We start from the raw sequence: 57,671 nt of genomic DNA on the forward strand, positions 1-57,671 counted from the left end.
TGCCGCCGTGGAGCAGATGCTGGCGCTCTTGCACGGCGATCTTCCCGCTGCACAGGAAACCCGCTTTCCGGTGGAATGGATCGCCCGTGACTCCATCAGCCGGTTAAACCCTGTGCGCTAAAATGGCGCATCGCTGCACCCTGCTGGCTCAGCATCAGCAAAATCCGTGCTGTTTAGTAAACCGGTTTACTCAAAAAATAAAAATTTTTCATCCATCTAAACAATCGGTTAGACAGCATTTAATGAGGTGATTTTTTCACCTGGCACAGTCTCTGCTATCTTTCTCCTGGCGAACAAATATCTCTGCAAGACATGCGTTGGTCAGCGGCACGTATTACGCGCATCGGGTAAACCGGTTTACAAGATGTGAACCTTTACCGCGTGATACGCCCGCTGATGCAACGTCTCCGTTTGATTCACAAGGGGAGTGTTGAGATGCAACAGCAGCAACGTGCCGCCCCGGCACGGGTTGAGATGGTCAATATCACCAAAACCTACGGCTCGATTCGCTCGCTACGCGGCGTCAATCTCGAGCTAGCCCCCGGCGAAGTGCTGGGTCTGGTAGGCGACAACGGTGCCGGTAAATCCACGCTGACCAAGGTGCTTTCTGGCGCGGTGGTCCCCACCAGTGGTGCCATTCGCATCGATGGCGAGGAGCAGCGTTTTGCCAATCCGGCCGATGCCCGTCGTTGCCATATCGAAATGGTTTATCAGGATTTGTCACTGTGCGACACGGTAGACGTGGCGGGTAACCTGTTTATGGGGCGTGAACCCATGAAACGCCTGTTGGGTGTGCCCTTTCTCGATCAACAAAAAATGCACGCCGATGCACGCGAAATGCTGAAGGGTTTGGGGATCTCGATTCCCGATACCCGGCTGTTGGTGCGTAATCTCTCCGGAGGACAGCGCCAGGCGATCGCCATTGCTCGTGCAGCCGCCTTCAACCCCAAAGTGTTGATCATGGATGAGCCGACCGCCGCGCTGGCAGTGGCCGAAGTGGAGGCAGTATTGGCGCTAATCAAACGCGTCAGCGCGCGTGGCGTCAGCGTCATCCTGATCACCCACCGGTTACAGGATCTGTTCCTGGTGTGCGATCGCATCATGGTGATGTACGAAGGCACCAACGTGGCGGATCATCGGGTGGCCGACACCAGCCTGAGTGAAATCGTCAACCTGATCGTCGGTGAGAAGTTCAGCGCGCCGTCTGCCCACGCCCACTAAGGGAACGAGTATGAGTATGGTTAACCTCTCCGGTACACGCATGATTCAGCATTCGCTACCCAAACGCCTGCTACATAACCATTCGGGTGTGGTCAGCATTGCGCTGTTTTTCGTTTTCTGCTGCGTGGTGTTTTCGCTGATCACCAGCAATTTTCTTACTACGCCTAACTGGCTCAACATCATTCGCCAGAGCGCGCCGTTACTGATTGTCGCCACCGCAATGACGCTGGTGATCACCACCGGCGGTATTGATCTCTCGGTCGGTTCGACGCTGGCGCTGGTGGGCGCGTTATCCGCCATTGCCCTCAACAGCTGGGGCTGGCCGTGGTATTGCGTGTTGATCGGCGGGCTGGCAATGGGCGCGCTGGTCGGGGCGATCAATGGATTCTTTATCGCGTATGAAGGGATCCCGGCATTTATCGTCACCCTCGCTACCCTGGCGGTGGTACGTGGTGTGGCGCTGTTGATCACGCAGGGTTATTCGATTCCGGTTCCTGGCGACAGCCCCTTCACCTTTATGGGGCGTGCGTGGGTGGTGGGTATTCCGATGCCAGCGCTGATTGGCATTGTGGTGCTGATTGTCGGTCATGTGGTGCTGAACCATATGCGTTTTGGCCGCTACGTCACCGCCATCGGCGCGAATGCGGAAGGGGCACGTCGCAGCGGTATCAATACCAAAGCGGTGGTGATGCGGGTGTACATCATCAGCGGTATGGCCGCCGCGCTGGCCGGGATGATCATCACAGCCCGCCTCGGTAGCGGTTCCTCCAACCAGGGCGAAGGCTTTGAATTGCAGGTGATTGCGGCGGTGGTGCTGGGCAGCACTAGCCTGTTTGGCGGTTTTGGTACGGTGATCGGCACGCTGCTCGGTGCACTTTCCATCGCCATTATCCAGAACGGGTTGATCCTGTCGCATATCTCGCCGTTCTACACGCAAATCGCCACCGGCGCGATCATCCTGCTCGCCATCTGGATTAACACGCGCATTCTCAACCCGGCCCGCGCCACCGCCAAAGGATAGCTGATGAAAGGTTCGATTTTCCGTCATCCCGACCCCCTGCCGCTCGGCGTGCAGAGTGGTTACGTGATGACCGTCCTCGGCCCGTTGCCGTTGGATCAGATGGGCGTCACCTTGATGCATGAACATATTTTGCTCGATGCCTCGGGCAAGTGGGTACCGCCCTGCTGTTGCAGCGATCGCCATATCGCCGAGATGCCGGTTCGCATCGAAAATCTCGGTGATCTGTCACTGAATCCGCTAATGAGCCGAGATAACTGCCAGCTGTTTGACGTCGACGTGGCGATCGAGGAGCTGATGAAGTTCCGCGCGCTGGGCGGGGAAACCGTGGTCGACCCCACCAATATCGGCATTGGACGCGATCCCAAAGCCCTGCAACGCATCGCGCGTCTGACCGGCCTGAATATCGTGATGGGCACCGGGTTGTATCTGCAACCCTCGCACCCGGAGTGGGTGAAAACCACCAGCGTGGAACAACTCACCGAGAAACTGATTTATGACCTGGGTGGCCTGGCGGAGAAACCCGAAGTGCTGGCCGGGTTGATTGGCGAGATTGGCGTGTCCAGCCGCTTCACGGGAGACGAGGAGAAATCCCTGCGTGCTGCCGGGCGCGCCAGCGCGGCGACCGGCGTGCCCATTGAGGTGCATCTGCCCGGCTGGGAACGGTTGGGCCACAAGGTGCTGGACATACTGGAACAGGAAGGGGCCGATCTGCGGCATACCGTGTTGTGCCATATGAACCCCAGCCACGCCGATAAAACCTATCAGCGTGAGCTGGCGGATCGCGGTGCGTATCTCGAGTACGACATGATTGGCATGGGCTATTACTACGCCGATGAAGAGGCGCAATCGCCATCGGATGAAGAGAACGCCCGCGCCATCTGTGCCCTGATCGACGACGGTTACATCAATCAGATCCTGTTATCGCAGGATGTGTTCCTGAAAACCATGCTGACCCGTTACGGCGGGCACGGCTACGGTCATATCCTGAAAAACTTCGTACCGCGTTTGCGCCGTCATGGCGTCAGCGGCGAGCAGTTAGAAACGTTGATGATCGCCAACCCGCAGCGGGTATTTGGCGCGTAATGGAGAAAATCATGACGAAAAAGGTTTTGCTGGTAGGTGAATCCTGGACCAGCACCGCGACACATATCAAAGGCTTTGATCAGTTTGCTACCGCCACCTGGCACAACGGCGCGGTAGATTTTCTTGCCGCGTTAGCGGATAGCGCTTATCAGATCACCCATATGCCGGTACATGAAGCGCCGGAGCAGTTTCCGCTGACGCTGGAAGCTTTGCAGGCGTGGGATGTGATTATTCTGTCGGATATCGGGGCCAATACCCTGTTGCTGCATCCGGCCACCTGGCTGAAAAGCCAGCGCACCGCCAATCGCCTGACGCTGCTGCATGATTATGTCGCACAGGGCGGCGCACTGATGATGATTGGTGGTTATTACAGCTTCCAGGGCATTAACGGTGGCGCGCGTTATCGCAACACCGCGGTGGAGCAGACCTTGCCGGTACGTTGTCTCGCCTGGGATGACCGGGTGGAGCGACCGGAAGGTTGTTATCTGGAGCAGACCACCCCCCATGCGGTGCTGGAGAATCTGCCGGGCGATATGCCGTGGTTGCTGGGCTACAACGAAGTGGAGATGCAGCCGGAAGGTCAGTTGCTGGCGACGGTGGCGGGCACCGCCCATCCGCTGCTGGCGGTGCGTGAGTACCAACAGGGACGCACCCTGGTGTGGACCAGCGATATGTCGGCCCACTGGCTGCCACCAGAGTTTGCCCAATGGTCCGGTTTTCGTCAGTTGTGGATCAACTGTCTCGACTGGCTCACCGGGGCACATGCATGAGCGCAGTTGTCGCTTTAACCCAGCAATTGCTGGGTTTTAACACCATCAATCCACCGGGTGACGAGGCCGCCTGCATGGCCTGGCTGGCAGATTACCTCGAACAGGCAGGATTTACCGTGCAGCGCCACAGCTTCGGCGATCGGCGCGCCAATCTCATCGCCACCCTGCCCGGTGCAGCGGGTGGAGCGCCACTCGGTTTTACCGGCCATCTGGATACCGTCCCACTCGGTAACGCCGAATGGCAGTTCGATCCTTTTGGTACCGATGTGCGCGATGACCGCCTGTATGGTCGAGGCAGCAGCGATATGAAAGCGGCGATTGCCGCGTTTATCCTCGCCTGCGTCCGTCATAAAGATGCCATCATGGCGGGCAGCGGCGTGGTGTTGTACCTCACCGGCGGCGAAGAAACCGGTTGTGACGGCGCTCGCGCCTTGATTGCCAGCCAAACGCTGCCCCAGCCGGGGGCGTTGATTGTCGGTGAACCGACCGCCAACTATCCGGTGATCGGGCATAAGGGTGCGTTGTGGCTACGTTGTGAAACGCGCGGCAAAACCGCTCATGGCGCGATGCCGCATCTTGGTATCAACGCCATCTACCTCGCAGCCGAGGCGCTGGGCAAGATTCAGCATTTCTCACCGGGTGCGCCACATCCGTTGATGAAGCAACCGACGCTCAACGTCGGCCGCATTCAGGGGGGATTAAATATCAACTCGGTACCGGACCGCACCGCCTTTGATGTGGATATCCGCACCGCGCCGAATCTGCAACATGCTGAGATCCGCCAGCGCCTGGCCACCACCCTGGGTGAAACGGTGTTTATCACCACTCTGGTGGATCTGCCTGCGGTGCTGAGTGCCGCACAGCAACGCTGGATACAGCAGATTTTCCAGTTATGTCAGCCGCTGCACGACGCCCCCCTTACGCCACGCATTGTGCCTTACTTTACCGATGCCTCGCTGCTGCTGCCGGCACTCGGTTCACCGCCCTGCGTGATCCTGGGGCCGGGTGAACCGACCCTGGCGCATCAGACCGATGAATATTGCCTGCTGTCACGGCTGGCGGAAGCGGAGGCGTTATACGGGGAGATTATTGTGCAGTGGATGACGGACGGGGCGTGATAAATTACGCCGCTACGCAAACCGGTCCGTAGCGGCGCAGCGCGATTTATCGCGCTTCACGCTCCAGGCAGTTAGCCGCCTTGCCGGGCCTCCTGAACAAATAACTGGGGATATCCCCACCAATCAGCGCTTCGCCGTAACAAACAAAACCGTTGTTTTCATACAGCCGGTGAGCAGCAGTTTGTGTTTGCGAACTGTCGAGCAGGATATCCCGTTGGGGATGTTGTCTGGCCGCAAATGTCAGCAGCTCATCCAGTATTTGCTGCGCAATTCCCTGTCGACGGCAGTGACTCGCTACCCGCATTCTTTTGATCTCATAGTGGTCAGAAGAAAGGCTGACCAGCGCCCCCATGCCAACGATCGCCTCCAGCCGGGAAACAGCGACCACAAAGCGTGTATCAACGCGTTGATAGTGTTCGGAAAAATGATAAAGATCAGCATCTAAGGAGGTATCGGTAGAACAGGAGTTTGTCTCTTTTAAACCGGCAAAATGCAGTTCCAGTATCCGGGGAACATCCTGAATGGTGGCTTGCCGGATGAGATAGTTTTCAGACACGTTTTCGTTCAACGACATATCCTCTGAGTCCCTTTTTAAACGATGATGCCCCGTAGCGTGGTTAATGCGATGAAATAAATATCGCGTCCGGCTGTTCCGGCGGCACGGCAAAATGTTGCTGCATCCTGCGGCTCTCCTCGGCGGGCGGCAGGCCAAACAGGCGTTTAAATTCACGGTTAAACTGCGACGGGCTTTCATATCCCACGGCGAAACTGGCCGCTGCCGCGGTCAGCGTCTGGCGCACCATCAACATCCGCGCCTGATGCAGCCGCACTGACTTCACGTACTGCATTGGGGCAACGCCGGTTATCGCTTTAAAATGGCTGTGGAAAGTTGGCACACTCATCCCCGCGGCGGCGGCCAGTTGCGCCAGTTGCAGCGGCAGCGCATAGCAGGCGTGGATATGGCGCAACGCTTTACTGACTTTACCAAATTGCCCCTGCTGACTTAACGCAGCGCGCAATACGCTGCCCTGCGCGCCGGTCAATACGCGATAATACAACTCACGCATCAATGCTGGCCCGAGGATCACCGCATCACGCGGGTCATGCAGCGCCTGCAAAAAACGCAACACGGTGCTTTTCATTACGGCATCCATCGGGCTGGACATCATACTTTGCGGCGCAGGGATCGGCTGCGTACCGCCCTGCTGATCAAGTTGCAGCATCAGCTCCGCCGCCACCGCGAAATCCAGATGCAGGTAGATGGCGAGCAATGGCCGTTCGGCTGACGCCGTCGTTTCCATCACAAAAGGCACCGGTACGGATACCGCCAGGTATTGCTGCTCGTCATAAAGATAAACCTGATGGCCCAGATAACCGCGTTTGCTGCCCTGGCAAACAATCACGATGCCCGGATCGTACAGCACCGGCGTGCGCGCCAGCGGACGGTCAGAACGCAGGATACGTACCTGCTCCAGCGCGGTCAGGTTATAGCCTTCCTGCGGAGCCAGCGCCCGCAGTAACGTCACCATCTGCGCCTGGGTATTATCGCTCATAACCCACCCCTCATAAGATTAGGCAATAAAAACAGAAGATACGGCCTCAATACAAGTCATGGTTGAGAATATTATGCATTTTCACGTTTATAGGGAGCGAATCTTATGTCATCAACCAAAACCTTGTTTATCACCGGCGTCAGCAGCGGCTTTGGTCGTGCGCTGGCACAACAGGCATTGAGCCAGGGCCATCGGGTGATTGGCACCGTACGCAATCAGGAGGCAAAGCAGGCGTTTGAAGCGCTGAAACCTGGCTATGCCAGCGCCTGCCTGCTGGATGTGACCGATTTCTCCGCCATTGAAGATTGCATCAATGCCGTGGAGTCCCACCAGGGAGCGATTGATGTGCTGGTGAACAATGCCGGTTACGGCCATGAAGGGGTGATGGAGGAGTCCTCGCTGGAGGAGATGCGCCGTCAGTTTGACGTCAACGTGTTTGGTGCCGTGGCGGTGATCAAAGCGGTACTGCCGTATATGCGCCAGCGCCGTCGCGGCCACATTATCAACATCACATCGATGGGCGGATTTATCACCATGCCCGGCATTACGTATTATTGCGGCAGCAAATTTGCGCTGGAAGGCATTTCCGAAGCGCTGGGCAAAGAACTCCAGCCTTTTGGCATCTTCGTCACTGCCGTGGCACCCGGCTCATTCCGCACCGACTGGGCGGGACGTTCAATGGTACGTAGCGCGCGCAGCATCCCTGATTACGATACCTTGTTCGATCCTATCCGCCAGGCGCGCGTGGAGAAAAGCGGCAAACAATTGGGCGATCCGCAAAAAGCCGCACAGGCGATGCTGGCCATTATCGCCAGCGACAATCCGCCGTCGCATTTGTTACTGGGCAGTGATGCGCTGACGCTGGTGCGAAATAAGCTGGCAACGTTACATGAGGAGATGGATCGCTGGGAAGAATTAACCCGTTCCACCGATGGCGAATAATAAATTGTCAGGAAAGGTAAATTATTTAACCTGAATCTCACCCTGCGCCAGCACCCTATTTCTCTGCTAAATACTGGCGCAGTTTTCTAACAATTACCCGATGACATTCTCACACAAAAAATAGGTTCTCTGGCTAGGGTTTCGAGAAAGAAAAATGCGGATCAATAACAAATTTTTTCGGTGCGCCAGAATCAAATTCACTGTAACCGCGCGGTGCATCTTCCAGAGAAATCACTTCAACACCCACTATTTTGGCAATCGGAATGCGATCCCACAGAATAGCTTGCATCAGTTGGCGATTATATTTCATCACCGGTGCCTGGCCGGTCTGGAAGGCGTGTGATTTCGCCCAGCCCAGTCCGAGACGAATGCTCAGGCTACCCATTTTGGCAGCCTGGTCGACCGCACCCGGATCTTCGGTGACGTACAGACCGGGCACCCCGATTTTTCCTGCCACCCGTGTCACCTGCATCAGCGCGTTAAGCACCGTGGCCGGGGCTTCATGCTGCGCGCCTTCATGGCCGTGTCCACGCGCCTCAAAACCAACGGCATCGATGGCGCAATCCACTTCTGGCTCGCCGAGGATATCAGCAATCTGCTCATGCAACGGGGTATCTTTACTGAGATCAACCACTTCGAAACCCTGTTGTGCCGCATGTTTAATGCGCGCCTCATTCATATCACCGACAATCACCACCGCCGCCCCCAGCAGACGGGCTGACGCCGCAGCCGCCATCCCCACCGGACCGGCCCCGGCCACATAGACGGTGCTGCCGGGGCCGACACCAGCGGTGACTGCGCCATGAAAGCCGGTCGGCAGAATATCGGAAAGACAGGTTAAGTCTTTGATTTTCTCTAACGCCTGCTCACGATCCGGCAGCTTGAGTAAGTTGAAATCGGCGTAAGGTACCAGCACATACTTCGCCTGGCCGCCGACCCAATCGCCCATATCCACGTAACCATACGCGCCCCCGGCCCGGGCCGGGTTGACCGTCAGGCAGACACCGGTATGTTGTTCTTTACAGGAACGGCAACGGCCACAGGCCACGTTGAACGGCACCGACACCACATCACCGAGAGCGAACCTTTCGACATCGCGCCCGAGTTCAATCACCTCGCCGGTGATTTCATGGCCGAGTACCAGGCCTTCCTGGGCGGTAGTTCGCCCACGCACCATATGTTGATCGGAACCGCAGATATTGGTGGATAACACTTTGAGGATCACCCCGTGTTCTATTTTCTTCCCTCGGGGATCGTGCATTTTTGGATAATCAATCGACTGGACTTCAACTTTACCTTTACCTATGTAGACCACTCCACGATTTTCAGACATGTGAGTACCTTTCAGATAGTTGGCTGGTTATTAAGTTTTGAATGTCGCAGTTGAGCATAGAGACATACTCTGCGCCCTTAAGCTTAATAACTCCCCCCGCTAACGAACGATATTTATCCTGTTATTATTTGTGATGTGTGCAAGGCGTCACAGTTAAATTAATCATCATTCAACTTGTGGATAATTTCAGCGAGAAACTGATTAGGACCGAATTTAATTATACCGTCATTAATTATGCGTGATAAATCACGCCGCTACGGTACGTGCAAAATTGCGTAACGGCGCGTGATAAATCACGCCGCTACGGTGCGTGCAGAATTGCGTAACGGCGCGTGATAAATCACGCCGCTACGGTTCGTGCAAAATTGCGTAACGGCGCGTGATAAATCACGCCGCTACGGTTCGTGCAAAATTGCGTAACGGCGCGTGATAAATCACGCCGCTACGGTTCGTGCAAAATTGCGTAACGGCGCGTGATAAATCACGCCGCTACGGTTCGTGCAAAATTGCGTAACGGTACGTGCAGAATTCCGTAGCGGCGCGATTTATCGCGCAATACACCTAACGCAGTTTGCCGCACGCCGCCGTCAGTCGCTGGCAGGCGGTGGCCAGCAGCGCATCATCTACCGCATAAGCGATACGCAGATAACCCGGCGTACCAAATGCGGAACCGTGTAGCACCGCCACTTGCGCTTCTGCCAGCAACCAGGACGCCAGCGCCTTATCGTCAGCGATCCGCTCGCCGTCCGGCGTCTGTCGTCCGAGCAACCCCTGGCAATTGGCGAACACATAAAATGCGCCCTGCGGTGCGCTGGCGCTCAGGCCGTCAACTGCTGCCACCATCGCCAGTACCTGCTGGCGGCGCTGATCCAGCTTTTCCAGCCAGCCCACCAGAAAATCCGCCGGTTGATTGAGCGCGGCGACTGCGGCCGCCTGGGCGATGCTGCTGGGGTTGGAGGTGCTTTGCGATTGCAGCACCTGCATTGCCGCAATCAGCCAGCGTGGTCCTGCGGCGTAGCCCAGACGCCAGCCGGTCATGGCATGGCTTTTCGAAACCCCGTTCACCGTCAGCGTGCGATGCGCCAGTTGCGGAGCCACTTCCGCAAAGGTGGCAAATGGCGTCTGGTCATAACGCAGCGGTTCATAGATATCATCCGCCATAATCAACACCTGCGGATGATCGGACAGTACCGCCGCCAGCGCGCGCAGTTCCTGCGCGCTGTAAATCGCGCCGGTTGGATTGCCGGGTGAATTGAGGATCACCCAGCGCGTCTCTGCCGTCAGCGCCGCGGCAAGCGCGGCCGGTTGCAGTTTCCAGCCATGCTGTTCATCACAGGGCACTATCACCGGCTCACCTTCCGCCAGCGTCACCATATCGGGATAGGACACCCAATAAGGGGCCGGGATGATCACCTGCTGCCCGACATCCACCGTTGCCAGCAACGCATTGAAAATCAGCTGTTTGGCACCGCTCCCGGCAATGATTTCATCCGGAGCGAATTGCAGTTGATTGTCACGGGCAAACTTTCCGGCAATCGCTGCTTTTAATACCGCCGTACCCGCCACCGCGGTGTATTTGGTTTGCTGCTGGATAATCGCTTCAATCCCGGCATAACTGATGGCTGCTGGCGTGGCGAAATCCAGCTCACCTTCCCCTAAATTGATCACCGCTTTTCCTGCGACCTCCAGTTCACGCACCTGGTCAGAAATGGTGGCGGTGGGCGAAGGTCGTACCCGCTGCATACGCCGGGCCGTTTGACTGATATTCATAAATCCTCTTTTGTATCTGATGATTCAACTAATACAATTATTCACCCAACATCAGCAGGAAATTGCCGTGTCACTCATATTCATTCTTGATGATTCACCCTTACCAGCTCGTTACGGTGTCACCGCCAGCCACTGGGCTAACCAACACAGGCTGCCGTTATGGAGCCTGCGCCCTGACTTCTGCGGCGATGTGCCCGATAGCCATCAACATGTGGCGCGAACCGGTTACTGCGTTACCAGCGGCCTGTATCGCAGCGATACGCTGCGACAGGAAGTCAACGCAGTCAGCGCATTACCCACGGCTGACGCGGTGATCGTCGTACCCAACGCACGCAGCGATGAGATCGTCGATTTACCCGGTCAACGCCTGTTCAGCCACGATAGCGGTCAGACGCTGGTGCTGCGCGATGCCGCACAAACCCTGCTGACGCTGCACGCCGACCACTATGGTCGCTGGTCAGCCACGCCAACCGTGGAAACACCCCCAGAGCTGCGCATTGGTCTGATTGGCCGGGAAGCCGATCACCGCCAGGCTTATCCCGCCACGCTGGCGGCACTGGGCGATGCCGCAGCGGCGTTGCATCTGACACTCGACATCCGTTTTTTGCCGCCTGCCACCTTATCCGTTGACCTGCACGAACTGGAAGGCCTGCATGGCGTGCTGCTGCCGGGCGGTTCCTCGATGGCGGCGGTGCAGGGGCAAATCCGCGTGGCGCAAGCGACCCGAAGCCGCGCACTCCCCAGCCTCGGCCTGTGCCTGGGTATGCAGAGCATGAGCACTGCCGCAGTCCGCCAGCAGCCGGGTTATGCCGAAGCGATCCTCGCGGAAGTGGCACCCGATGCCGCCTTGCATAGCTTTGTGGCCTTTGCCGATCACCGTCATCGTTGCGGCGTGATGCCGTTTGCTGACGGGGAGATGCACTACAACCACCGTTATCGCTTCAATCCGGCGCTGTTGCCGCAGTTGAAGGCCAGCGGCGTGCAGGTTAACGCCCACACCGACGATATCGTTGAGGCGATTACCCTGCCCGATCATCCATTCTGGCAAGGTGTGCAGGGGCATCCTGAACTGGCGTCACGCCCGGATGCCCCACACCCGCTGATTACCGCGTTCCTGCGGGCGGCACTCAGTCAGCGAGGCTGACGCCGGTACGCGCATCGCTTGCCAGCTTACGCATCACGCTGGCAAGTTGCGCCTGCGCATCGGCAGAGATCGGCAGCAGCGGCGCACGGACGCGACCACCGTTAAAGCCCCGCAGCGCCATCGCTGCCTTGACCAGTTGCGGCTGACCGTGCTGACGCGCCAGCGCGCGGTAGTCGTACCACAGCTGATGAAGATCGCGCGCCGTCGCCGCATCGCCTTTTTCCACGGCACGGAAGGTGGCTAACACCAGCTCCGGCAGCGCGCCGCTGTTGGTGGTGCTGATGCCATCAAAACCGGCCATCATCGGGCCTAAGAACGCCAGATCCGAAGCACAGAACAGGCGCAGGCGACCGCGCAGACGGTTAGCGATCTGGTCAATGGCTGTCGGGTTGAGATCGCCCTGCTTGATCCCCACCACACCGGCCACATCAGCCAGTTGCTCCAGCAAGGCTGGCGACAGCGTGATGCCAATACCCGGCGCGTTGTACACCAGGATGCCGGTTTTGGATAACGGGGCCATCTCTTTGAAATAAGCCAGAATTTGCGCATCGGTGATTTCACTGACGTAAGGTGCGGTGACCATCGGCAAGCCACCGAGGTCACCCGCCAGAGTCGTCAGCTCACGCGCATCGCGCGGATCGGAACTGGCGCTGCACAGCATCACCGGGATGCGGTCCTGTACGCAGTCCATCACCTGATGGAACAGTTCACGACGTTCCGCCAGCGACATCACCGGGAATTCACCGTAGGTTCCACCAATCAGAATGCCGTCATAACCCAGACCAATGACGCGCTCAATGTTTTCGTGCAGCGCAGCGAAGTCGATCGCGCCTGTGGCATCAAACGGCGTGACGGTGATGTTGAAAATGCCACGCAGGCGTTCACGGCATTCGTTAATGTCTTTCATGAAAATTCCTTACAACAAAGTTAATGGACGAGCGAGACTGCCAAGCTGGCGATAACCGGTTTCCGTCACCACCACGGTTTCACTGACGCCAACGGTGAATTCACCGTAAATTCGCAGCGCAGGCGGGATATGGAAGGTCATACCGGGTTGCAATTCGGTGGTGACACCGCTGTACAGACTAAGGATGCCGCCTTCGCCCCAGTCAGGTGCAAACGAGACACCGATGGAGTAGCCGGTACGTTTTTTGAAGTTGTCGGTAAAGCCTGCGCGATCAATCACTTTCTGGCAGGCCAGATGCGGCTCAGCGCAGGTGGCTCCCGGACGGATGGCATCCAGCGCGGCCTGTAAAGCCTCCTGACACACCTTTTCCATCTCGATGGCAATCGCCGGTGGGCGGCCAATCCACGCCGAACGCATCAGCGCGGCGTGGTAACGATCGTGCGCAGCGGCCATTTCGAGGAACACCGGTTCGTTATCCTGCAACACGCGACGACGCCAGGTGCCGTGCGGCACGCCACTGCGCGGACCGCTGGACACCAGCGGCTCCATGCCGACATATTCAGAACCGGCGGCGATCGCCGCCCCCATCATCGCTGACACCAGCGCGTTCTCGTCGCTGCCGCTTCGGATCGCCGCCATGCCAGCACGCATCCCGGCATCAACGTAGCGGGCGGCAGTGGCAATTTTTTCCACTTCAGCGGCGGATTTCACTGCGCGCAGCGGTTCTATCACCCCGGCGGTGTCGGCGATGGTGCCAAGTTTGCTTTGCAGCAGTTCATACACGGCGATTGGCAGGAACCAGCCGCGTTTATCCAGCCCGATACGTTTCTTCAACCAGCCTTTTTGTTGCAACATGCCGACGAGGAAATCCACCGGGTTATCACCGTCCTGATAAATAGCGGCGTCAGAAATAAAGGTGTTGGCGATAAAGTTGAAGTATTCCAGTTGGCGAATGACAAACACCGGTTCCCCTTCGACCGGCAGCAGCAGCGCCTGGAAGGTGTAATAACCGGGAGTCTGCTGACCGGTGAGCCAGAAAATGTTTTCCGGCCCGGTGACGATCATCACATCAACACCGGCGGCGTTAAGACGCTCGCGGGTGCGCTGGATACGCAGCGCGTACTCATCCGCGCTGAACGCAGATTCACTGCCCTGAACCACATTATTAAGCTGTTGCATCACTAAACTCCTGGAGGAAAGTGGCGCGAGCGGCAGCAAACTGCACGCCCAGGCCGGGAGAATCATTTACGGCAACCAAGCCGCAGGTATAGGAAAGACCGCTGACTGGATCGTCAATCAGACCATCCGCGCCGTAGAGTTCGGCAAACGCCGGTTGCAGCACGCGGCACAGCTGCAATGCCGCCGCCGTGGCAGCGTGGCCTTCATTCATCTGGCCGATCATGAAGGGAATATCCGCATCTTGCAGACGGCGTGCTGCCGCCAGCGTCGGGGCTAATCCACCTAACTTCACCAGCTTGAGATGGCCCCACAGCGCGCCTTTTGCCGCGATCAGCCGATCAATCGCCGCTGCGCTGTTGAGGCTTTCATCCAGCATGATCGGGATGCCGTACTGCGCCAGCTCAGCCAGATGACGGTCGTCACCCGGGGCCAGCGGTTGCTCGATATAGCTCAGCCCCAGGGTTTGCAACTGCGGCAACGCGTGATGCGCATCGGCCAGCGACCATTGGCCGTTGACGTCAATCGCCAGTGAGATGCGATTGCCAAAGGTGTGACGCAGCGCCTGTAAACGCGCCAGATCGGTGGCGAAATCCGCCACGCCGGTGCGCAGCTTGAGCTGGGTAAAACCGCGAGCGACATAGTCCTGCGCCTGCGTCAGCATCTGCGCTTCGCTGCCCCAGAACAGCGTCTGGTTGGTGGCGAAACGCGGCATCGTCGCCGGTGCGCCCAGCCAGGCTGCCAGGCTGACACCCTGCTCACGCGCCAGCAGATCGTGCAGCGCCATATCCAGCAACATGCGCGACGGTGCCAGTAACGGGCTGTCAGCCGCATGTACGGCCGCCAGCAGGGTGCGGGCATCGGCGCGCCAGTCCCACTGCGTCAGCATCGACAGCAAATTGTCTAACACCTGTTGTTCGCTGTAGCCGTGCAGATAGGCGATATTGAGCCGCACCTCGCCCACCCCTGTTGTGACGTTGTCACTCAGTTGCAACCACAAGGTATCAAGCGCATGTACCGCGCCAGACGCGGCGGTATGCAACGTCACCCCGGCGTAATGCAGGTCGCCGCGCCACAGTTGCGCCTTCACGCGGTGACCTCCACAGGCAGCAGCGCCAGCGCGATATCCAGGTAGATGCTGGCTGCGGCGATAAACTCTTCCACCGGGACAAATTCATCTGGCTTATGCGCCACCGCCAGCGCACCGGGACCAATCACCACACCTTTCGCACCGAGGGTGCGGAAATGCACCAGATCGCAGCCGCCCTGAAAACCAAACGGGCCGGGCTCCGGCTGACCGTGGCGACGGCAGGCCGCCAGGCTGTGCTGCACAATGGCTTCGCTGCTGTCGGTTTCGGTGGCAGCGCCGGTGGTGGGCTGCCAGGCGATGATTTCCGCCTCAACGCCGGATTGCGCGTGGGCATGATCCAACAGTTGTTGCAACTCAGCTTTGACTACCACCTCGTCTTCCCCCGGCACCATGCGGCGATCCAGCAGCAGTTCACAGCTGTCCGGCACCACATTATCGGCATGGCCGCCGTGTACACGGGTCACCGTCAGGCTGGCATTCCCGACCAGCGCATGGCAGCGGCAACGCACCTGCTGATGATGGGCTTCTTCGATTAACCCCAGCAGCTTCGCCGATTGGTAAATGGCGTTGATACCCAGCTCCGGCGTCCCGGAATGCGCCGTCACCCCTTTGACCCGCACGCGCGGACGCAGGCTGCCTTTATGCGCCGAGAACGTCGCGTTGGAGGTCGGCTCGCCAATCACCGCAAAGTCGATGGCAGGCGGTTGGTCGCGCACATAAAATTTCGCCCCTTCGCTAGCCACCTCTTCGTCGGCGGTGAACACCCCCATCAGGGTGCCGGACCAGCTATGGCGGTTGGCAGCCAACATGCGCAGTGCCTCAACCATCGCCACCAGCGGACCTTTGGCGTCGCAGGCACCGCGACCGTATAAACGCCCGTCGCGTTCGGTCAGGGTGAAGGGATCGCTCGACCAGCCACTGCCTGCGGGCACGGTGTCGAGATGGGTATTGAAGGCGAAGCAGGGACCGTCGCCGTTTTTCAGCAACGCGATGACGTTGGTGCGTCCCGGGGCGTATTCACTGAAGGAGAGATCAAAACCCGCCTCACGTAACCAGCCGGCGACGCATTCTGCCGCCTCGCGTTCATGGCCCGGCGGGTTTTCGGTATTGATGGCGACCAGTGCGGCAAGATCCCGCTTCATGCGCACACTGTCTGCCTGGTAACGACTCATAGGTACTCCGCTATTAATGTAAGATCTGGTCGAGGAAACGTTTGGCGCGTTCGCTGACCTGGCCGGTAAAGAAGTCCTGGGCGCTGGCGCGTTCGAGAATTTCGCCCTCTTCCATAAACAGAATTTGATTGGCGGCACGGCGGGCAAACCCCATCTCATGGGTGACCACCATGCTGGTCATGCCTTCGGCGCTGAGTTCCGCCATCACATCCAGCACTTCACGGATCATCTCCGGATCGAGTGCCGAGGTAGGTTCGTCGTACAACATCAGTTCCGGTTTCATCGCCAGCGCACGGGCGATCGCCACGCGCTGCTGCTGACCGCCGGACAACTCATCCGGGAAGTGGTCAGCACGTTCGTTGATGCGCACTTTCGCCAGCAACGCTTCCGCCTGCTTACGTGCCTCGATACGGTTAACGCCCAGCACCGTCATCGGTGCCAGCATGATGTTTTCCGCCGCCGTGAGATGGGAAAACAACTCGTAATTCTGGAACACCATGCCAATGCGCTGCCGAAGCTGATGCGGCGGCACCTCTCCCCGGCTGATGTTCTGACGGGCAAAGAACACGTCACCGCTATCCGCAGGCGACAGCAAATTGACACAGCGCAGCAGCGTAGATTTGCCGGAGCCAGAGGGGCCGATCAGCACCACGGTTTCGCCACGATTGACGCTAAGCGAACAATTTTTCAGTACGGTCTGACGACCAAAGGTTTTGTCGATGCCGATCATCTCCAGCAACGGTTTGCGTTCATGGTTCATGACACCTCCCGGGCGGGTTTAGGCAGTTTCAGGTCGTGGGATTGCGCTTTCTGGCTTTTACGACGGCGCTGTTTCGGATCGAGCGTGCGTTCCAGCCATGACTGGAAAATCATGAACAGCGTGGTGAGCAGCAGATAGTAGATACCGGCGGCGCACAGCGCTTCGAAGTAACGGAAGCTGGCGCTGGCGGTCTGGTTCGCCACCAGCAGCAGCTCCTGTACCGCAATCACGGACACCAGCGCGCTCGATTTGAGCATGCTGATCATCTGATTCCCCATCGGCGGCAGCACAATGCGCGCCGCCTGTGGCAACACGATCTTGCGCATGATCTGCGCGTTGGTCATCCCCAGCGCCATGCCTGCGGTACGTTGCCCGCTTTTCACCGCCTGCAAGCCGGAGCGCAGGATTTCCGCCATATACGCGCCCTCGTTGAGCGAGAGCGCCAGCACTGCACAGGTAAACGCGGAGAAGCGTAAGCCGAAGCCTGGCAGCACGTTGTAGACAAAGATGATCTGGAACAGCACTGGCGTGCCACGAAACAGCCACAGGTAGAAAAACGCCAGCCCCTTTCCGGCGCGGAAAGGCGCTTCCTGTAGCAGGGCCAGTACCAGACCCAGCACCACGCCACACAACAGTGAGCAGAGGGTGATTAACAGTGTCATCCAGGCGCCCTTAAGAAATTCAGGGGAAAGGAAGTACTGCCACATTAAATCAATCGACATAGCTATCTCCGGTTAACGGCTTGAAACGCATCAGAAAATGGCAACGGAATCCGGGAAGTTCCATTTCTCAATCAGTTGCTTGTAGGTGCCATCTTTCACCAGGCTTTGCAGGCCCTTCTCCAGTTGCGCTTTGGTTTCGGCATCGCCTTTACGTACCGCAAACGCGATATGGGTGTCGGCCTCGAACTCCGGGCCAACCGCTTCGAACACATCGGGTTTCTCGCTGAACAGCGCCAGAGTCCCCGGCGTGGAGAGGAATTCGGCATCGGCGCGGCCCTGTGCCACCGCCACGGCGGAGTCTGTCGCGGCCGGGAAAGTCAGCACATTGATGGCAGCTTTGTTGGCCGCGACGCAGTTTTTGTTATCCACACGCGCCTGGCTCTCTTCGATACCGCCGAGGGTGACGGCGATGTTTTTACCGCACAGCGACATATCACGACCGGTGATCCCGGCGGGATTGCCTTTACGTACCACCACGCGACTGCCGATTTTGAGATAAGGCACAAAATCGACCTGCGCGGCACGGGTCGGGTTGACGTACATCGCCGAGTTAATGATGTCGAGGCGTTTACCCTGTAACGCCGGGATCAGGCCTTTGAACTCCATCGCCATCGGCGCGGGCGTCAGATCAAGGTGTTTGCTCAGCGCGGTGATTAAATCGATATCAAAGCCGGTGAGCTTGCCGTCTTTGACGAACTCGAACGGCATAAAGGTGGCTGCCGTGCCATAGGTCAGTTTGCCGGGGCTGACGCTTTCCACCGCGGCATGGCTGACCACTGGCAGCAACGCCAGGCTGAACATCATTCCGCGCAGGCGGTTTAAGGTGAAATAAGAGCTGGGCATCGTCGTCTCCTGGTTAATATATTGGATTTTGTGAATCAACAAATACAATCATGATGACAAGAACACGTCCCTTCCTGGTGCACTTGCACGCTTATCGTGCAGTTCCTGCTTTATTTCGCTGCAAAACTTTTCCCGTGTTATTGTATATTCAGATCACAACAATACACTTAAGGTACAAGCTCTCCATGCAGCCTGACTCAACTGCGAGCAGTCGCCGGATCGCCCGGCAAATCCTTGACCTGATATATGAAGCAAGATTCGATCCAGGTCATCATTTACGTGAGCAACATCTTGCCGATGCGCTGGGGGTGTCGCGCACGCCAATTCGCGCCGGATTGAAAGAACTGACGCGGCTGGGGGCGGTTGAAGCCCGGCCAAATCAGGGATTCTTCCTGCTAAAAAGTGCCGATGCGTTGCAACAACTCAACATCGAACAAACCAAAAGTAATGATCAAACCCTGTATGAATTGCTGGTGCGGGATCGCATTGCCGGTACTCTGCCGGAATCCTTTACCCAGACCGAAATTACCCAGCGCTATGACGTTGATCGTGGCGTATTGACGCGCACGCTGGTGAAGCTGTCAGAGGATGGCCTGATTGCACGCAACGCCGGGCACGGCTGGCGTTTCCTGCAAACGCTCAACTCCGAGGTGGCGTTGCGCAACAGTTACGGCTTCCGTCTGATGATTGAACCCGCGGCCCTGTTGACGCCCCAGCTACGGGTTGATCGCCAGCTGTTGAAACGCCTGCGCGCCCAGCATCTGTGGCTGATTACCCACCCGGATATCACCCAGGTTCCGGCGAAAGATATCTTCGAAACCGATGCCTCGTTCCACGAGTTGCTGGCGGAGGCCAGCGGTAATTTGTTTGTATTGCAGGCGATTCAGCAGCAGAACCGCCTACGCCGCCTGATGGAGTTCGGCAGCTACCACAACAAACGCCGCGTGAAAGAGTGGTGCGAAGAACATGTCTCCATCATTGATGCATTGCGGGAAAACAAGCAGGAACTGGCCGCCAGCCTGATGCAGCAACATCTGCAATTTGCCTATGACCAGGTGAATATTAAGCGGCCACGTAAATAACCGGCATCATTTTTGCACATCACGATCCTGAAAATACAATCAGGAGTGGTTTTATGGATTTGCAAATACAACATCGGGTCGCGCTGGTTTGTGGTGCGGGCAGCGGTTTAGGCCGGGCGATGGCGCTGTCACTGGCGCAGGAAGGGGTCAAGGTTGCAGTGACCGGACGCAATCTGGAAAAGCTGGCGGAAACCGTCAGTCAGATCCAGCAACAGGGTGGCACTGCGCACGCCTGGCAACTGGATTTGGCGGCACCCGACAGCTTTGATGCGGTGCTGAATGCGATTCGTCAGCACTGGGGCGATGTCGATATTCTGGTGAACAACTCCGGCGGCCCACCACCCGCCAGCGCCCAGGGCACTGCCGCCGCCGTCTGGCAGCAGCAGTTTGCCCTGATGGTGTCCTCACTGATTGCGCTAACGGACAAAGTGCTGCCCGCCATGCGTGAGCAGGGTTGGGGCCGCATTATCACCTCAACCTCCTCCGGGGTGATTGCCCCCATCCCGAATCTGGCGCTGTCCAATGCGCTGCGTATGAGTTTGCTCGGCTGGTCAAAAACGCTGGCAACCGAAGTGGCGGCGGATGGGGTGACGGTGAATGTGATGGTGCCGGGACGTATCGCCACCGATCGCGTCAGCCAGCTGGACGCCATCAAAGCGAAGCGCGAAAACAGCACGCCAGATGCGGTAGCGGAAAAAAGTCGCCAGGGGATCCCGGCAGGTCGTTACGGTACGCCGGAAGAGTACGGCGCGACGGCGGCGTTTCTTGCCAGCCAGGCAGCCAGTTATATCACCGGCACGGTGTTACGGGTGGATGGCGGGATGATTGACGCGCTTTAATCGTCATGGTCTGTAGCGGCGTGATTTATCACGCAATTCCAATCGCGCCGCGACGGAACCTGCGGCGCGGTTTTGCCGATTAATGGCGGCTGGCACAACCGCATTGTGACATTTCGCCATGAACGTGTTTGCCATGATGCGAATGACGCACCTGCAATTCGCCCTGTTGCCATGCCCCGCTGTTGTCGACACGGTTGTCCAGCAGGCGATTTAACGCCTCCGCCACCAGCAAATCGCGACGCTGCGCCCAACTGGTGAGATGCCAGCCTGAGGAACGCGCCTCGTCAACATCATCAAAACCGACCACGCCGATATGCACGCCCTGACCGAAGTCCCGCACCGCCTGCATGGCACCGAAAGCCAGCACATCATTCTCGCAAAACAACGCATTGATACGTTCTGATGCACGCGCTTTTTTCAGGTAGGCCATCATCGACTGGTACGCCAACTCACGGTCGTCGTTACCCGCCACTAATTGTTGATCCAGCGTTTTATCTGCGGCCTCGAGACTGGCGGCAAAGCCCTGCATCTGACGCGGTTGCGAGTGGGTTTCACGTCCATGCATAAAACCAAAGCGCTGATGCCCCTGAGCCAATAACAGGCGACCTATTTCTTCCCCCGCCGCGTAGCCATCCACGCGCAGCGCCCGCTCGCCACTTAGCCAGATAGCCGGGATCGACGTCGTCTCTTCGCCATACAGGGCGGTGAGGAAAATCAATCCCGTGATCCCCAACTCGCCAGCCTGATTGAGTAACGTCAGGTAATGCTCGCGTGAATCGACGTTGAGCAGCAGGCTCAGACAACCCCGCGCGTTCAATTGCCGTGTCACTTCATTCAGCATCTTTACGCTGTTGGGATTGGTGAACTCGTCACTGACGATGCCAATAACCGCTGTTGCCATGAATTGCCTCTCCAGAAAAAAGGTTAGCCGCGACGGGTCAACGCCAGACGAATCCCCAGACCAATAAAGGTGATGCCCACCACCCGATCCAGCAGGCGCTGCATCGCAGCATTTTTCGCGACCGCGCTGGCAGCCCCACCGGCTAACAGCGCAAAACAGGTATCGGTGGCGAAACCAATCAACGCATAGGTCAGGCCCAGAATCAGGAAAGATTGCGCATGATGCGCGCCGTCAATCACCACAAATTGTGGGAAGAAGGCGATAAAAAACAGTAAAACCTTGGGATTGGTAATGGAGGTGATCAGGCCACGCGACAGCAGGCTGCGGGTGCTGGCGGTGGATTTAGCGACCGGTTCGTCAGCGCCGGAAGCGGCCTGTCGCCGCATCAGCGTGCTCCACACCATTTTGCTGCCGAGAAAAATCAGATACGCGGCACCGATATATTTGATCACCGTAAACAGCAGCGGCGAGGCGGCAATCAGCGCGGTCAATCCGATGGCGCTGGCAATCGCATGGGTACAGCTACCCAGCGCCACGCCTGCCGCCGAGATCACCCCGGAACGTCGTCCATTCGCCACGCTTTGCCCCACCACATACGCCAGGTCAGGGCCGGGCGTAATACAAAGTAAAAACACCGAGGCGAGAAAAAGGGGGAAATGCATGATGTCCAGCATGGAGCGCTCCTGTAATAAAACCAACGACCGATTTTAACCAAATCATAACAGGAATCGTCCCTGTGGGGATGGGGAAAGTGTGGATGATAAATATTATCAATTACACTAATGCCAGCGCGTTTTTATTTTTTATTAAGGTTCGATTAATCTTCACCTGAAAGAATTCATGCCAATATTCTCCGCTCTGATAAAGGTTTATGGTATGAAAATCAATCTCTGGCGCAGTCTGCCCCATGAAGATGCCCCTTTCTTTAGAATATTACATATAATTGTGGCCGCCCTGATTCTGGCACAAATTATTAATTCCAATTTCACCGAGCGAGAAGCAATAGACGGCCACTCGCTGGAAACGGTTATCACCTGGTTGCATATTGTTTCTGGTCTGGGATTGATTGTGCTGGGCGCGGTCATGCTGGCGTGGATGTTTTCCCAACGCGGATTTAGCTGGTACTTTGCCTGGTTAAGGGCCGACTTTCGCGCTATCCGTCAGGATTTACTGACGTTAGCAAAAGGGCGACTCCCGGAGGCGCAGTCAGGTGGAATTGCCGCCACCATTCAGGGACTGGGTGTTGTTTCATTGTTGGCGGTAGCCATTATCGGCGGATTATGGTTTGCCGTTTATAATAGCCAGGGCGCATCTTCCACGCTGGCGCATTCCCTGCTCCACTGGCATAAATTTCTCACTACCTTTATTGAAATCTATTTTTATGCACATGGCGCAATGGGCATTTTACATATTTTTCTCGAGGGTTATCATCGGTATTCAGCAGGAAAATAATAGCGCCATCGCCGTATCGGCAGGAAAGGATAAACACCACGACTGGACACACAAAAACCCTTCGTTTCTGTGTGTCTGGATAATTAAACCTGAATAGTGGGGATAGAATCGACATGGGTAAAGATAGTCAAGCCCGCCTCCCGCCCAATCCGCACATCATTATCCGCTCCCGCCGATGCACCAGGCAGACGCAGAATCGCCTCGCAGCAATGAATTAAGCGATGGGCGACCGGATAAAGAAATTGTTGGCTGATTTCATCACCGATCGATTCCGACCCTGCCATTTGCGCCAGCGGCAATGCCAGCCACTCGCCGATCACCGGTGTATGTCCCTTGTGATACACCGCCAGTGCAACCTGTTCCATTTTGCGCAGGTTAGCGTGAATCAGTGCCTGATCGCCATTTGTGCCACTGCGCACCGGTCCCGCCAGTAAAATCAGCATGACGTTTTCTCCGCTTGCAGGCGCAACGCCAGATGTTGCAACAGCATGATGGTTTTGGCATCCATCATTTCACCCGTTTCAATCGCCTTAAGTGCGAGAGTAAGCGGCCATTCCAGAACTTCTATATCCTCGCCTTCTTCGGCTAGTCCGCCTCCCTGGCCGTTACGGTCCTGTTCCTGATATTCCGCGAGAAAGAAATAGAGTTTTTCCGTTACCGAACCCGGACTCATAAAGGCTTCGAACACTTTTTCGATACGTTGAATGCGAAAGCCGGTTTCTTCCTGGGCTTCAGCAATAATACGTTCTTCGGGTGACGCATCGTCCAACAGGCCTGCGGCCGCCTCAATCAGAAAACCGTCGTGACCGTTGAGATAAATCGGTAAACGGAACTGACGGGTCAGCACGACACTGTTTTTTTCACGGTTGAATAACAACACCACCGCCCCGTTACCGCGATCGTAGGCTTCCCGGCTTTGTTCCTGCCAACAGCCATCGGCGCGTAAAAACTCGAAAGTGTATTTTTTCAACGTATACCAATTATCCGAGAGCAGTTGTTCTCTGATATGCCTGACACGCGATGATGTTTCTTTCATGATGTATTCCTGTTGAAGATGACATTTTTTACGCTAGCATGCATAATCGTGCACATACAAGCACAATCAGGAAAAAAGGCGCATGTTATCAAGTCAGCGTAAACAGCAAATTCTTGACATTCTGAGTCAGGAAAAACAGGTGCAATCCAGTGAACTGAGCCAACGCTTTGCCGTATCGGAAGACTCTATCCGTCGTGATCTCAGAGAGCTGGCAGCAGAAGGTTTGTTGCAGCGGGTACATGGCGGAGCCTTGCCCGTCTCAGCGGCGATTGCGCCGTTCGAAACACGCAAAAACGTGCAGATAAGTTCAAAGCAACAGATTGCACGGAAAGCGGTGCAGCTAATTCAGCCGGGCCAGGTGGTGATTATTGATGGCGGCACCACAACGGCAGAGATGATCAAACTGCTGCCAGCGGATCTTGCCTTTACCGCAGTTACACACAGCCCAAGTATTGCGATGGGGTTGCTGAATTACCCACAGGTGGAGGTCATCATTATTGGCGGTCGCCTGTTTCGGCACTCCATTGTTACCGTCGGTGCAGCGATGCTGGAGTCAATTGCCCGCATTAACGCAGACCTGTTTTTTATGGGCGTCACAGGCGTACATAAAACTGCCGGTCTGACAACCGGCGATTATGAAGAGGCTGGAGTGAAACGTGCACTGGCCGCCAGGGCTGCTGATACTGTCGTGATGGTTTCGCAAGAAAAGATGAATTCGGCTTCGGCCTTCGCGATTGGCGATCTCTCCCTCGCCAGTACGCTGATCGTGGACCAACCGCTGGAGGCTGACATGGCACAGCTGTTGGCAAAAAAGCACGTTACCGTGCTTTAGCCAGACGCGTAAACTGCTGTTCCTGCAAGCTTTGCCCCCACTGGTCGCCCTGCCATTCGTTTGTCAGGGTGAAACCAAAGGATTCATACAGCCGACGGGCGGCATCCAGGCCACGGAAGGTCCAGAGTTGAACCGCAGCAAACGCCTGCTCATCACAAAATATCATGGCAGCATTGAGCAACTGACGCCCCACTCCCGCGCCACGGCAGCCATCGTCGAGGATAAACCAGCGCAAATGCGCCTCGTTGTTACCTAAATCTTCACCATCTATCGCCACTGAACCGACAATACGGCCCTGCTGACTGGCGACCCAGATTTGATTACGCGGTGAGGTCAGGCGAGCGGTAAACTCAGCCAGACCACTGGCGACTTTGCCCTCAAAAAAATGACCAAACCCGTGTTGCCGCGCGTAGTAGCTGCCGTGCATTTCTGCGATCCGGCCAATCAAGCCAGGCTGATAACCGGTGGTAATGACGATCTCCGGCGTGGTGGGTAGATGATCGCGGCGCGCCTGTAATGCCTGCGCGTACGCGGATAGCCCCTGGGCGACCGCCTGCTGCTGCTCCCGATTTAATTGCACCAACGCCTGTTCCACCTGCGCGCTGGCGTAAACATTGATTCTGGCGACACTGGCCTTGCCCTGTTCAGTCAACACCAGTTGCTTCACCCTGGCGTCCTGATCAGAAGGCAACTCGGCCAGCTCACCGGCGTTGATCAATTTCCCCAACATCCGACTGACCGTGGATTTCTCCAGACCAAGGATGTGTACCAGCTGGGCGGCCGTGATTGCATGGTGGTTGGCGACTTCGAGCAAGGTATGCACCGCCGAAGCGGAATAGTTGGTCGCCGCCAGTGTGGTTTGCATAAAGCCCAGTTCGCGCACCATCAGGCGTGATGCGGCACGAATGGTCTGAATAAGGGTGGTCTCTGTCATGTTAATCAACGTCGGTTAAATAAGGTTGTATGATACAACCATTATACGGACCGCGTTGTCAAGTTGTCTTTAGCCAGTTGAAAAGGATAGATTTGTGGTCAGACACCCCACGACTTAAGGATAAACAGATGGTTTTTACGCAAATTATTGCTCGACTCCCGGCTGAAAACTGCGCGGCGGGCCTGACCACCGCCTCTCTGGGCGCACCGGACGCTGAACTCACCCGCCGTCAGTTCTGGGATTATCTCAACGCCATGTTAACGCTCAGATTGAAGGTGACGCTGTTACCCGCCGAAGCGGATTTTCCCGATGCACATTTTGTTGAAGATACCGCCGTGGTGATCCCGGAACTGGCGGTGATCACCCATCCTGGTGCCGCCGCCCGCGCGGGTGAAGTCGAGTCGATGAAAGCGGTGCTGAAGGATTTTCGCCCACTGAAGATGATGAGTGACAAAGGCACGCTGGAAGGTGGCGACGTCATGCTGATCGATAAGGCGTTTTATATCGGGCTGACCACACGGACCAATGAGGCCGGGATCCGCGAATTTGCCAGTCTGGTGGAACCTTATGGTTACAGTGTCACTTCTGTTGAGGTGGATGAGGGATTGCATCTGAAGTCAGCGATAAACTATGTCGGAAAAAACACGCTGATTTCCACAGAAAAATTTGCGCGCCTGCCGCAATTTGCGCAATACAATCATCTGGTTATTCCCGACGACGAAATGTACGCCGGAAATACCCTGCTGATCAATGATACGCTGATTACCCCAACCGGTTATCCGGCAACGCTGGCGCAGTTGCGTACCCTAAATATGCCCATCATCGCGCTGGATACCAGTGAAATTCGCAAGATGGATGGCGGATTGACCTGCCTGTCGCTGCGTTTTTAAACCCGCGCGATACATCGCGCCGTTACAGGATATGGCTTAACCTTGTGGCAGTGCGCATCAACTGCGCACTGGGACTACGGCCAATCAGGACAAACTGGTATCCCGCATTACGCCACCAGACCAGATTCATCCCGTGGCGTTTTTCTTCGGTCAGCGCGCTGGTTTGCGCCTGCTCCTCGCGTGAAATGCATAACGCCATCGGGCCATAATCGTTGTGATTCCACGCGATTTGAGAAATCAACGCATCGTCATAACGCAGCATCCTGACGCTTTTCAATTCCGCTTCCGGCAAGGTTAACTGCGCCAGCGTCAGATGGATGTCGAGGTCGCGCGCGGTGCGCGCCAGCGAGTGCTGCAACATCTGCGGTGAGTTATCGACATCCGCCAGGGTTTCCGGGCTGTAGAGCGACATATATTGTGCCTCCAGTTCGCGGATAACGGCACTTTCATCCGGTTTTACCCGTGGGCGAGCCAGATAGCCGACACCCGTCCCAACCAGCAGAAACCCGAGCGACGCAGCAATCAAGGCACGACGACTGACCTGCGCAGTGGGCGACCCTGGGATGGGGGGCGTCTGTGCCAGCAAGCCAGCCAACTGCTGCTGCATACGCGGTTCCGGGGCCTGTGCCAGCATTAAACCAAACGCCTCGGCAAACGGTTGATTGCTTTTCATCAGTTCCGCCGTACGGGCGGAGAGTTCAGGATTGCGCTTCAGTTCTTTTTCAAATGCCTGCGCATCATCCGGTCGCATTTCGCCATCGAGCCAGGCCACGATCGCTTCATCAGGATAAGGAAAACTAAATCGGATCGCAGTCACAGCCGTTTCTCCTGGGTCGATGACCGACCATTAACCGCGTTTGCTAACGTGGCGCGCGCCGCAGCCAGACGGCTCATAATGGTCCCGACGGGCACCGCCAACGTTTCCGCCGCTTCCTGATAAGTAAAACCCTCGACATACACCAGAAACACCGCGTTGCGTTGCGCTTCCGGTAACTGACCGACACGCTGCATCACCTGCACAAACTGCATACGTTCCTCATCATGTTGCTGATGATCCGGCGCTATCAACTCGTCACTGGCGACAAATCCCTGCCCTATGCGCACCCGCCGGGCGCGCAGTTCATTGATCCACACCGAATGCAACACGCTAAACAGCCAGCGGTCGATGCGCGTTCCCGGCGTAAATTGGGCGCTGCGCTCCAGCGCCCGCACGCAGGTGGATTGCACCAGCTCTTCGGCCACGTCGCGGTTCCGCGATAACACCATCGCGTACCGCCACAAACGGACCAAATGCGCCGCAAGCTGCTGACGAACCTCAGAGCTGGTGATTTTTCGCTCCTCCACGCAGCGGAAACATCACGATTCCGGATGCCCTTCAATGGCGGCTTGCAGATCGCGATACTCCTCGCAGCTCACGCCACACAGGGTTTTGATAATGGACAGTTGTTCCTTCGCCAGATCCGGTCGGCCTTTGGTCATCCAGGCTTCCCCCAGATACTCACGCACTTTGGCGTAGTGCGGGTCGAGGGCGATGGAACGTTGATAGTAACTCATCCCTTCGTCGGTACGTCCCAGCTTACGCGTGGCGTAACCACGATAATTCCAGGCCTCTTTGGTGTTGGGATTTTTCAGCGTATCCAGCAGGTTGATTGCCGCCTGATACTCCCCCTTTTTCGCCAGATGGTAAGCGTAATTGGTTTTGTCTTCATCGCTCAGCGAGCTGGTTTTATCCGGTACACAGCTTTTGGATTTGCTGTCCCACACCTGGCCTTTCGGGCAATCTGGCGTTTTGCTTTCGCTGCTATCGTCCCCGGCAGCCAGCGCGGCAGGGAGATGTAGCGCCATCAGCAAAGCAGGCAGGATTAACCAGCGAACCCTGTTGTTCGTTTTCATCATGTATCCTCACGAAATGGCATCGAAGTGACCTTGTCAGAGAGTAAACAGCGCAGCCGCCATTTCTATTCGGAACATTTTTGCTTTTTTTTACTGCTCGCCAAAACAGGTTGCGATATCAGGCTGGTGACTACAGGCAATATGGTGGTTAATTCGCGCCATCATATAGTCAAAAAACGGATTCGAATTGGCGCGCATCAAGGTATCCAGCCCGACGCTCAGCGTATTGCTCTCACCACGTAATGAAATCGCGCCCAGGCTGATGCCAAATTGGTTCTTCTCCGCAGGTTGCAGCCCGTACAACGAATCCGTCAGCGGGAATGGCACCGCCACATGAGACAAGGAGTACATCCCAGGCGGCCAGGCGATATGCAGCGGCTGCACCGTTTCCGTCCGTTGATTGGCCGGCGTGTTGCGCGCCACCGTGTCGGCGGTGGCGGGTGTCGCATTGGTGATCACCGTTGTCGCATAGGGACGCGGTGCAGGCGGTAACAGGTTGCTGACGGCGTTGTTCAAATCGGGGCGTAATAAGGCGCGCAGTTCAGCGGCCTGATTAATATCGAAAATCACCAACTGATTGCCGCGACTTTGCAGATGACGGTACAACGATGCCACCACCGCGCGGGTGCTGACGGTGGAATCCATCACTGACTGGAAGGTTAATACCGGCGCCAGGCTAGCCAGCCCCTGATGGTGTGATTGCAACAAAATTTGTTGTTGTAGCGCCTGCGTCAGCAGCCACGACTGGCGCGCCGCTTTGACCGGAAACGAGTTGTATTTATAGGGGTTAAACTCCGGCATCACATTCAGCCAGGCCGCTTTGGCAAAAGCCGGTAACACCGAAGGCAGGCCCGCCAGGCCAGCAAAACGGGCGAAGGTCGTTACACCAATCATGGGCGACAGCAGTACAATCTGTTGCGGCTGGCGCAGCGCTGGATCGTTGAGCGCATCCAGCGCATACTTCATTGCCAGCGCTCCGCCGTTGGAATATCCCACCAGGTGCAGCGGCACCGCTTTACCGGCACGCCTTGTCGCTTCGCGCACCGCCAGTCGGGTCACCGCCAGCCACTGCTCCCAGTTGACGCGGGTTAACGCGCCCGGTGCCGTGCCATGCCCCGGCAAACGTGGCACCACCGCCACGAATCCTTGTTGACGATAATCTTCTGCCAGATAGCGCATGCTGTAGGGGGAGTCGGTCAGACCGTGCAGCAGAACCACCGCGCCGCGCGGCGTGCTTTGCGGCATCAGAATAAATGAACGATTCCAGTCTGGTTGAAAGCGCGCCGGATAAACCAGGCTTTGTGCGTAGTAGCGATTGAGCGGTGTTTTTTCTGCATCGTCCAGGGTGTTGGTAATGTCGCGTTGCATCTCGGCGAAAATCGCCGCTTCCCGCGCCTGATAATCGGCGAAAGTGGCGTGGTCGATCTCTTTTTCGTTCATCTCATCCGCTGACCAGGTATGCCAGCTTTGAAGCGGTGCACCACGTTCAGACTGATAAATACGCGCAATCAGGAAAATGACGGCGATGATCACAATGCCCGCCAGGATAAGTTTCAGCAACGAGATCAGAGTTGGCCCTGGCCGGTTCAGCCACTGTTGCACGCGCGACATCGCCATATAATTTCCCGTGATTTAAAAACCGATACGTAGCCACGCGAACAGCACATTGCCGTTGTTGTAGGTGCCGGGGATATAGGTAAATTGCACGGTTGCGCGCTTATAACCCGCCGAGAACAGCGGCAGCACAATCGGCAGCGGCACGTAATTCGCAAAGTCGTCACGCGCGGTGATACCCGCCGTCAGACCAAGCCCGAGGCGAAAATCATGCGCATTATCGAGATACCAACCTTTTTCCCACCCGTAACCGACAATCGGCTGCCACATATTATGCGAGTCTTTAAACATCATGGCGTAGAGCGCGCTCCAATTACCCTCGTCATTATAACGGGAGACACCGAAACCACCGCCCCACGGCGTTTCGTTATAGTTATCGGTTTTTTCTTTGTCGTAGGCGAAACGGGCATGCCAGGCGATAAACGGTAGATAGAGATCGTAATTTTGCGGTTGTTCCCAGGTCTGGGAAATATCATTGGTTAACCAGTTCCATCCGTTGCTGAGGGTGCCTTCAGCCTGAACGGGGGCCACAGAGAAAAACAGAACCACATACAAAGCCGCCAGAAAACTTCGCATGGTTTATCCTTAAGAAACATTTAAATAGAGCTTAAAGTCTGGGAAGTTTCTGAAGGATTTGCAAATACAGAAGCAGGAAATATTGTCACTGGTCAGGTTGTGTTAATTTTTTTCCATTAATTCGCGCACCGTCGAGATAAATTGCGGCCAGTGGCGGAAACGAATCGCGGGCATATTGGCATGGCGATGTGATTTGAGCGACTGAACAAATGCCGCCGCCTGAGCTGCGACTTCATGATTATTATGCATATGATTCCCCTCTGATTGACGCGATATTTTTGCCGTTGTGGCATCGTGTGACCTGATATGAGGGAGAATAAATCTGTCGCGTGGTGAGTAACAGCGGGGGCTTTTGCTGAAAGCATTCAAAATATTTGAAGAGGTGCACCCGGCATAGCGGCGCGATTGCTCGCGCCCCCTGCCGGGTGCGTGCTGTTAATGCACGCGTTTTCTGCGCCACCACCACAACACCAGCACGATCACCACCCCTGCCAGCGCCATACCCGCTCGCGCCATCCACATTAAGGGGGATGTGGCTCCACCCGCCCGCAGGGTTTTCACTCGATCGGCGCTGATCTGCACCTGACTGTGCCCGATATCCTGCATCACGTAATTGGTGATATCGGCAATCTGCGCGTCACTGAGCGACGCGGCAAAACCGATCATCCCCTGATCTTTTTCCGGCCAGACACCCTGCAACACCGCCATTGCTACGTTATCTGCCGTTGGCTTATTCAGCACCGGATGATTTTGCAGCGCGGGCAGACCATTTAATCCCTGACCCGCGAGGTTATGACAGGCGGCGCAGTTGCTACGATACAGGACGGCACCACTGCTGAGGCTGGCCTGTGGCGTGTCATCGCCCTGCACCGCCGTCAGGCCCGGTTTCGCCGCGCTCGCCTGGGTTGCCGCCTCTGCCGGCAGCAGATAAGTGGCGATCGCCTGGCGATCTTCCGGCGTCATGCGTGAGAAGCTTTTATCGATCGCTTCCAGCATCGGTCCACCCGCCGTCGCGCCATTGCTGGCATGGCCGGTCGCCAGGTAGTCAGCCAGCATCTCACGCGTCCAGTGCGGTTTGCCCTGCAACGTGGCGGCGGTGATATCCGGCGCGAACCAGGTACCCAGCGAAGCCCCCTGAAGATTTTTTGCCGACTGCTCCGCCATCAGGAAATTACGCGGCGTGTGGCAGGTGCTGCAATGGGTTAACCCCTGTACCAGATAAGCACCACGATTCCACTCGTCCGATTGCGTGGCGTCAGGCTGGAAGGGCTGTTTGTCGAGGAACAGCCAGTTCCACGCCGCCATACTGAAACGCAGATTGAACGGGAATGGCAACGCGGTTTTCTGCGGCTGCTCATCCACCGGCTGCACGCCGTGCATAAAATACGCGTACAACGCCGCCACATCTTCATCGCTCAGTTTCGCATAGGCGGTGTATGGCATCGCCGGATAGAGCTGGCTGCCGTCACCGCGTATCCCCTGACGCAACGCGGCCGCAAACTGCGCTTCGCTGTAATTCCCAATCCCGGCGGTTTTCGACGGCGTGATATTGGTGCTGAAGATAGTGCCCAACGGGCTGGCGATGGCATGCCCGCCGCTAAACGGCGCTTTACCTTCCTCGCTGTGGCAGGCGCCGCAGTCACCGGCAATCGCCAGATATTCGCCACGTTTGATCTGCGCCTGTTGATCGGCAGCCTGAGCCTGAACTGCGACCACAGCCAGCACACCCGCAGCCAGCCATGCTTTCCATTGCTTAGCCATGTTGCGTCTCCTGCAAAATTTTATCGGCGGTGCGCAGCGCCAGCGCCATCGCAGTCAGTGTCACGTTACAGGTGCCGACCGTGGGCATCACGCCGGTGCCAACCATAAACAGGTTGTGATGATCGTGCGCGCGTCCCCAGGCATCGGTGACGCTGGTCGCCGGATCGATCCCCATCGACAGCGTGCCGGTGATATGTTGACGGTTGGAAAATTTGCCGCTTTTGCTGTGTTTGATGTTGGTCGCCCCCAGCTTTGCCGCGATGGCGTCATAGCACGCGCGGGTTTTTTCTATCCCCTTCAACTCATAATCGCTGACATTCCAGTACAGCGCCGGTGTCGGCAAGCCAAGCGCATCTTTGTTGCTGCTCAACGTGACACGGTTATCTGGATCGGGAAGCTGCTCCATCGCATTTTTGATACTCAGGCGACGCGCCGCGCGAAAACGGATCTCCTCCTGCAATTTCTTACCGAAGAAGCCTTCCGCCAGCACTTCTTTGGTCACTGCCGCGACCTGGGAGGCGTTGGAGATATCGATACGGAATGGCGCATGTTCGCGACGGAAATCGCCATCGCGATACTGACCGATGGAGCACGGGCTGACCGGCCCACGGCCAGGCCAGATTTCTTCATCCACATCAAAGGTGACACCAATGGCCGGGTGATCACACAGGTTGCGCCCCACGTTATCGCGCGCGTTAGCAATTCCCTGTGGAAACCTGTCGCTGGCCGACATCAGCAGCAGCTTTGGCGTTTCAATGGCGTTGGCTGCCAGCACGAAAGTTTCTGCGGTTACGCGATGGCTGACCTTATTCCAGTCGTAGTAGTTGGCGGCGACAATCTTGCCCTGTGCATCATGCTCCAGTTGATACACCACCGCTTCGGTGATCACCTGCACGCCGCTGTCCTGTGCCTGTTGTGCCGCCAGACCGCCGTGATACTGCGCATCAATCGGGCACACGGGCATACAGTTGTTATTACCGCAGCAGGCGGGACGGCCATCATAGCTGTGGCTGTTACGCCCGGTGCTGTCATCCAGTACGGTAAAATCCGGTGCCAGCCGCGCAGTGACGCGCTGTTGCAGCCAGGAGGCCGGTACGCGTTCCATCGGGTAAGGTTTGCTGCGCGGAGAGCCGTTATCGGGTGATCCACCCACTCCGGCAATGACTTCCGCTTCATAGTAGTAAGGTTCCAGCTCGTCATAACCAAACGGCCAGTCCTTACCCACGCCATATTGCGTTTGCTGACGGAAATCGTTGGGAACAAAGCGCCATAACTGCGCTGCCCAGTGCCAACTGGTCCCGCCAAACATACGGATGTACTGAGCGGCAAACGGGTGCGGCCCCAGTTGATGCAGGTAATCATTCGGTTCCGGCGTGTAACGCGGCTGCGGTGCCAGCTCGGAAAACGGATATGGCGACATAAAATCGGATTTGAACGCCGAGGCGCGAAAACGCGCCACCAGCTCGTCACGACCCACTTTCGGACCCGATTCCAGCAACAGGACCGATTTACCCGCTTTTGCCAGTCGGGTTGCCAGCAGTGATCCATTGACGCCCGCGCCAATCACCACCACATCGGCAGAATTTTTATTATTCATTAACGACATTGCTCTTAAAAATCAGGGCTGTTGCGCCCAGCTGCCACATTTGCCATACGAGAAACTCGGTGGCACCAGTTTGTCATTCACCAGTTGGTTGGCGAGCGTATTTACGTAAGTGACGTACAGCGCATGTTTGCCTTTGCCGACCACGCCGTTGTACCAACCAGCGAGAATCACTTGCGCCAGTTTCTCGCTGGCCGCATCACTGGCGGCAAAGGTCAGTTGCTCCTGTTGCAGCAGCTCCGGCTGGCTTTGCAGCAAGGCTTTAAGCTGCGTCAGTCCGGCCATGAAATTCTGTTGGGTTTGATTCAGGGCAATCAGCAACGCATGAGCAACGGCGCTGTTGAGGTTCTCCTGCTGCGTCAGCCATTGAGAAACCTGAATAAAATCCGCCTGCGCGGATGCATTGGCCAGCGATTGCGCGGCATTGAGACGCGGGAGCGGCAACAGATGACCTGCGGCGCTGGTGATGACCACCAGGCCGGCCATCTTCAGCACACGACGGCGTGAGTAGAGCTTCATACTATTTTCCAGTGGTAAGGGGTTAACGTTTACGACGCCATAACAGCCAAATCAGCACGATGATCGCGGCCAGCACAGCGCCAGCAACCCCGAACTGTGCCAGCAGTACCAGCGGCGACGAAGGACCGCCAGCGCGGATTTCAGCCACCTGCTCAGGTGACACCGTCACGCCTTGATTGCCGTAGCGATGCAGAATCCAGTTCGACAAGGTGGCGACTTGTTGATCATTCAGGTGGTTAAGTGCGTTCGGTTGTGCACCAAAGGGCGGCATAAACACGTTGCCCTGCGCGGTATCACGCTCGACACCGAACAGAATAGTCGCAATAAGATTAGAAGAATTACGCTCTGCCGTGGCGCTGTTATGGAACAGGCTGGGATAGAAACCATCTTTGGTACCCTGCCCACTGCTGCCGTGGCAGGAGGCGCAGTTACCCGAGAAAAGCCGTGCTCCCTCATCACTGACCGGTTGCGTAAAAGCCTGCCCCCGGAAGGCGACAAGGTTGTTGCCGGGCGTTCCCTGGGTGAATCGCGCAGGGCCGGAAGCGAAGGCGGTATGATCCGGCACGCTCTGCATATACTCGGCGATCGCCGTCAGATCGGCATCCGACAGATGCTGGAAGCTGTGGGTAATGGCTTCCGCCATGCTACCCGCCGCCTGCGCCTTGCCAGCCAGACGACCTGTTCGCAGGTATGTCACCAATTCTTGCTGCGACCACTGGCCAATGCCACTGACCGGATTAGCGGTAATGTTCGGTGCATACCACGAACCCACCTGTGCACCGGTAAAGGCATCAGCGGTTTTCTCCTGCATCAGGAAACCACGCGGGGTATGGCAGGTGCTACAGTGCGCCGCCCCTTCCACCAGGTAACGCCCCCGGTTCCAGCTGGCGGTTTGTGCGGCGTCCGGCTGATAACCTGGCGCTTTCAGGAACAACGCATTCCAGAACATCATGGAAAACCGCAGGTTCAGCGGGAACGGCAGATGCGTCTGTGCCGTGGGGTGATCGACCGCCTGCACGCCCGACATAAAATACGCATACAGCGCATGAATATCGTCGTCAGTCAGCGTGGCATACGCGGTGTAAGGCATCGCCGGATAGAGATGTGCACCGTCAGCGCGGATGCCTTTACGCAGCGCATCGGCAAACTGTTGCTCGCTGTAATCGCCGATCCCGTCAGTTTTCGACGGCGTGATATTGGTGGCGATGATAGCGCCAACCGGCGAAGCAATGGCCTTGCCCCCGGCAAAAGGCTGTGTACTTGATGCGGTATGGCAGGCGGTACAGTCGGCAGCCACCGCCAGATATTCACCTTTCTTGATCAGCGCATCATCACTGGCGGCATGGGCTGCGCCACAGCCGAGTGCCAGCATCAACGCCAGCGCATTGAGTTTGAACTTCAGCATCATCACGCCTCCTGTGCCTGTTTGACGATGGCATCAGCGGCCCTGAACGCCAGCGCCACCATAGTCAGGGTGCTGTTGCCGCAGGCGGTGCTCGCCATTGCCCCGCCGCCCGGCAGGAACAGGTTGTGGTGATCGTGTGCACGACAGACGTTATCCACCACCGAATTGGCCGGGTCGTTGCCCATAATGGTGCCGCCCATGATGTGTTTGCTCTGGTTGAACTGTTTGGAAAACTTCTTATCGATAGCGCCCATCGCCTCCGCGATACGGTCGGCAATCGGCTTTGAGTAGTCGTTATAGGAACGACGGACGTAGTCACCAACGTCGTAATGAATTGCCGGTTTCGGCAAGCCGAGCCAGTCCTTTTTGTCGGAAAGCGTCAGACGGTTGTTGGCATCCGGCAGGATCTCATGCGCCAGCACAATGTCGGCGGTGCAGGCGGTCATGCGGCGGATCTCTTCATCCAGCGCTTTGCCCACCAGCCCTTTCTGTAACGCGCCAAAGGTGACAAAACGGTTGCGGGCAAAGTTGTTGAAGCGGAAATAGGCTCCGGCGTGCTCGGAACGGAAATCGCCCTGCGAGGTTTCCATAATGCCGCTGTTCACTACCGGCCCCACGCCCGCCCAGTAAGGTTCGTCCAGCGTCACCGTCATGGTGATTTGCGGGTGATCCATCATGTTGCGTCCGACCTGATCCGAACTGTTGGCAATACCGTGCGGGTTGCGGGCATCTGCCGACATCAGCAGCAGTTTGGGCGTCTCCAGCCCGTTACAGGCGATGATAAACAGCTTGCCGCTGACGCGATGGGTTTGCTTGTGCTGGTCATAGTAATGCACCGCTTCGATGTGGTTTTTTGCGTTGGTTTCAATGCGCCACACCACGGCGTTCGAGAGAATGGTTGCGCCTTTGGCTTCCAGCCGCGACAACGCGGTGGCGCCATCATATTTGGCCCCAACCGGACACACCGGCACGCAGTTATTATTGGCGCAGCAGGCTGGACGATCATCGTATGAGGTGCCGCTGTTACGTGCCTGCGCCGTCGGGATGTTATGCAGGCCCAGCTTCTCACGCACCACGTCAGTAAAACGCGCTTCGCCTGGTCCAAACGGCAGCGCTGGCATCGGATAGGGTTTTGAGCGCTTTGGCGGCCATTGCAGCGCCGGATCGTCCGGGCCACAGATCCCCAGTTTGTACTCGGCGCGCACGTAGTAAGGTTCGAGCGTGTCGTAGTCGAAGGCCCAGTCGCGGCCCACGCCATAACGACTGTGTAGCTGCATATCCGCAGGCGTAAGACGCCAGCAGGTACCCGCCCAATGCCAGGTTGAACCACCGGCATAACGCACATAACTTTGCGCATAGGAATCATTACCGCTGAGTTGCAGATAGCCTTTGCCTGCACCCGCCGGTTCCGGGTGCGGCGCCCATTCGCGCGAGGGATAACACTCTATTGGGTTACCTTTGGCTGCCAGCGGCAGATTACGGTAGTTCTCCACGATCTCGGCACGCGAGACGCGCGGACCGGCTTCCAGCATCAGGACCGGAATACCGGCGTCCAGCAGTTGCTCTGCGATCACCACACCGACCACGCCGGTACCGACGATCACCACAGGTGACTGATTTGGGGCTGCCATAATTGTCTTCTTATCAGATTCAGAATTGCGGTACGGGAAGGACCGGGGTGTTAGCACGCTGCCAGTTGTTCGGACCACTGATGCCGTAAGACGGAATGGTGATCACATCCAGCGTGGTATGCCAGGTGAGTGCCTGTTCATAGGCGAAGGTTTTGGCCGATCGCGTGGGGGCAAGGCTGCCGGTGTACCAGCCAAAGATGATTTTGTGGGCCAGATCCTGCAACGCGCCCTGCGGGATTGCCGGGAAGAAATCTTCTACTTTGAAGGCATTGTGCGCACGGGCGATGGTCAGCAATTGCTTGATGTTATCCGGCAGCCCCTGCTCTTCGCTTTCCAGCAGCGCCAGCATGCGTTGCCCCACTGCGTCATCCAGTTGATGGTTTACCAGCAGGCGGGAAATTTGCATAAAAGGAACAAAACTTTTTGACGGCTGCGCCATCGCAAATGACGGCAGCGCGGAGGTGACCAGGCCACCGGCAATGATCACCGCGCCAGAAAGCAGCACTTTCCGGCGTGAGAGTTGGATCTTCCCGACGGAAAGATCGTCTGACTGCAACATGTTGTTTCCCTGACTTTTTCACATTACTCAACACCCCCGCCAGTGCGGAGGCGAAAGACATCATGATTCGCTGTTATTGATTTGCTTCGAATATTAACAATCACACAACGCAACATTAATTAAATGACTCATAATTGCGCTAGTTATTAATATATTAAATGAAAGTTAAACAAATTCCATACGAGATGAACTTTTTGCGTCAGAGATGAGCGGTATTGGTCAGAAAGTGGGCTCGTAGCCTAACAAACCGTTGCAGGCGTAGCGGCGCGATTTATCGCGCACTTGTTGTCATGTTGCGACGTAAAGACGCGCGATAAATCGCGCCGCTACGGGACTGGCTGAGGGATAAAAAAGTTGTCAATCAGTTGGCAGGCAACCTGGCTCTTATCCTGTGCCAGACAGAGGTCAACATCTGTGGCAAAGCCTCTTTCAATCAACTCCAGTGCCGATGAGCATTGGCGTAGAGCAGCAAAATCATGCTGCCGCGCAGATTGATACGCCGCCAGCGACATTTCCGCTTCCGGTGAACGACAACGTTCACCCAAGGCCGCAATAATGCCACCCGCCGCGACATAATCTTCAATCGCCGGACGTAAACTGCCATCTGGCCAGCGTTCACCACAGGGGATGAGCAGGATCGAGTGAAAATGCCGACAGGCATTGGCCGTGGCCTGGCAATTGCGCAGCCCGGCGCTAAACACCTTTACCCCCTTCTCTCGTGCCTTGAATGCGACAGTTGAGCCATTGGGCGATGGCAGCACCAGCCTTGAGCCAGAAGGTATTTTTAACAACGATGCGGGAGATAAGGTAAATGTGTGCTCAGAGAAACGACGATCAACACTGGCGGCTTGCGCGCCAATTTCAGCGGCATAGCGTTGAGCAGACTCATCCTTCCACGGCCACGGGGCAATCAAAGCCCCCTGATCATTCGCCAGGCTAACACAAGTGGAGAACGACATGACATCAACGATAATGACGCATTCTGCATGTTGCGCCAGGTATTCAGCAGCAAGGCTTCCCCATTCAAGGCGAATATCGAAGTTTTGCTGAGAGAAATAGTGTTGCGGCATTACCTTTACCCTCCGTCAATGAACGCCATCATAATTTTTTTCTTATTCAGAAATCAAATGTCGTGTTTCATATAAAAATCAGTTTTTTTTAATAATTCTTTTTTTGTACATGTTCAAAATGAATCATTTAGGATCAAGAGTTCGAAACATAACTATGCTTAATTCTGTAAATACCCTCAGCACCTCTGCCTCTCACACACCGCAAGATGCTGCTACTTCAGGCTTACCGGTTACCGCACTTCATAATACCTCTATTCGCCCTTCGACCTCTGGCATCACAAACAATGTTAACGGTTCGAAAAGAGGTGAGATGTTACACCGACTGTTGAAATATAGTTCCAGTGATATTCAGGAAATCATTAAATGTCTGAAAGCGTGGTTTGCTGAAAGCCCCGAACAACCAGGCAATGTTTTGTTGCTAATTATTGATATCTTTGTCAGCAGAGGTTCGAATCATCTTTCTCATTTTGAAGCCTTGCTTTTCTCTCTCGACAAAGAAAAACCGGAAACGGGATCGTTATCTTTTTATCTGAAGCCTGCCATAGAGGCGGTTTTTGAACAGTTACACCCCAAATACAAACAAGGGTTATTATCCACCTTTATTAAAGACAAAAACACCCTGGAGAGAACACGTTACCCGCAGATCATAGCCTTTATGGATAACCATGAAGAACACCTTAGACGGATTTTTAACGCACGCAACGAAAAATCGCTGGCACTGGAACTCATAGGGCAACAATTATTTCCCTCCTGTCAACACTGGGGGATTCAAACTGGAATATTTAATTACAAGGCCGGATTGCCGATTGAAACCTATTACCTGACAGGTGAAAGACACCGATGTTTTGAAGCCACATTATTTGATATAAAAAAGTCTATATCACATGAAGATCTCGGTTCGATCGTTACCCCTTTTCAGACTTTGTACGCAGACGACGAGAGAATAACTGTCGCCGGACTGAACCTCCCCGACAACAACGGAATATCACGCACCGTTATCATTACGCTGATGGAAACAGATGGACTTACCACACTGCGAGAATGGTGTGAAAAAGAGAACAACCGGATTAAGCGCGGCTTCCCTTCAGCCGTTGTTACCTATGTCAATAAAAAGAATATTTTTATCAAAATCCTGGCAGCAGTCGCTGAATTTCGTCAGAAACTTCGCCTCACACCTGAATTAAAAACAGAATCATATGGTTATCTTAATCTTGATAATATCATGTTAAGGACATGCGACCTTAACATCCATCTAAATCCCACACCAATAATCTGGCAGTTACTTCAGCGTCTAAAATTGACAGTAAATAATGATGTGGCAGTTAGCCATCTTAGTTCAATCGGCATGTTGAGTATAACGTGCCTTTCCCCTGAGGTCAGGAGAGGAAAGTTTACCGCCAGAACTGACGTATATAACATGGGAGTTATATGGGAAAAAATATTTGATGTAAACATCAATGTCTGTGACTTTCCCTATTGCGAAGAAATAACATCCTGCCTTGATTCCCTCCCCAAACGCCGCCCGGAATTTTCAACAGTTATAAACAGGTTACTATCGCCTTACATTACTGATTTAACCCATTTAGCAACGCAGGTTACCGATAAAAAAGACCATGACATCTTGTATAGCTATGCCGCCCAGCAATACAGGAACCCTGGCGCGCCAGATTTGAACCTGGCAGACATGCTTGATGCAACGGCGATGTACTTAGCCAATACCAGTCACAAGAATTTTTGCACCGACATGATGAAAACCTGGCCGCAATCTTGTGTTCCGATGCAGGACATTAATCAGATTCAAATCAATAGTAAGAATATGAATGCCAGGCATATTGCACATTTCCCCCGTGATAGTTTTGCGTCAGGAGGGTTCCGTTTTATGAATTGTAATTTGGCGGGTGCCATTGGCAACGTGGTGACAACATTGACTGATTGCAGCATCAGTTACCCGAACACCAGGCATTCTGCTGAAATATCCGGTTTTTTTTCAGATTTTCAGATGCAGAACCTACAGCTTGACGGCTCATCAACTCAGCCAATCAGAGTCGCCCCTGCGCTTTTCAAGCATGTCAATGCCAGTAAAAACACCTGGCGCGGCGTCGATTTTATTCTTCCTACTAATGATGTTATGTCAGATGTTTCCTTTAATCATTCCAACCTGGACTCTGTGCTTTTTTCCTCGTTACCCGCAGAGATTGTCAGAAAAAATAATTTCGGCATGATTGATAGTTCTTTACGCAACATGCGAAAATCCATGATGAATATTGAATTCAATCATATTACATCTGATCATCTGGTCTTCGCTGATATTGAATTTAAGAAAACCTTTTTTTATAAACCAAAATTTCAAGATTTTATCGCCATTCGTTGTGATTTTTCTGACGCCTATTTTGATGATGATTACGAGGCGGGCGATATAAAACTTAATAAGCAACAGTTTAACAATTGGGAGAGAATGTATAGTCGACAAGAGGGTGCGCAAGGAGATATCCCTGCGATGTTTGACAGTATTAATAATATTAAAGTTAAAAAAGATTTTGCTCAGCAAATGGTCCAGGCACTCATTGAACATTTTTTCGTCAATGGCAGAACCATTATCCCGTCGCCTGTGGCAAATGGGTTACTTCAGCATCTGACCCAACCAGACTATCAGGATGTCGAATGCATTCGTAATTTCTGCGATAATCTCATCTCAGTTATGTTGCATCCGTTGAGAGATCGTTTATTGTCAGATTACCCAGATCATTTCAGGTCTGTCTGTGCTGATTACCTGATGAAGCTTTCTGCAAAAAGCAATCATCGCCTTAAATATCAATTTCTGGCTTATCAATTGTATAAGCAGCATCCTGAACTCAAACAAAAATTCAGCATCGAAATACCACAGATACAGGCAGCAAGAGAATATATTTCTGGTACGCTTGGCATTGATGAACCGGATGATTTTCATTGGGTTTTCATCCATCCCCGCTGGCGTTCAGAAACCGGGGTGAATGGCTTTTATTTGTCGTCTGATGCTGTGCATTCATTGCAACATCATGACGCGTTTGATTACAGCCACATCATTCCGATTGGTGTTGATGAAGAGATGCGCGTTTTGTATCTTCCGGCAGAAAAAAGCCTCAATGATAGTATTTGTGCAAGATTTCCGTTTATGATTCGGCATTTTAAACTTGATAAGGAAACATATCATATTCTCGACGCACTCCTGAATATTGATAATCTTCCCATGACAGTAACGGAAACACTCACCAGCTCAGATATTCTCCGCCTTACAGTTATACATTCACATATCAACGCCCTGGTTCACCATAAACCAACAACAAAAATGGAACTTACGGCATTGGCGGATGAAATCCTGTTAAAAAAAGCATTACACTTATATTTTGATGTTGACGATAAAGATAACTCCCGTTTAAGGCGAGATACGCTTCTGGCAACTGCCTGTCAGCATCCAGCATTAAACATCGCGGGTGATAGATTGAGTGTTACCCAACAAAAGGCCATTTTATCCCTGAGTATCGCTGACTTCTTAATAAAACTCGCTTCAAACTATTATTGTGGTTCTGAATATTTATCACCTACCCCTTTCCGTGCGCTGGCTCATGCTTTTCTTGGCGATCTGCGTCATTTATGGCCTGAGTTGGTAGCCTCATTTGGCCTGGCACAATATAGGGAAGACGATCAATTAAAAACCAGAGGACGTGTTGAAGACTGGCAGGAGCGTCTTTTACCCACCAATAAAACCACTTTTCCTTGTGCAGCAATGGTTAGCAGTGATATTTCAGCAGCAATGAATGCCAGCGGGTTGGTCGATAATGTGATCTGGCGAAGAATTTCCCCGCTTTAGCATTTTGCAAAAGAGGGAGGCACTCAAGCCTCCCTTGGTAGATTTACTTCAGCGCAATCCGCGCCACGCTGTCTTTGCCCTGCGTGGAGTTGTCTTTATTAAACGCCTGCTTCAGAGAGACATACAACGTTTGACCATCAGCCGAAACCAGCAAACTGTTCGGGTTGGTATCGAATGACCAGCTGTTTTTCACTGCGTAGCTGGTGGCATCCAGTTGTAGTACTTTCTTCGACTCACGCTGAGAAATATAGATCTCATTGCGTTTGGCGTTGAATTTGATACCCAGCGCATCGCCCGGAATACGTTTGATCACTTTGCCGCTGTGTTCGTCGAATACCAGGGTGGTTTTGCCTTTGGAATCGTCTGTGACGAACAGACGACCGGTGGCCGGATCTTCGGCCATATTCAGGAACAGATATTCCTTGCCATCACCCGCTGTCCAGCGCTGCTCGATTTTATGCGTACGCGGATTAATCACCACAATCTCACCTGCGCCATTGGCAGCATAAACACGATCGGTCAGCGGCGAGTAAATGATCCCCGTTACCCACTTACCGGCATTCTTGATAGTGGTTTTCAGTTTGAAGGTTTTGGTATCCACCACCGAGATAAAGCCCGGATCCGCCACGCGGCCTACGTATAATTCATTGCCATGCAGCAACATTTCACGCGCGCCCGGCACATCACCCTCTTTATCCTTCTTGCCACCCAGCATCAGGCGCTCCAGCACCTTACCGCTTTGTGCATCCACTTTAGACACCCCGCCATCGAGCGAATTGGTGGTGTAGAACACGCGGCCTTCGCCCTCAATGGCCATACCGAAGTTCTTCAGATCAGTGTGGGTTTCACCCTGGGTCGCCAGGGTCACTGGATCGAGACGATAGATCATCCCGCCGTTCACGTCTTTAAAGCCCTGAGCGCTGGCGACATACAGCGCATTCACTGCTGGAGAATACGCCAGTTCATACAGACCGTCGCCCAGTACACGCTGAGTCAGTCGCGTATCCACGGGCTTCACTGCGGCGGCAGGCACTTCTGCTTTTTTGGCCGGAGCCTGGCATGCCGTCAGACTTAAGGCGGCGATGACTGCGGCGGCAATGGCGGCCTGACGCGGACTGAAAAACGATTTCATTCTGAACTCCATCAATGGATAAACGGATTCCGGCAGGCGGTAGCCATAACGGAAGGATCGTAGAAAGAATGAGAATCATACGTATTAACGAAAACTAAGCAAATGCGTGGCAAACAGCAGGTCACTACACCCCGTCTGATCTCAGCGCATACGCGATTTTTAGCGGGAATCGCCCGGTTTTAACGATGAATTCACGGTCAAAAAAGCGTAAACGTCCGCAACTAAAAGGTTTAATTTTTCTATATCCATATGATTTATATCACTTATATAAATACTTACACATTTGAATGAAACCTTTTTAGAATTTTTAAAGCAAATGATTATCATTGGCTTTCTCAATTTATGCGCTTCTTAGCGTTAAATGCCGCAGCATGACGTAAGCGGTGTAATAAAAATCAGAAGCGACACAACAGCAAACCACGTTATTTTTTGGCGGGAAATACTATGTCTTTGAATCGCAGGGAAACTTGTGCGGGATCTCGCGCACCTGGCATCCGTAAAACCTTTACCGTGTCATTACTGGCAATGGCGGTACACGCCCTTCTCAACCCCGCCCTGGCGGCGGATACCACCGCGACGCAGCAGGACCTGGTGGTGAATGCCAATACCGATAGCAACTCTACCGCGCAGGACAAGACAGATTACCAGGTGAAAACCACGCGTGCCGGAACCAAGTTGCTGTTGACGCCGCGCGATGTACCGCAGTCCGTAAGCGTGATTACCCAGCAGCGTATGCAGGATCAGCAGTTGCAAACCATTAGTGACGTGCTGAAAAATGCCACCGGGATTACCAGTAGCCAGGATGACAGCGAACGCGCTTACTACTATTCCCGCGGTTTTTTACTGACCAACTTCACCTATGATGGCATCCCCACTTCAATGGGGGATTCATGGAACTACGGTGACACTGCCTCGGATACCGCGATTTATGACCGCATCGAAATAGTACGTGGCGCGACCGGACTGATGACCGGCGCAGGTAGCCCGGCAGCCTCCGTCAACATGGTGCGCAAACACGCCGACAGTAAAGAGTTCACCGGGAATTTGACGGCCAGCTACGGAAGTTGGAACAAACAGCGCTATGTTGCTGATGTTTCTACTCCTTTAAATGAGTCGGGTTCGGTACGTGGTCGTGTCATTGCGGGTTATCAGAATCAGGACAGCTGGCTGGACCGTTATCGTAAAAACACCAAATTCCTCTATGGCACGATCGATGCCGATATCACCGATAACACCACTTTGTCGTTAGCTTATGACTATCAGGACGCGGATACTAAAAACCCCACCTGGGGTGGTAATCCGGTGTTTTACAGCAATGGTTCACTGACTCATTACGATCGCAGCCTGAACTCCTCGGCAGACTGGACTTATTACCACACCACCGTGCGGAAAGTGTATGCCGACCTGGTACATAATTTTGATAACGGCTGGTCTTTCCGCTTAAACGGTACCCATGCGGAAAATACCTTTAGCGACAAATTGCTGTACACCGGTTATCTGTCTTTGCCTGACCAGGATACTGGCGAAGGGGCCGACGGGTTCGGCAGTATGGACCGTGGCAAACGAGAGCTGACCTCGGTGGATGGCTATGCCAGCGGTCCGTTTGAACTCTTCGGACGCCAACACCAGCTTATGGCGGGTGTCAGTTACAGTCGCCAGCACAATAAAACCTACAGCAGTGATGGCGTCACCGATCAGGATGCTTACGATATCGCTACCGGTGATATTGGTGTGTTCAATAATCACTGGAATGGCAACATTGCGGAACCTGAATGGAGCGACTGGTATGAGAATGCTGACGATGTGATCCGTCAGAAATCCGTTTACACCGCCGCACGTTTCTCACTGGCTGACCCTCTGTCACTGATCCTCGGTGCCCGTTATACCCAATACAGTACCAACGGCAGCAGCGGTAATATGGATAAAAACAACATCACGCCGTATGCGGGTGTGGTGTATGACATCAACGATACCTGGTCAGCTTACGCCAGCTATACCTCCATCTTCCAACCGCAAACCTATCGCGACAGCAGCGGTCACTACCTGTCACCGGTTACCGGAAAAAGCTATGAAACGGGCCTGAAATCCGCCTGGTTTGATGGTCGCCTGACCGCGACGTTGGCGATCTTCCGCATTGAGCAAAATAACGTTGGTGAAGCCATCAATGGCGAGTACGTCAACAACAGCAGCGAACAGGCCTATAGCGCCACTAAAGGCGCTCGCAGCAAGGGTGCCGAGTTCGAGTTAAACGGCGCGATCACCGATAATCTGCAAATGACTTTTGGTGCAACACGCTATGTCGCGCGCGATTCGGAAGGCCGTTATAACCCGGATCAACCGCAAACTGACTTCAAGTTGTTTACCAGCTATCGCTTGCCGATGCTCCAGGACCTCACCATTGGTGGTGGTATCAACTGGCAGAATCGTGTGTTTGAAGATGACACCGCACCGGATGGCAGCACGCAACGCGTGTATCAGGGTAGCTATCCACTGGCTAACCTGTTTGCCCGCTATCAAGTCAGCAAGCAAGTGTCGGTGCAGGCGAACATCAATAACCTGTTCGATCGCACCTACTACACGTACATGAACAACTACGTCTACGGTGAACCGCGTAACGTCTCGGTCAGCGTGTCGTATCAGTTCTGATAATGAATGGCAGCGCCCTGCAATGACAGGGCGCTGTGGATTTATTTGTAAACCGTTGCCGTAGCACGGACTTTATCACCCTCATTACCTGATGTAATAACAAAATACTTACCACCCATCTCATCCGCTTTTTTAGATATTTCCTCCATCACCGCACGCGGAGAAGTATGCTCTTTGGTAGAACTTACCGTCCCGACTTTATGATATTTCTTCGCTTCTGCTTTGCTGATTTCCTTTGCCGCAAACGCCGAGCCACATATTAACGAAGCGGTGACGATCGCTATCACACTTACCATGATCTTTTTCATTATCACACCTCAAAGATGATTGAATTTTGGATGTTTATTGCAGCTCTTAAATTTTTAGACTGAGTTTGAAATAATGCAAATCGTCGATTTAAAATTCCAAAAAAAACAAATGGATAACCTAAAAAACAACATATCAATTATGTAATCATGCTTCCAAAGCACTTAAAATCGTCGCATAAAAAAAATTTAACGCTTCGCTTGATTGCTATAGATCTTCGGCTAGGGTTATTTCAAAACATCAATGAATTGACATACTTTAATTATATACCTACCAGATAATTCTCTACTTTTCTTTGGCCTTGATTTCACCAGGACCAGGCTTCGTTTAAATTATTTACACCACCCAGCCGAGGTCATTACATGAAACAAAAGCATCTGTACACTATGGTACTGGCTGCCTTACTAACCAGTTCATTTAATTCAATAGCGGCCGACAATAGCCAAAAAGAGGCGACCAGCGCGACGAAACAGACCAATGACGCCCTGTACGGCCAGTTACCTTTTTCCGATAACACCGATTTTAGTAATGCCCATAAGGGTTTCGTCGCCGCGCTACCGCAGGAAGTGATTAAAGGGACGTCGGGCAATGTTATCTGGGATCCCGGCCAATACGCTTTTATCAAGGAAGGCGAAAAATCGCCGGATACGGTTAATCCCAGCCTATGGCGACAATCACAACTGATTAATATCAGTGGGCTATTCAAAGTGACCGACGGTGTTTATCAGATCCGTAATCTGGATCTGTCAAACATGACCATCATTGAAGGTAAAAAAGGCATCACGGTGATTGATCCGTTGGTGTCGGCCGAAACCGCCAAAGTGGGGATGGATCTTTATTATAAAAATCGCGGCAAAAAACCGGTAGTTGCGGTGATTTATACCCACAGCCACGTTGACCATTACGGCGGCGTACGCGGTGTGATCAACGAAGCGGATGTGAAAGCGGGCAAAGTAAAAATCTACGCCCCGGCGGGCTTTATGGAAGCGGCGGTGGCAGAAAACATCATGGCGGGTAACGTGATGAGCCGCCGCGCCAGTTATATGTACGGTAACCTGCTGAAAGCTGACCCGAAGGGTCAGGTCGGCGCAGGATTAGGTACCACAACCTCAGCCGGTACGGTCACCCTGCTGGCACCCACCGATACCATCACCAAAACCGGTGAGAAGCACACCATCGATGGTCTGAACTACGAATTTATGATGGCACCGGGTTCAGAAGCGCCGTCAGAAATGCTGTGGTACGTCGAAGAGAAAAAAATGATCGAAGCGGCAGAGGATGTCACCCATACCCTGCACAACACCTACTCGCTACGCGGAGCAAAAATTCGTGAACCCCTGCCGTGGTCAAAATATATCAACGATGCCATCACCCGCTGGGGTGATAAAGCGCAGATCATTATCGCGCAGCACCATTGGCCGACCTGGGGCAATGACAACGTCAACCATCTGCTGAAATCCCAGCGTGATCTCTATCGCTACATCAACGACCAGACGCTGCGCATGGCGAACGAAGGTCTGACGCGCGATGAAATCGCCGCTAACTTCAAACTGCCTGATGGTCTGGCAAAAACCTGGGCTAACCGGGGCTATTACGGCTCGGTTAGCCACGATGTGAAAGCCACTTATGTCCTGTATCTGGGCTGGTTCGATGGCAACCCGGCCACCCTGGATGAACTGCCGCCTGAAGAAGCGGCGAAGAAGTTCGTTGAATATATGGGGGGTGCCGACAATATCCTGCAAAAAGCCAAAACCGACTTCGACCAGGGTAACTATCGTTGGGTTGCTCAGGTGGTGAGCAAAGTGGTGTTTGCCGACCCGGAAAACAAAGCGGCACGCGATCTGGAAGCCGATGCACTGGAGCAACTGGGCTATCAGGCTGAATCCGGCCCGTGGCGTAACTTCTATCTTACCGGTGCACAGGAACTGCGTAATGGCGTGGTGAAAGGACCGACACCAAACACCGCCAGCCCGGACACAGTAAAAGCGATGACACCTGAAATGTTCTTCGACTATCTGGCGGTACATATCAACGGTGAGAAAGCCGGTAACGCCAAAGCCCTGATCAATATTGACCTCGGTAAAGACGGTGGCAAATACAAGCTCGAACTGGAAAACGGCGTGTTAAACCATACCGCTAACGCCCAAGGGCAGAACCCGGATGCCACTCTCACCCTCAACCGTGACACGCTCAATAAAATCATCCTGAAGGAAGAAACCCTGAAACAGGCGGAGGATAAAGGGGAAGTCAAACTCAGCGGTGATGGTGCCAAAATCGATGAACTGCTGGGCTACATGGATAAGTTTGAGTTCTGGTTCAACATTGTGACGCCTTAACGGCTTTTCGAGCTTCCCCTGATAAGGTAGCCCGATTTGATTCTGTTTTGTTTAATACCTACCTGACTTAGTAAACACTTGTAATATAATGCTATTTCTAAGGGTGTAAACAATGAAAAGCTCCTGTAAAAGCGTTGGTGCTCTAGTTCTTGCAGCCAGTTCGATATTGCTCCTCGGTAATTCCAAAGCGGATGGCCGGTGGTCAGCATGAAATCTGACTGGAACACCGTGTTCCCGGAATCTCAGTGAGGCATGCGATGAAACACAGTATCACCCTACCGCTGACCCCGCTGCTGACATTTGAAAAGCTGGAAGACTCAGTGAATTGAAAGAATAAAGGAGGAAGCATCATGCGTTACTTACCTTTGTTAGTTTTAGTGATCAACTTTTGTCCCCTTACAAGCCTGGCGAAATCAGCCTATGACGATCTTGCTTATGCCTTAAGGGAGCAGCAGATCATTGGTGACCTGAAACAACATTGTCACATCCCGGCGGGGACCACGGATGAACATATCCGCCAGGTCTTTCTCAACAGCAAAGATAACCATGATGCGGTTATTCACGCCGCTCAGGCGTTGAAAGCGCGGCACAAAGACACTTACCAGCACCAGATAACGCAGGTTAGCTGCCCCGATAAATCCGCTTTTATGAGTCATTAACCGGGTGGAGACCATCATGCGGCGCATCAATTTATCCTTGTGCTGTCTTTTGCTTACTGGCACCAGCCATGCCAGCGGTCTCTATCTTTACGAAATCGCCACGGAGGATATCGGTCTGGCGGGTGCCGGACAGGCGGCCCGCGCACAGGATGCATCAACATTGATGACCAACCCGGCGGGGATGACACGCCTGCCAGACCGGATGATCACCGGCGGCTTGCAGGCATTGTATGGCGATACCCCCTACACCCTCGACAATGATGCTGCCCTACGCGGCAACAGCCCCGGCAACACCATTGGCTGGTTTCCTGGGGCCAGCCTGTTTTACCACCAGCGGCTGAATGACCGTTGGTCGGCAGGCATTGGTTTATATGGTAACTACGGACTCGGGCTGGATTTTGGCAACTGGGCCGGTGATCGACTGATCAAAAAAAGCACGCTGGTCGGTATGACGCTCAGTCCGGCGATTGCCTGGAAAATCAATGATCGACTCTCCTGGGGGTTGGGACTGGGGATCAACTACGGTTTTCTCTCGCTGACGCGCAATGTGGATGGGCAGGATGAGAAAACGACCGATCATGACTGGGCGCTGAATTTTCGCACCGGGTTGTTGATGCAGGTGACCGAGGCGACCCGCGTCGGCCTGACCTATACCAGCAAAACCGAATACCACTTCAATATCAACGGAGAAGCACGCTTCCCGCAGTTGGATAATGTCTCTTATACCTTGCCGATTGCCGCTCAGGTTAATACGCCCGCGCAATTAATGCTGAGTGCCGTGCATGACCTCAATCAACAATGGTCACTGCTAGCGGATCTGGGCTGGCAGGACTGGAGTGCTTACGGGGCAAATCAGACCACGGTCAGCGGTCAACCGCTGACGCGGGAAAATAAACTGCACGATACCTGGCATACCGCTTTCGGCGTGCAATTTCGCCCGAATGATCAATGGCGTTTCAATACCGGTATTGCTTACGACAGCAGTTTCTATAAAAACCAGGATGACACCTCCATGACCATGCCTTCTGGGGCTACCTGGCGTTACGGCATTGGCGCGCAATATCAATTAACCGCGTCCAACAATATCGGTGCGGCCTTTGAGTATCTCAATATGGAATCATCGTCAGTCGCCTCGCCATTGGTAAAAGGCAGCTATCAGGATCCCAACATCTATTTTTTTAGCATCAATTACAGCTACCAGTTCTGATGGAGAACCGACGATGAAAAACAGTGTTTATCTTCTATGCTGGCTGCTGTTACTTATTCCACTAAGGTTATTCAGCGCCGAACCGCGTCAGTCACCCACTCTCAAGGAGCAGGCGCGCACCTTGACCTTGCTGAATCAACCGGTGGTGATGTTGCAGGCGGGCTTTGGCCTGACTACGCCGGAAGAACGGGTACAACGCATCGTCAAACTGCTACGCACACTCACGGTCACCGATCTACAACAACCGGTCGAGACACAACTGTTGACGCGTTATCACCAGCAAGCCGTCGTATTCTCGGTCAATAAGAAACCCTTTATGGTGTTGGTCCAGGCCGACCTCGATGAAGGAGATGATTTGACGTTGACGCAGGCCGCCGAGGTCGTACGCCAGCGTCTCGAAACTTTACGCCTGTCGTTAAAAGAACAATATTCTCCCCGTTATATCCTGGCCTCGGTGGCAAAAAGTCTGGTGGGTGCTGCGGCGTTGATCCTGCTTTTGGTGCTGTGCTGGCGTCTGGCTCAATGGCTGGCACGCAGTGAAACAACCCGCCCGGTCAATCACAAAACTCTCCTGCCCGTATCGGTACACAGTTTTCTCGGGCCGCTGCGTATCCGCATTTATCAAACCTTGTTGACGATCATCTGCCTCGGTGCGGGTTATTTGTGGTTGAGTTGGGTGCTGCGCATATTTCCCTACACGCGTGTCTGGGGCATGGATTTGGGTAATTACGCGTTGGGCCTGTTGCAGAGTATCGGGATTGCCGTGCTGGCAGCATTGCCAGGGTTGTTTATTGTCGCGGTAATTTTCCTGATTACCGCTTTTATCACCCGCATCATTCGGCTGGTGCTGCGACGCGTGGAGCACGGCAATCTGCATGTTCCCGGTTTACATCCGGCAACGGTTGGTGTGACGCGGCGATTAATCAGCGTGGCTATCTGGTTGTTTGCCCTGTCAGCGGCATACCCCTTTCTGCCGGGGGCCAATTCGCTGGCTTTCAAAGGTATCAGCGTATTCTTTGGTCTGATGTTGACGTTGGGTTCAGCGGGCATCATGAATCACGCCATGAGTGGTCTGGTGCTGACTTACTCGCGTGCGTTACGCAAAGGTGATGTCATTCGTATCAATGATAATGAAGGCGTTGTCACTGAGGTCGGTATGTTGTCAACCAAACTGTTAACGCGGGAAAATTACGAAGTCACCGTACCCAATGCCGTGGTGGTCAGCGGTAAAATTACCAATCTTAGTTCGGCCCAGAAAGGGGTTGGTATTAACCTGACCACCAGCGTCACCATCGGGTATGACACCCCCTGGCGTCAGGTTCACAGCATGCTGGAACTGGCGGCCAACAGAACGCGCATCATTGATCATGGTGAACCGCCGCTGGTACGACAACTGGCATTGATGGATTGGTACATCGCCTATGAACTTCAGGTAAATCTGCCGGTGGGGAGTTCACTCGCCGCCGCCAGAACCGAGTTGCACAGCCATATCCAGGATGTGTTCAACGAATTTGGCGTTCAGATTATGTCGCCGAACTTCATCGCGCAGCCGGAAGGAACGGTCGGGGTCAAACCCGAGAATTGGTTTACCCCTCCGGCACACAGGCCCGATATGGATGTTAGCTGACCCAGCGATTTCTCCCCCGCTGTTTGGCACGATACAACGCCTGATCGGCTTGCGTGATCAATTGCTCCGCGCTGACGCCAGGGGCTGCGCTGGCGATACCCTGACTGACAGTGACATGTGTCGCCACGTCTGACGCCGCATGTTCTAATCCCCGCTGCTGCAATTGCTGCTGAATACGTTCTGCCACGGATTCGGCCTGAGCTGTGGTGGCATCCAGCAACATCACGACAAATTCCTCACCGCCATAACGGCCGACCACATCCTCCGGGGTGCGTACCGCATCTTTCAATACCGCCGCCACCGCTGCAAGGCACGCATCGCCCGCCTGATGACCATAGGTGTCGTTGTAGCGTTTGAAGTAGTCAACATCCAGCATGATGAGACTAAAAGGCCGCTGCTGACTGATCGCCTGTGCCAGATGTTGTTCCAGCGCCCGGCGGTTAGCGGTTGCGGTTAAGGCATCCTGATGTGCCAGCAAATCCAGCCGCGAAATCAGCAGTTGATTCTGTTCATAGCGCAGCCAGGCTTCATTAAACCAGCGCAACAGAATGTAGCGCCCATAGAGCAGGATCAGTGTGAAGATCAGCCAGATAATGGCAAAACGATGATTAATACTTTGATTTAACTGGAAACTGGCAACCGGTATGGCTAGCCAGAGTGGCAACAGATAGCACAGCAGCCCTGCGGGATAAAAATAGAGCGCGGCTGTCGCCGTTAACAATAAAATAATGCCTAGCGGATAAGCAAAAGGGAGCTGCCAGTAAACGACGAAGCAGTAGCCGCAAAGTGCCCAGATCAGGCTAATCAATGTTAATAGCACCAGCCGCATCCCTTTTATCAAAAGTAAAAACAAAGAAGCAGCAATGATTAAATAGATACCCGTTTCAATAATGGGGATCAGTGCCTGATGTGTCAGCAAGCTGGTATCAAATTGATCGAATAATTGGTCACGTAAAGCGATGAGCAAGGCAAAGCTAATATTAACGAAGGCCAACCAGGGCAGACTTTGCGATAAAGCCTGCCTGACCATGACATCACGATTGTGCCAGCGAGTGGCGGGATGTGGCGAAGAACGCCGACGCTGCGTTTGAGAACTGTTCACCTGGCATCCTTAACATTGACGTTTTGATAAACAGTTTATCTCTTCAGCAACAGCTAGGAGGTTTTATTCAGCGTAATTTCGGCGTTGTACTCTTTGTGCAGTCTACGCGCCTGAATAAATACCGATTTCCAGTACGGATTGTTTAATGAGGAACGCATCACACCCTGGCTGGCCGAGGCATGGAGGAATTGTTGATCGGTGTCGTAAAAACCCACATGCAGTTCATTCTTGATGCGGAAAAATACCAGATCGCCCGGCTGCATATGCCCCGGTTGCACCCGTTCACCCATTTGAATTAATTCACGGGTGGTGACGCGCTCCATCGGAATATTGAAACGATCTTTTAATGTTCGCCAGACGAAGCCGGAACAATCCACGCCCGACAATTGCGTGCCGCCCCACTGATAAGGCGTTCCCTGCCAGGAATGCATTTGATCGTGCAGCGCAGCAATCACCGGAATAAGATCGGGCTGTTGCTCTGTTGAATCATTATTAACCTGCTCAGCACGATGGGATGAACAGCCCGCGACAGAGAGAAAAATTATAGCGACCAGCGCTTGGCTAATGGCAGAGGGGTTCATGGCACTCGCTCAATAAAGATTCAGGTTTATACCGCAGGACCGATTACCGGAAAATCAGAATCAACCGGACTTACACGACCTTACCTTCGACTTACTACAGCTTACACCACAATACCAGGATATTTCCTGCGGTAAATAGTTAAAACTTATTTTGGTGAAATAGTCAGCATCGGCAGGATGATTATCACCATCCTGCCGGCCAGAAATATAACTTAGCTCAAATTATGGCTCAATATTTACCGGAAAAGTTCGCGCTGATACGCTGCGCCAGATAATCCTGTGCGGAAATTGGCGGATATTTTTTCTCCGGTCCTTCAATTATCACGTCTTCATTTGCCTGGCAGAAAAACGCCAGACTATAACGCGCCGGTACGGAAACACCAGGCAGCGGATTGGCGACACGATGGAAATTCGACGGCAATTTATCATCACTCCAGCGCATCAGCATGTCACCAATATTGCAGGTAATCACACCTTCCAGTGGGGTAATGGGCGTCCATACCTGGTCTTCCATTTCTTTGCCGGGACACACTTGTAAACCACCCTGCCCGTCACGCTGAAATAACAAGGTCAGACAATCGAAATCGGTATGCGCACCGGCACGCCACGGGCCGTCCACCTCCCCGGTGATGGCAAAGTAATGCAGCATACGCAGCGTACTTTGGTAAGTCTCACGGGAAGGTTCATGTGCACGGGTGAAGAAGTCCTCCGGGAAGCCGAGTTTCAGGGCAAAGCAGGAGAGCAGTTGCATCCCCACCGCCCAGCACTGACGTTCGAATTTCATCACTTCAGCGCAAAAGCCGGGCAAGGTGTTGTCATCCGGCCACAGGCCATTCATACGCGGCAGGGTGATCTGGTACGACTCTTTGTGGTCAGGTTTGCCAGTGGAAGGACGAATCTGTGCGCGGTATTCCCAGCCTGCATTGCGACTGAGGGGATGACGCGCCTTGTCGCTTTCCGGCAGCGCAAAGAAGCGCTCGGCATTGGCAAAAGCGGCGTTAATATCGTCCAGTGGAATGCCATGACCGGTCACCTGGAAGAAACCAATATCGGTAGCGGCCTGCCAGAGTTGATCGGCTATTTCATGCTTGCGCTGGTCGAAATCGGAGAGGTCGATAATACGAACTTCGCGCGCCGCTTCACTGCCACGCGCGCCCATGCGTGATTCTTTGGTGAGTTCATGCATGGCGTAAGCTGTTGTCTTTTCCATTGGTACACCTCGTTATAAACAGATAACGGATGACCTGCGCAACAACGGACAGGCCATCCCCGCGCCCGTCTGGCGGGCGATCGAGCAATGACCTACCGGGTAATCACCGCGGCTGACAGCTTCTACTCATTTTTATCACAGGCAATAACTATGCCAGAAACCGCATCGCCCGTAGCGGCGCGATTTATCGCGCGGTTGTTTGGTGCCACGGCTAAAAGACGCGCAATAAATCGTGCCGCTACGGGCGCGGGCGCACCACCACGGTGCAAATCAGCAACCAGTGCATCACAAAAAAGCAAAACAACACCAACATACCCGCCCTGCCATCACGTTTCTTCAATAAATTCATTCGGATAAGCAATAAACACGAGAATGGCATGGGCTTTGCTAAATTCGATGCAGAGTATAAGCGGTTAGCGTGGCGGCCTCGTCATGCGGAACATTGCTCTACAGCTTCGGCTGTACCTCGTCAGGGGACGGTGTTATGCATCGTGAGCAGGTTCATACGCCGCATCATCCCCTGATAACAGACACAATGTATGCGTTTGCTTTGGGGGTTTGTTATGTCAATGTCGTCCTTCCGTTTGTCCCTGTTTACAGCGCTTATCGCTGCCTCTGCCCTCGCCCATGCGACGGATAAGCTGGTCCTGCAAACCACCTGGGTGGCACAAGCCGAGCAAGGGGGTTATTACCAGGCCGTCGCAACCGGTATCTATAAAAAATATGGCTTAGATGTCGAGGTAAAATCCGGCGGGCCACAGTTGAACAATATGACGCTGCTGCTGGCTAACCGAGCCGATGTGATCGTCAGTTACGATCTTCAGGTGTTGCAGGGCATCCAGCGTAATTTCCCGTTAAAAGCCATCGCTGCGCCATTCCAGTTTGATCCTCAGGGCATCATGACCCACGGTGACGTGAAGGATCTGGCAGGGCTGAAAGGCAAAACCGTGCTGGTGTCCGCCAGTGGCCAGGCCAGTTGGTGGCCCTGGCTAAAGGGGAAATATAAACTCAGCGATGGTCAGGTGCGCCCTTATACCTTCAATATGCAACCGTTCCTCGCCGATAAAAATACCGCCCAGCAAGCTTACGCCACCTCGGAAGTCCAACAGATCAAAGCCGCGCAGCCGGACAGCAAATTTTACCTGTTCGCCGATTACGGTTATCCGGCCTACGGCGGCATTCTGGTTACCCGTGACGACCTGTTGCAGCAAAAACCTGACGTGATGAAACGTTTTGTGGAAGCCTCGATGGAGGGCTGGAAATCTTACCTCGCCGATCCTGCTGCCGGGAATGCGCTGATCAAAAAAGAGAACCCGCAGATGACCGATGCCATTCTCGCGTTTGGCGTTTCTCAGATGAAGGCGCTGCATCTGATTGATGGTGGTGATGCGGCGAAACAGGGGCTGGGGGTGATGACGCCACAACGCTGGCAAACCACACGCGACTTTATGGTGAAAGCCGGACTGCTGGATGCCGCCACCCCGTGGCAAAAAGCCTTTACCACCCAGTTCTATCGCCAGGCGGCGATGTAAGGCAGGTTGCAAGATGCTGATAAAAAACTGTTCTGCCATTCTCACCGGCAACCGCCAGCAGCCGCGCAGTCCGGCGCGTGATATCCGAATCGACCAGGGCTTGATCCTGGAAATGGGTAGCCTGGCCGCCCAGGCCGGTGAGCAGGTCATCGACGCACGCGACTGTGTCGTCTATCCCGGCTGGGTGAATACCCATCATCATTTGTTCCAGTCGTTGCTGAAGGGTGAGCCCCAGGGATTAAATCAAAGCCTCGGGGCCTGGCT

At 54.3% G+C, this 57,671-nt stretch carries 55 protein-coding genes (2 of these 55 cut by a window edge); 21 read left to right on the top strand and 34 right to left on the bottom strand.

The window, feature by feature from the left end:
• From CTZ24_RS21970 to CTZ24_RS21995, 6 genes are all read left to right on the top strand, one after another.
• A protein-coding gene (locus CTZ24_RS21970) for a LacI family DNA-binding transcriptional regulator (protein ID WP_208725638.1) crosses the window boundary here: on the top strand, positions 1-121 show its 3' portion. The gene continues 902 nt to the left of window position 1, outside the view; only the last 121 of its 1,023 coding nucleotides appear in the window; its start codon lies off the left edge, out of view; its stop codon occupies positions 119-121.
• Positions 122-474: 353 nt separating this feature from the next.
• A complete protein-coding gene (locus CTZ24_RS21975) occupies positions 475-1,221 on the top strand; it encodes an ATP-binding cassette domain-containing protein (protein WP_208726590.1) in 747 nt (248 codons plus the stop codon).
• Positions 1,222-1,231: 10 nt separating this feature from the next.
• Positions 1,232-2,242 (top strand): ABC transporter permease, encoded by a 1,011-nt coding sequence (locus tag CTZ24_RS21980; RefSeq protein WP_208725639.1) that lies wholly within the window; start codon positions 1,232-1,234, stop codon positions 2,240-2,242.
• A 3-nt stretch (positions 2,243-2,245) separates the two neighbouring features.
• Positions 2,246-3,325 (top strand): phosphotriesterase family protein, encoded by a 1,080-nt coding sequence (locus CTZ24_RS21985; RefSeq protein ID WP_208725640.1) that lies wholly within the window; start codon positions 2,246-2,248, stop codon positions 3,323-3,325.
• Positions 3,326-3,336: 11 nt separating this feature from the next.
• The gene (locus tag CTZ24_RS21990) at positions 3,337-4,095 is read left to right on the top strand and encodes a glutamine amidotransferase (RefSeq protein WP_208725641.1); all 759 of its coding nucleotides are present in this window, start codon (positions 3,337-3,339) and stop codon (positions 4,093-4,095) included.
• Entirely contained in the window at positions 4,092-5,213 is a 1,122-nt protein-coding gene (locus tag CTZ24_RS21995; RefSeq protein ID WP_208725642.1) for a M20 family metallopeptidase, read from the top strand. Before CTZ24_RS21990 ends, CTZ24_RS21995 begins: the two co-directional genes overlap by 4 nt.
• A gap of 46 nt (positions 5,214-5,259) precedes the next feature.
• Here the strand turns inward: CTZ24_RS21995 and CTZ24_RS22000 are convergent, their stop codons facing one another.
• Together CTZ24_RS22000 and CTZ24_RS22005 are read right to left on the bottom strand one after the other, a co-directional pair.
• Complete coding sequence (locus CTZ24_RS22000; protein WP_208725643.1) at positions 5,260-5,787, bottom strand: GNAT family N-acetyltransferase; 528 nt, start codon at positions 5,785-5,787, stop codon at positions 5,260-5,262.
• A 43-nt stretch (positions 5,788-5,830) separates the two neighbouring features.
• The gene (locus CTZ24_RS22005) at positions 5,831-6,766 is read right to left on the bottom strand and encodes an AraC family transcriptional regulator (protein ID WP_208725644.1); all 936 of its coding nucleotides are present in this window, start codon (positions 6,764-6,766) and stop codon (positions 5,831-5,833) included.
• A gap of 105 nt (positions 6,767-6,871) precedes the next feature.
• Here CTZ24_RS22005 and CTZ24_RS22010 point away from each other — a divergent pair, with 105 nt between their 5' ends.
• The gene (locus tag CTZ24_RS22010; RefSeq protein ID WP_208725645.1) at positions 6,872-7,708 is read left to right on the top strand and encodes an oxidoreductase; all 837 of its coding nucleotides are present in this window, start codon (positions 6,872-6,874) and stop codon (positions 7,706-7,708) included.
• Between the two features lie 133 nt (positions 7,709-7,841).
• Here CTZ24_RS22010 and fdhA read toward each other — a convergent pair whose 3' ends face one another.
• Positions 7,842-9,041, bottom strand: coding sequence for a formaldehyde dehydrogenase, glutathione-independent (gene fdhA / locus CTZ24_RS22015; RefSeq protein ID WP_208725646.1), 1,200 nt, complete (start codon positions 9,039-9,041; stop codon positions 7,842-7,844).
• A gap of 561 nt (positions 9,042-9,602) precedes the next feature.
• Complete coding sequence (locus tag CTZ24_RS22020; RefSeq protein WP_208725647.1) at positions 9,603-10,811, bottom strand: pyridoxal phosphate-dependent aminotransferase; 1,209 nt, start codon at positions 10,809-10,811, stop codon at positions 9,603-9,605.
• 67 nt (positions 10,812-10,878) lie between these two features.
• Between CTZ24_RS22020 and CTZ24_RS22025 the strand changes: the two genes are divergently transcribed.
• Complete coding sequence (locus CTZ24_RS22025; RefSeq protein WP_208725648.1) at positions 10,879-11,955, top strand: glutamine amidotransferase-related protein; 1,077 nt, start codon at positions 10,879-10,881, stop codon at positions 11,953-11,955.
• On the opposite strand, the gene CTZ24_RS22030 is transcribed toward CTZ24_RS22025, so the two are convergent.
• Genes CTZ24_RS22030 through CTZ24_RS22060 form a run of 7 tightly spaced genes read right to left on the bottom strand, consistent with a single transcriptional unit; the run spans position 11,939 to position 18,625 of the window.
• Positions 11,939-12,862, bottom strand: coding sequence for a dihydrodipicolinate synthase family protein (locus tag CTZ24_RS22030; protein WP_208725649.1), 924 nt, complete (start codon positions 12,860-12,862; stop codon positions 11,939-11,941). The two genes, CTZ24_RS22025 and CTZ24_RS22030, sit on opposite strands and share 17 nt — an antisense overlap.
• A 9-nt stretch (positions 12,863-12,871) precedes the next feature.
• On the bottom strand, positions 12,872-14,041 hold the full coding sequence (locus CTZ24_RS22035) for a M24 family metallopeptidase (protein WP_208725650.1): 1,170 nt from the start codon (positions 14,039-14,041) through the stop codon (positions 12,872-12,874).
• Positions 14,028-15,128 carry a mandelate racemase/muconate lactonizing enzyme family protein gene (locus CTZ24_RS22040; RefSeq protein ID WP_208725651.1) on the bottom strand — a complete coding sequence of 367 codons (1,101 nt, stop codon included), beginning with the start codon at positions 15,126-15,128 and terminating at the stop codon, positions 14,028-14,030. The genes CTZ24_RS22035 and CTZ24_RS22040 overlap by 14 nt, the downstream gene beginning before the upstream one ends.
• Complete coding sequence (locus tag CTZ24_RS22045) at positions 15,125-16,300, bottom strand: M20 family metallopeptidase (protein WP_208725652.1); 1,176 nt, start codon at positions 16,298-16,300, stop codon at positions 15,125-15,127. The genes CTZ24_RS22040 and CTZ24_RS22045 overlap by 4 nt, the downstream gene beginning before the upstream one ends.
• Before the next feature lie 13 nt (positions 16,301-16,313).
• Positions 16,314-17,060 carry an amino acid ABC transporter ATP-binding protein gene (locus CTZ24_RS22050; RefSeq protein WP_302474916.1) on the bottom strand — a complete coding sequence of 249 codons (747 nt, stop codon included), beginning with the start codon at positions 17,058-17,060 and terminating at the stop codon, positions 16,314-16,316.
• Positions 17,057-17,782: an amino acid ABC transporter permease gene (locus tag CTZ24_RS22055; RefSeq protein ID WP_208725653.1), complete on the bottom strand. Its 726-nt coding sequence runs from the start codon at positions 17,780-17,782 to the stop codon at positions 17,057-17,059. Before CTZ24_RS22055 ends, CTZ24_RS22050 begins: the two co-directional genes overlap by 4 nt.
• 30 nt (positions 17,783-17,812) lie before the next feature.
• Entirely contained in the window at positions 17,813-18,625 is an 813-nt protein-coding gene (locus CTZ24_RS22060; protein WP_208725654.1) for an ABC transporter substrate-binding protein, read from the bottom strand.
• A 185-nt stretch (positions 18,626-18,810) separates the two neighbouring features.
• On the opposite strand from CTZ24_RS22060, the gene CTZ24_RS22065 reads away from it, so the two are divergent.
• Together CTZ24_RS22065 and CTZ24_RS22070 are read left to right on the top strand one after the other, a co-directional pair.
• A complete protein-coding gene (locus CTZ24_RS22065; RefSeq protein WP_208725655.1) occupies positions 18,811-19,707 on the top strand; it encodes a GntR family transcriptional regulator in 897 nt (298 codons plus the stop codon).
• Positions 19,708-19,760: 53 nt separating this feature from the next.
• Positions 19,761-20,546: an SDR family oxidoreductase gene (locus tag CTZ24_RS22070; protein WP_208725656.1), complete on the top strand. Its 786-nt coding sequence runs from the start codon at positions 19,761-19,763 to the stop codon at positions 20,544-20,546.
• A 79-nt stretch (positions 20,547-20,625) separates the two neighbouring features.
• Here CTZ24_RS22070 and CTZ24_RS22075 read toward each other — a convergent pair whose 3' ends face one another.
• Both CTZ24_RS22075 and CTZ24_RS22080 read right to left on the bottom strand, forming a co-directional pair.
• On the bottom strand, positions 20,626-21,447 hold the full coding sequence (locus CTZ24_RS22075) for a substrate-binding domain-containing protein (RefSeq protein WP_208725657.1): 822 nt from the start codon (positions 21,445-21,447) through the stop codon (positions 20,626-20,628).
• 23 nt (positions 21,448-21,470) lie between these two features.
• The gene (locus CTZ24_RS22080) at positions 21,471-22,121 is read right to left on the bottom strand and encodes a LysE family translocator (protein WP_208725658.1); all 651 of its coding nucleotides are present in this window, start codon (positions 22,119-22,121) and stop codon (positions 21,471-21,473) included.
• Between the two features lie 202 nt (positions 22,122-22,323).
• Between CTZ24_RS22080 and CTZ24_RS22085 the strand changes: the two genes are divergently transcribed.
• Positions 22,324-22,899 (top strand): cytochrome b/b6 domain-containing protein, encoded by a 576-nt coding sequence (locus CTZ24_RS22085; protein ID WP_208725659.1) that lies wholly within the window; start codon positions 22,324-22,326, stop codon positions 22,897-22,899.
• 83 nt (positions 22,900-22,982) lie between these two features.
• Here CTZ24_RS22085 and CTZ24_RS22090 read toward each other — a convergent pair whose 3' ends face one another.
• A complete protein-coding gene (locus CTZ24_RS22090) occupies positions 22,983-23,342 on the bottom strand; it encodes an NUDIX hydrolase (RefSeq protein ID WP_208725660.1) in 360 nt (119 codons plus the stop codon).
• Positions 23,336-23,935, bottom strand: coding sequence for an NUDIX domain-containing protein (locus CTZ24_RS22095; protein ID WP_208725661.1), 600 nt, complete (start codon positions 23,933-23,935; stop codon positions 23,336-23,338). Before CTZ24_RS22095 ends, CTZ24_RS22090 begins: the two co-directional genes overlap by 7 nt.
• Before the next feature lie 82 nt (positions 23,936-24,017).
• Here CTZ24_RS22095 and CTZ24_RS22100 point away from each other — a divergent pair, with 82 nt between their 5' ends.
• Positions 24,018-24,767, top strand: a complete 750-nt coding sequence (locus CTZ24_RS22100) for a DeoR/GlpR family DNA-binding transcription regulator (RefSeq protein WP_208725662.1) — start codon at positions 24,018-24,020, stop codon at positions 24,765-24,767.
• Here CTZ24_RS22100 and CTZ24_RS22105 read toward each other — a convergent pair.
• Complete coding sequence (locus CTZ24_RS22105) at positions 24,754-25,701, bottom strand: bifunctional helix-turn-helix transcriptional regulator/GNAT family N-acetyltransferase (protein ID WP_208725663.1); 948 nt, start codon at positions 25,699-25,701, stop codon at positions 24,754-24,756. The genes CTZ24_RS22100 and CTZ24_RS22105 overlap by 14 nt on opposite strands.
• 128 nt (positions 25,702-25,829) lie before the next feature.
• Between CTZ24_RS22105 and CTZ24_RS22110 the strand changes: the two genes are divergently transcribed.
• A complete protein-coding gene (locus CTZ24_RS22110) occupies positions 25,830-26,591 on the top strand; it encodes a dimethylarginine dimethylaminohydrolase family protein (protein ID WP_208725664.1) in 762 nt (253 codons plus the stop codon).
• Positions 26,592-26,613: 22 nt separating this feature from the next.
• On the opposite strand, the gene CTZ24_RS22115 is transcribed toward CTZ24_RS22110, so the two are convergent.
• From CTZ24_RS22115 to CTZ24_RS22175, 13 genes are all read right to left on the bottom strand, one after another.
• Entirely contained in the window at positions 26,614-27,408 is a 795-nt protein-coding gene (locus tag CTZ24_RS22115) for an anti-sigma factor family protein (RefSeq protein ID WP_208725665.1), read from the bottom strand.
• Positions 27,405-27,935, bottom strand: coding sequence for a sigma-70 family RNA polymerase sigma factor (locus CTZ24_RS22120; protein ID WP_208725666.1), 531 nt, complete (start codon positions 27,933-27,935; stop codon positions 27,405-27,407). The genes CTZ24_RS22115 and CTZ24_RS22120 overlap by 4 nt, the downstream gene beginning before the upstream one ends.
• Before the next feature lie 12 nt (positions 27,936-27,947).
• A complete protein-coding gene (locus CTZ24_RS22125; RefSeq protein WP_208726594.1) occupies positions 27,948-28,484 on the bottom strand; it encodes a tetratricopeptide repeat protein in 537 nt (178 codons plus the stop codon).
• Between the two features lie 90 nt (positions 28,485-28,574).
• The gene (locus tag CTZ24_RS22130) at positions 28,575-30,101 is read right to left on the bottom strand and encodes an alpha/beta hydrolase (protein WP_208725667.1); all 1,527 of its coding nucleotides are present in this window, start codon (positions 30,099-30,101) and stop codon (positions 28,575-28,577) included.
• 15 nt (positions 30,102-30,116) lie between these two features.
• Positions 30,117-30,674, bottom strand: a complete 558-nt coding sequence (gene pagP / locus CTZ24_RS22135; RefSeq protein ID WP_208725668.1) for a lipid IV(A) palmitoyltransferase PagP — start codon at positions 30,672-30,674, stop codon at positions 30,117-30,119.
• A 102-nt stretch (positions 30,675-30,776) separates the two neighbouring features.
• Positions 30,777-30,923: a hypothetical protein gene (locus tag CTZ24_RS22140; protein WP_208725671.1), complete on the bottom strand. Its 147-nt coding sequence runs from the start codon at positions 30,921-30,923 to the stop codon at positions 30,777-30,779.
• A 186-nt stretch (positions 30,924-31,109) separates the two neighbouring features.
• Entirely contained in the window at positions 31,110-32,435 is a 1,326-nt protein-coding gene (locus tag CTZ24_RS22145) for a cytochrome c (protein ID WP_208725674.1), read from the bottom strand.
• Entirely contained in the window at positions 32,428-34,032 is a 1,605-nt protein-coding gene (locus CTZ24_RS22150; RefSeq protein ID WP_208725676.1) for a GMC family oxidoreductase, read from the bottom strand. The genes CTZ24_RS22145 and CTZ24_RS22150 overlap by 8 nt, the downstream gene beginning before the upstream one ends.
• A gap of 21 nt (positions 34,033-34,053) precedes the next feature.
• On the bottom strand, positions 34,054-34,557 hold the full coding sequence (locus CTZ24_RS22155; protein WP_208725679.1) for a sugar dehydrogenase complex small subunit: 504 nt from the start codon (positions 34,555-34,557) through the stop codon (positions 34,054-34,056).
• 22 nt (positions 34,558-34,579) lie between these two features.
• Complete coding sequence (locus CTZ24_RS22160) at positions 34,580-35,965, bottom strand: c-type cytochrome (RefSeq protein ID WP_208725681.1); 1,386 nt, start codon at positions 35,963-35,965, stop codon at positions 34,580-34,582.
• On the bottom strand, positions 35,965-37,593 hold the full coding sequence (locus CTZ24_RS22165) for a GMC family oxidoreductase (RefSeq protein ID WP_208725683.1): 1,629 nt from the start codon (positions 37,591-37,593) through the stop codon (positions 35,965-35,967). Before CTZ24_RS22165 ends, CTZ24_RS22160 begins: the two co-directional genes overlap by 1 nt.
• Before the next feature lie 19 nt (positions 37,594-37,612).
• Positions 37,613-38,152 carry a sugar dehydrogenase complex small subunit gene (locus CTZ24_RS22170; protein ID WP_208725685.1) on the bottom strand — a complete coding sequence of 180 codons (540 nt, stop codon included), beginning with the start codon at positions 38,150-38,152 and terminating at the stop codon, positions 37,613-37,615.
• A gap of 326 nt (positions 38,153-38,478) precedes the next feature.
• Positions 38,479-39,222: a 2-phosphosulfolactate phosphatase gene (locus tag CTZ24_RS22175; RefSeq protein WP_208725686.1), complete on the bottom strand. Its 744-nt coding sequence runs from the start codon at positions 39,220-39,222 to the stop codon at positions 38,479-38,481.
• 154 nt (positions 39,223-39,376) lie between these two features.
• On the opposite strand from CTZ24_RS22175, the gene CTZ24_RS22180 reads away from it, so the two are divergent.
• A complete protein-coding gene (locus CTZ24_RS22180) occupies positions 39,377-43,069 on the top strand; it encodes a protein kinase family protein (RefSeq protein ID WP_208725688.1) in 3,693 nt (1,230 codons plus the stop codon).
• A gap of 43 nt (positions 43,070-43,112) precedes the next feature.
• Here the strand turns inward: CTZ24_RS22180 and CTZ24_RS22185 are convergent, their stop codons facing one another.
• Positions 43,113-44,201 carry a YncE family protein gene (locus tag CTZ24_RS22185; RefSeq protein ID WP_208725691.1) on the bottom strand — a complete coding sequence of 363 codons (1,089 nt, stop codon included), beginning with the start codon at positions 44,199-44,201 and terminating at the stop codon, positions 43,113-43,115.
• Between the two features lie 444 nt (positions 44,202-44,645).
• Here CTZ24_RS22185 and fhuE point away from each other — a divergent pair, with 444 nt between their 5' ends.
• The gene (gene fhuE / locus CTZ24_RS22190; protein ID WP_208725693.1) at positions 44,646-46,847 is read left to right on the top strand and encodes a ferric-rhodotorulic acid/ferric-coprogen receptor FhuE; all 2,202 of its coding nucleotides are present in this window, start codon (positions 44,646-44,648) and stop codon (positions 46,845-46,847) included.
• Positions 46,848-46,888: 41 nt separating this feature from the next.
• Here fhuE and CTZ24_RS22195 read toward each other — a convergent pair whose 3' ends face one another.
• Positions 46,889-47,155 carry a YdgH/BhsA/McbA-like domain containing protein gene (locus CTZ24_RS22195; protein WP_208725696.1) on the bottom strand — a complete coding sequence of 89 codons (267 nt, stop codon included), beginning with the start codon at positions 47,153-47,155 and terminating at the stop codon, positions 46,889-46,891.
• A 360-nt stretch (positions 47,156-47,515) separates the two neighbouring features.
• Between CTZ24_RS22195 and CTZ24_RS22200 the strand changes: the two genes are divergently transcribed.
• From CTZ24_RS22200 to CTZ24_RS22215, 4 genes are all read left to right on the top strand, one after another.
• A complete protein-coding gene (locus CTZ24_RS22200) occupies positions 47,516-49,489 on the top strand; it encodes an alkyl/aryl-sulfatase (RefSeq protein WP_208725703.1) in 1,974 nt (657 codons plus the stop codon).
• Positions 49,490-49,839: 350 nt separating this feature from the next.
• Complete coding sequence (locus CTZ24_RS26885) at positions 49,840-50,148, top strand: YicS family protein (RefSeq protein WP_302474917.1); 309 nt, start codon at positions 49,840-49,842, stop codon at positions 50,146-50,148.
• 16 nt (positions 50,149-50,164) lie between these two features.
• Positions 50,165-51,355, top strand: a complete 1,191-nt coding sequence (locus CTZ24_RS22210) for an OmpP1/FadL family transporter (protein WP_208725709.1) — start codon at positions 50,165-50,167, stop codon at positions 51,353-51,355.
• A 13-nt stretch (positions 51,356-51,368) separates the two neighbouring features.
• Positions 51,369-52,982, top strand: coding sequence for a mechanosensitive ion channel family protein (locus CTZ24_RS22215; protein ID WP_208725712.1), 1,614 nt, complete (start codon positions 51,369-51,371; stop codon positions 52,980-52,982).
• On the opposite strand, the gene CTZ24_RS22220 is transcribed toward CTZ24_RS22215, so the two are convergent.
• The 3 genes from CTZ24_RS22220 to CTZ24_RS22230 form a co-directional block, all read right to left on the bottom strand.
• Positions 52,975-54,012, bottom strand: a complete 1,038-nt coding sequence (locus CTZ24_RS22220; protein ID WP_208726595.1) for a GGDEF domain-containing protein — start codon at positions 54,010-54,012, stop codon at positions 52,975-52,977. The genes CTZ24_RS22215 and CTZ24_RS22220 overlap by 8 nt on opposite strands.
• Positions 54,013-54,137: 125 nt before the next feature.
• Positions 54,138-54,665, bottom strand: a complete 528-nt coding sequence (locus CTZ24_RS22225) for a C40 family peptidase (protein ID WP_208725714.1) — start codon at positions 54,663-54,665, stop codon at positions 54,138-54,140.
• Between the two features lie 229 nt (positions 54,666-54,894).
• Positions 54,895-55,875 carry an isopenicillin N synthase family dioxygenase gene (locus tag CTZ24_RS22230; RefSeq protein ID WP_208725715.1) on the bottom strand — a complete coding sequence of 327 codons (981 nt, stop codon included), beginning with the start codon at positions 55,873-55,875 and terminating at the stop codon, positions 54,895-54,897.
• Positions 55,876-56,444: 569 nt separating this feature from the next.
• On the opposite strand from CTZ24_RS22230, the gene CTZ24_RS22235 reads away from it, so the two are divergent.
• Together CTZ24_RS22235 and CTZ24_RS22240 are read left to right on the top strand one after the other, a co-directional pair.
• Complete coding sequence (locus CTZ24_RS22235) at positions 56,445-57,407, top strand: ABC transporter substrate-binding protein (RefSeq protein ID WP_244634076.1); 963 nt, start codon at positions 56,445-56,447, stop codon at positions 57,405-57,407.
• 13 nt (positions 57,408-57,420) lie between these two features.
• On the top strand, positions 57,421-57,671 hold the start of the coding sequence (locus tag CTZ24_RS22240) for an amidohydrolase family protein (protein ID WP_208725717.1). It continues 1,162 nt past the right edge of the window; 251 of the gene's 1,413 nt are visible here — the first part of the coding sequence; its start codon is at positions 57,421-57,423; its stop codon lies beyond the right edge, outside the window.

The organism is Pantoea phytobeneficialis (assembly GCF_009728735.1).
Lineage (GTDB): Bacteria > Pseudomonadota > Gammaproteobacteria > Enterobacterales > Enterobacteriaceae > Pantoea > Pantoea phytobeneficialis.

Bases quoted from the DNA above. Each gene is read 5' to 3' on its own strand.
- CTZ24_RS21975 (WP_208726590.1), top strand. From the start codon at position 475: ATGGTCAATATCACCAAAACCTACGGCTCGATTCGCTCGCTACGCGGC.
- CTZ24_RS21980 (WP_208725639.1), top strand. From the start codon at position 1,232: ATGAGTATGGTTAACCTCTCCGGTACACGCATGATTCAGCATTCGCTA.
- CTZ24_RS21985 (WP_208725640.1), top strand. From the start codon at position 2,246: ATGAAAGGTTCGATTTTCCGTCATCCCGACCCCCTGCCGCTCGGCGTG.
- CTZ24_RS21990 (WP_208725641.1), top strand. From the start codon at position 3,337: ATGACGAAAAAGGTTTTGCTGGTAGGTGAATCCTGGACCAGCACCGCG.
- CTZ24_RS21995 (WP_208725642.1), top strand. From the start codon at position 4,092: ATGAGCGCAGTTGTCGCTTTAACCCAGCAATTGCTGGGTTTTAACACC.
- CTZ24_RS22000 (WP_208725643.1), bottom strand. From the start codon at position 5,787: ATGTCGTTGAACGAAAACGTGTCTGAAAACTATCTCATCCGGCAAGCC.
- CTZ24_RS22005 (WP_208725644.1), bottom strand. From the start codon at position 6,766: ATGAGCGATAATACCCAGGCGCAGATGGTGACGTTACTGCGGGCGCTG.
- CTZ24_RS22010 (WP_208725645.1), top strand. From the start codon at position 6,872: ATGTCATCAACCAAAACCTTGTTTATCACCGGCGTCAGCAGCGGCTTT.
- fdhA (WP_208725646.1), bottom strand. From the start codon at position 9,041: ATGTCTGAAAATCGTGGAGTGGTCTACATAGGTAAAGGTAAAGTTGAA.
- CTZ24_RS22020 (WP_208725647.1), bottom strand. From the start codon at position 10,811: ATGAATATCAGTCAAACGGCCCGGCGTATGCAGCGGGTACGACCTTCG.
- CTZ24_RS22030 (WP_208725649.1), bottom strand. From the start codon at position 12,862: ATGAAAGACATTAACGAATGCCGTGAACGCCTGCGTGGCATTTTCAAC.
- CTZ24_RS22035 (WP_208725650.1), bottom strand. From the start codon at position 14,041: ATGCAACAGCTTAATAATGTGGTTCAGGGCAGTGAATCTGCGTTCAGC.
- CTZ24_RS22045 (WP_208725652.1), bottom strand. From the start codon at position 16,300: ATGAGTCGTTACCAGGCAGACAGTGTGCGCATGAAGCGGGATCTTGCC.
- CTZ24_RS22050 (WP_302474916.1), bottom strand. From the start codon at position 17,060: ATGAACCATGAACGCAAACCGTTGCTGGAGATGATCGGCATCGACAAA.
- CTZ24_RS22055 (WP_208725653.1), bottom strand. From the start codon at position 17,782: ATGTCGATTGATTTAATGTGGCAGTACTTCCTTTCCCCTGAATTTCTT.
- CTZ24_RS22060 (WP_208725654.1), bottom strand. From the start codon at position 18,625: ATGCCCAGCTCTTATTTCACCTTAAACCGCCTGCGCGGAATGATGTTC.
- CTZ24_RS22065 (WP_208725655.1), top strand. From the start codon at position 18,811: ATGCAGCCTGACTCAACTGCGAGCAGTCGCCGGATCGCCCGGCAAATC.
- CTZ24_RS22070 (WP_208725656.1), top strand. From the start codon at position 19,761: ATGGATTTGCAAATACAACATCGGGTCGCGCTGGTTTGTGGTGCGGGC.
- CTZ24_RS22075 (WP_208725657.1), bottom strand. From the start codon at position 21,447: ATGGCAACAGCGGTTATTGGCATCGTCAGTGACGAGTTCACCAATCCC.
- CTZ24_RS22080 (WP_208725658.1), bottom strand. From the start codon at position 22,121: ATGCTGGACATCATGCATTTCCCCCTTTTTCTCGCCTCGGTGTTTTTA.
- CTZ24_RS22085 (WP_208725659.1), top strand. From the start codon at position 22,324: ATGAAAATCAATCTCTGGCGCAGTCTGCCCCATGAAGATGCCCCTTTC.
- CTZ24_RS22090 (WP_208725660.1), bottom strand. From the start codon at position 23,342: ATGCTGATTTTACTGGCGGGACCGGTGCGCAGTGGCACAAATGGCGAT.
- CTZ24_RS22095 (WP_208725661.1), bottom strand. From the start codon at position 23,935: ATGAAAGAAACATCATCGCGTGTCAGGCATATCAGAGAACAACTGCTC.
- CTZ24_RS22100 (WP_208725662.1), top strand. From the start codon at position 24,018: ATGTTATCAAGTCAGCGTAAACAGCAAATTCTTGACATTCTGAGTCAG.
- CTZ24_RS22105 (WP_208725663.1), bottom strand. From the start codon at position 25,701: ATGACAGAGACCACCCTTATTCAGACCATTCGTGCCGCATCACGCCTG.
- CTZ24_RS22110 (WP_208725664.1), top strand. From the start codon at position 25,830: ATGGTTTTTACGCAAATTATTGCTCGACTCCCGGCTGAAAACTGCGCG.
- CTZ24_RS22125 (WP_208726594.1), bottom strand. From the start codon at position 28,484: ATGAAAACGAACAACAGGGTTCGCTGGTTAATCCTGCCTGCTTTGCTG.
- CTZ24_RS22130 (WP_208725667.1), bottom strand. From the start codon at position 30,101: ATGGCGATGTCGCGCGTGCAACAGTGGCTGAACCGGCCAGGGCCAACT.
- pagP (WP_208725668.1), bottom strand. From the start codon at position 30,674: ATGCGAAGTTTTCTGGCGGCTTTGTATGTGGTTCTGTTTTTCTCTGTG.
- CTZ24_RS22140 (WP_208725671.1), bottom strand. From the start codon at position 30,923: ATGCATAATAATCATGAAGTCGCAGCTCAGGCGGCGGCATTTGTTCAG.
- CTZ24_RS22145 (WP_208725674.1), bottom strand. From the start codon at position 32,435: ATGGCTAAGCAATGGAAAGCATGGCTGGCTGCGGGTGTGCTGGCTGTG.
- CTZ24_RS22150 (WP_208725676.1), bottom strand. From the start codon at position 34,032: ATGAATAATAAAAATTCTGCCGATGTGGTGGTGATTGGCGCGGGCGTC.
- CTZ24_RS22155 (WP_208725679.1), bottom strand. From the start codon at position 34,557: ATGAAGCTCTACTCACGCCGTCGTGTGCTGAAGATGGCCGGCCTGGTG.
- CTZ24_RS22160 (WP_208725681.1), bottom strand. From the start codon at position 35,965: ATGATGCTGAAGTTCAAACTCAATGCGCTGGCGTTGATGCTGGCACTC.
- CTZ24_RS22165 (WP_208725683.1), bottom strand. From the start codon at position 37,593: ATGGCAGCCCCAAATCAGTCACCTGTGGTGATCGTCGGTACCGGCGTG.
- CTZ24_RS22170 (WP_208725685.1), bottom strand. From the start codon at position 38,152: ATGTTGCAGTCAGACGATCTTTCCGTCGGGAAGATCCAACTCTCACGC.
- CTZ24_RS22175 (WP_208725686.1), bottom strand. From the start codon at position 39,222: ATGCCGCAACACTATTTCTCTCAGCAAAACTTCGATATTCGCCTTGAA.
- CTZ24_RS22180 (WP_208725688.1), top strand. From the start codon at position 39,377: ATGCTTAATTCTGTAAATACCCTCAGCACCTCTGCCTCTCACACACCG.
- CTZ24_RS22185 (WP_208725691.1), bottom strand. From the start codon at position 44,201: ATGAAATCGTTTTTCAGTCCGCGTCAGGCCGCCATTGCCGCCGCAGTC.
- fhuE (WP_208725693.1), top strand. From the start codon at position 44,646: ATGTCTTTGAATCGCAGGGAAACTTGTGCGGGATCTCGCGCACCTGGC.
- CTZ24_RS22195 (WP_208725696.1), bottom strand. From the start codon at position 47,155: ATGAAAAAGATCATGGTAAGTGTGATAGCGATCGTCACCGCTTCGTTA.
- CTZ24_RS22200 (WP_208725703.1), top strand. From the start codon at position 47,516: ATGAAACAAAAGCATCTGTACACTATGGTACTGGCTGCCTTACTAACC.
- CTZ24_RS26885 (WP_302474917.1), top strand. From the start codon at position 49,840: ATGCGTTACTTACCTTTGTTAGTTTTAGTGATCAACTTTTGTCCCCTT.
- CTZ24_RS22210 (WP_208725709.1), top strand. From the start codon at position 50,165: ATGCGGCGCATCAATTTATCCTTGTGCTGTCTTTTGCTTACTGGCACC.
- CTZ24_RS22215 (WP_208725712.1), top strand. From the start codon at position 51,369: ATGAAAAACAGTGTTTATCTTCTATGCTGGCTGCTGTTACTTATTCCA.
- CTZ24_RS22220 (WP_208726595.1), bottom strand. From the start codon at position 54,012: ATGGTCAGGCAGGCTTTATCGCAAAGTCTGCCCTGGTTGGCCTTCGTT.
- CTZ24_RS22225 (WP_208725714.1), bottom strand. From the start codon at position 54,665: ATGAACCCCTCTGCCATTAGCCAAGCGCTGGTCGCTATAATTTTTCTC.
- CTZ24_RS22230 (WP_208725715.1), bottom strand. From the start codon at position 55,875: ATGGAAAAGACAACAGCTTACGCCATGCATGAACTCACCAAAGAATCA.
- CTZ24_RS22235 (WP_244634076.1), top strand. From the start codon at position 56,445: ATGTCGTCCTTCCGTTTGTCCCTGTTTACAGCGCTTATCGCTGCCTCT.